Source organism: Pseudarthrobacter sp. MDT1-40-2 (genome assembly GCF_059383595.1).
Genome location: NZ_JBWZCL010000007.1, coordinates 1 through 55,528, shown reverse-complemented (window position 1 = coordinate 55,528; position 55,528 = coordinate 1). Strand labels below are relative to the sequence as shown.

Sequence of the window (55,528 nt, the reverse complement as noted above, 5' to 3'; positions counted from 1 at the left end):
CTCAATCTCAACTTGAAGGTAGGATATTTCGACCAAATAACTCATGCATGATATTTTTTAACCATGACGCAACAAACTGCTGAACATGTTGGAGTGCTCCTGCGCAACGCGCGCAGTGAGAAGGGCTGGACTCAGGGCCAGCTGGCTGCGGAGCTCGGAACCAGCCAAAGCGCCATCGCCAGGATGGAACAAGGCAAGCAGAACCTCAGCCTGAAAATGATCCAGCGGCTGGAGAGCATCTTTGGCCGGAGCATCGTCAAGGTGGGCCGGCCGCAGATGACGCACCTGCGGGTGGAAGGCGGTCACACCCTCTCCGGCGCCGTGGATGTCAACAGCAGCAAGAACGCGGGTGTGGCGCTCCTTTGTGCCAGCTTGATCAACCGGGGCACCACCATCCTGCGCCGCCTCGCCCGCATCGAGGAAGTCAACCGCATCGTCGAGGTGCTCAGCAGCATCGGCGTCGAGTGCACCTGGTTGAATGACACCGACCTTCAGCTCCGCCGTCCGGCCGTTCTTGACCTGGCCTCGATGGATGTGGAAGCCGCCCGCCGCACCCGCAGCGTCATCATGCTGCTGGGCCCGCTGCTCGATGAATCCGACCGGTACCAGCTCCCGTACGCCGGCGGCTGCGATCTGGGCACCCGCACCGTTGAACCGCACATGCAGGCTCTTCGCCAGTTCGGGCTGGCAGTCGAAGCAACTTCAGGCTTCTATTCGGTGCAGGCTCCCAAGGACGACTCCCTGGATCGCTCCTTTGTGTTGACCGAACGCGGCGATACCGTCACGGAAAACGCCATCATGGCAGCGGCGCACCGCAGTGGCACCACAGTCATCCGCAACGCCAGCCCCAACTACATGGTCCAGGACCTCTGCTTCTACCTGCAGATGCTCGGCGTCCAGATCGATGGCGTGGGCACCACCACCCTGAAGATCACCGGCAAGCCCAGGATCGACGTCGACATCGAGTACTTCCCGTCGGAAGACCCCATCGAGGCCATGAGCCTGATCACCGCGGGAATCGTCACGCACTCGGAAGTAACCATCCGCCGCGTGCCCATTGAATTCATGGAAATTGAACTGTCCATCCTGGAACAGATGGGCCAAAAGCTCATGGTGTCCGGCGAATACATGGCCCGGAACGGCCGTACGCGCCTGGTGGACGTCACAACCGTCCCCTCCAAGCTGCGCGCACCGGAGGACAAGATCCACCCCATGCCGTTCCCCGGCCTTAATATAGACAACCTGCCGTTCTTCGCCGTGATCGCGGGCAACGCGCAAGGCCAGACCATGATTCACGACTGGGTCTACGAGAACCGCGCCATCTACCTCACCGAACTGAACAAGCTCGGCGCCCAGGTGCAACTGCTGGATCCGCACCGCATCTACATCAACGGCCCCACCAAATGGCGCGCCGCAGAGGTTGGCTGCCCGCCCGCCCTTCGCCCGGCTGCCTGCCTGTTGCTGGCCATGCTTGCCGCCCGTGGTGTGTCCGAGCTGCGGAACATCTATGTCATAGAACGCGGCTACGAGGACCTGGCTGAGCGGCTCAACACCATCGGGGCGAAGATCGAGTACTTCCAGGACTAAGCCCGCATTGACGCCGGTAGCACAATGGAAGCATGCGTACTTTCGGCGTTGAGGAAGAGCTCCTGATCGTAGACCCGCAGACGGGGGAGCCGCTGGCCCTTGCGGATGCGATGCTGTCCGGGCGCGCTATAGCGCCCTCCTCCGGTACAGCCCCTGAACCGGAGGTAGCCGATGCCCACGAGGTAGCGGAGGACAGCCATCAGCTTGGCCTGAGTGCCGAACTCAAGCTGGAGCAGATCGAGACGCAGACCCGGCCCTGCCTGACCTACGACGAACTGCTGCTCCAGATCAGGGCAGGCCGGGCCATGGCAGACGAGGCCGCACAACGGCACGGGGCAAGAGTGGCGGCACTCGCTACCTCACCGCTCGCCTCCACCAGCCACACGACTCCGGATCCCCGGTATGCGCGCATGCTGGAACGCTTCGGATTGACCGCCCAGGAACAGCTGACGTGCGGCTTCCACGTGCACACCTTCATCGAATCCCCCGAGGAGGGGGTAGCGGTGCTGGACCGGATCCGCGACAAGCTCGCTGTGTTGACAGCAATAAGCGCCAATTCGCCTTTCTGGAATGGCGCCGAGACCGGCTTCGAAAGCTACCGGACCCAGGCCTGGTACCGGTGGCCGTCCTCCGGACCGTCAGCCATCCATGGGAGCCTGATCGCCTACCGCCGGCTTGTAACCCGCCTGATGGAAACGGGGGTGGTCATGGACGAGGGCATGATCTACTTCGAGGCGCGGCTTTCCCGGAACCACCCCACCGTGGAGGTGCGGGCGCCCGACGTCTGCCTGCGCTCCGCGGATGCCGCACTGATCGCCGTTCTGGTCCGTGCACTCGTGGAGACCGCAGTGCGGGAATGGCGGAACGGCGTAGACCCGCTCCCTGTGCCTACCGTGCTGCTGAGGATGGCTGCCTGGCAGGCAAGCAATGTGGGAATCAAGGGCGATCTCCTGGATTTCGGAACCTTCCGTCCCGCCCCGGCAAGCGACGTCGTCAATGCCCTGGTGGAGTATGTAGAGCCGGTCCTGGCGGAGCAAGGTGAGCTTGGCCTGGTAAGGCGCAGTATCCAAGACATCCTGAAGCGCGGGACTGGTTCCACCGAGCAGCGCGCTGCACGGGACCGGGCACTGGAACGCGACGATCCGGATGACGCCGGGCTCGGGGCCGTGGTGCGGCAAGCCGTGAGGCTTACCATGCTGGAGGCGGAGACCCTTGACGTTGACGAGGAAACTGCGCCGGAGCTGCTGCGCGTCCGGCGCGCCCCCGAGCCGCCGAATCCGGGCAGTTACTCCAAAATGCCCATCTAGATCTGCTTGAGTGCCTGCTCCAGGTCAGCCAGCAGGTCCTCGGGATCTTCCAGCCCCACGGAGAGCCGCACCACGCCGTCGCTCAGCCCGATTGCCGCCCGGCCTTCCGGGCCCATGGCCCGGTGGGTAGTGGTGGCCGGATGGGTGATCAGCGACTTCGCGTCGCCCAGGTTGTTGGAGATGTCGATGATCTTCAAGGCATCCAACAGCGCAAAGGCGGCGTCCTTGCCGGAGCGGCCGCCCGCCGTCGAAAGCTCCAGGGTGAGGACCGTTCCGCCGGCCTTCATCTGTCGCGCCGCGAGCTGGTGCTGCGGGTGGGACTTGAGGAGCGGGTACTTGACCCAGCTGACAGCCGGCTGCTGCTCCAGCCATTCGGCCAGGCGCAGCGCCGTCGCGGAGGAATGGTTGACCCGCAGCGCCATGGTTTCCAGGCCCTTGGTGAGGACCCACGCGTTGAACGAGGACAACGACGGGCCTGTGTGCCGCATCAGCTGCTTCACCGGGCCGTCAATGAATTCCTTGGTCCCGAGGATGGCGCCGCCCATGACGCGCCCCTGGCCGTCAATGTGCTTGGTGCCGGAGTAGACCACTACGTCCGCGCCCAATTCGCCGCAACGCTGCAGCAGGGGCGTGGCAAAAACATTGTCGACGACGACTGTGGCCCCCGCCGCATGCGCCAGTTCGCTGACCGCCGCGATGTCCACAATCTCCTGCATGGGATTGGAGGGAGACTCGAAGAAAACGGCGGTGGTGGGTACGGACAGGGCCTGGCGCCACTGCTCCAGGTCCGGTCCGTCAACGAATACCGTCTCTACACCCCAGCGCGGCAGGATTTCGTTCAGGATCACGAAGCAGGAGCCAAAAAGGGAGCGGGCCGCAACAACCCGGTCCCCGGCAGCCAGCAGGGCACCCAGGGCGGTGAACACCGCGGACATTCCCGACGCCGTCGCAAAGCATGCCTCGGTGCCTTCGAGCAGCCGGAGGCGCTCCTGGAAGGTGGCCACGGAGGGGTTGCCGTAGCGCGAGTAGACGAACCGTTCGTCCTCGCCGGTGAACGCCCGTTCGGCCGCCGCCGCCGATTCGTAGACAAAACCTGAGTTGAGGAATACCGGCTCGGTGGTTTCCTGGAAACCCGTGCGGTCAAGTCCGCCCCGCACGGCCTGGGTATCGGGGCTCCAGCCGGCCGCGTCCTGATTGAAAGCCATTTACGCCGTTCCGAGGTTGGTGGGCAGCCCGCGGTTCTTCCAGCCGTTGACCGTGCGCTCGCCGTAGCGGTCAGGCTCGCCTTCGAACCCTTCCAGGACGTTATAGGACGTGAACCCGACCTGCGCGGCGGCGCTGGCTGCTGCTGCCGACCGGACGCCGGAGCGGCACAGGAAAACAAGTTCGACGCCGGCGTCCTCCGGGGCGAGCTGCTGCAGTTCGCTGATGAAGTCCGGATTGGGGATACCGCCGGCGAAGGTCCACTGGATGAAAATGGGGTCGTTCTCCGTGGACTTGGTGTCCGGAATGCCGATGTGTGCCCACTCGCCTTCCGTTCGGACATCCACCAGGACGGCGCCGGCTTCGAGTTTGGCCCACGCCTCCTGCGGTGTGAGATCGCCTGCGTGGTTCATGCGTGGCCACCGCCGGCAATGTCCGCTTCGCTGAAGTCCTCAGCGCTCAACTGATCCACGGCAGTGGCGACGGCGGCATCCGCGCTGGCGATCGCTACCGGCAGCAGCAGAGCCTGGGCCACGATCACGCTGGCGCCGTTCCACGTGGCCGCTGGGCTGCCATGCAATACGTAACCTTCGGCCAGCGCGGCGGAAATGCGTTCACAGAAGGCGCGGTCGTCCGGGCCGGTGATCAACCGGTAGGCGAGCTTTTCCTCAGCCTTTTGATCGGAATTCTGGTCGGGGGCGGGTACGTCAGACATGACGGATCTCCTTCTCTCGCGCTTGCAGCTCGAATGGTCGATATGCCGAGTATTCACCTGAGGCACCCCGCCGCGAAAGGGAGGGTTGCCGACCGGACAGTCAGGGCTTGGCACCGGTACTCATTACTCACCAAAAAACGTAGCACTCCGCCGTGCGCCGGACCGCCCGGACGTCGTCATGTTGCGTAACCGTGGGGGGAGTTGACCGGCTGGGCTCCCCATGGAAGGCAAAAACCACGAGGGCCTGACCCCGGTGCAATACCAGGCTCAGGCCCTCGCGGCTAGGGCGGCTTATGTGGGCATTCCAACCTTCGGAGCCCGGCAGCCGGGAGTATTACCGGGCAGTGTTTCCGGCGCGGGTGGTGTTGCGCGAAAGCAGGATGGCCAGGGCGATCATTGCGACACCAAGGAAGAAGTGCAGCCAGTTGTCAGCGCCGTTGAAGGGCACAAAGTTGGCGGGTGTGTCGAGGTTGATGAGAAGTCCGTAGATCCAGAGGACAAGGTAGATGACTCCGCCGTACAGCAGGTAGCTGCGGGACTGAGCGTTGTTGCGGGACAGCAGGATCCCGGCGACGCCAAACAGGAGGTGGACGATGTTGTGCAGTACGGACACCTGGAAGATGCCCAGAAGAAGCGCCTGGGAATCGTGCCCGGCAAAGGACATCTGGTCGTAGTTGCTGGTGATGCCCGGGATGAAGCCGAGAACTCCTACCAGCAGGAAAACCGCTCCTACTGCCTGGGCTGCTTTTTGGAGGTTGGTCTTGGGCCCGGTTGTCCGGTTCGTTGTAGCCATTGGTGTGCTCCGTTTTCATTGAGGTGTGCGTTGATGTTGCGCGGTTGCGCGTTGCTCTGGGACGGGTTGCGCCCATGAATGCCGGCCCTGGGGAGAGGCTGGTGCTCAGTGTTCCTGAGTTTTGTGATGTGTCGCTCGAGTTGCCTGCGGAACTCCATCTCCGATCGGCCTTCGGTTTCAGAGAGTTCCCGGACCAGGTTCTCAGCGGTGGAGAGGACAGCCCGTCCTGCTGAGGTAAGACGAATGTTGGCGCTTCGCCCGTCTGCTGCAGGTTCCCTGGTAAGAAACCCGAGCCCTTCAAGGCGCTGGAGGACTTTGCCCAGGCTTTGCCGGCTCACGCAGAGCAGTTCTGCCATATCGGTTGCAGTGGCCGGTTCAAGTTCTGCCACTGCCTCCAGGACATCCAGCGCCCCTTTGGTGAGCTTAAGGCGGGCAAGCTGGCGGTTAAGCCTGCGTTCGGTGAGCCGTGCTGCGATGCCCACCAGCCGGTGGGTGGCCCACTGCTCCGGCCAAGGGCGGGGCGCATTCATGTGCCTCGGACCAACGGCGGGAACAGGCGATTCCGGATCCGGGGACAGCCCCGCGGGGTTGCGGGGCTGTTCCGGAATCCTGTCCTGCCCGCTCACGGGTTCTGGACGTTGTCCTTGGCGTCGACGGCGCGGTGTTTGACGTCAGCGGCAGCGTCCTGGCTTTCGGCCTTGACGTTCTCCACGCCCTCGGCAGCACTGGTCTTCAGCCTGTCCATAGCTTCCTGGGCCGGCTCTTTCAGATCCTGAACCATGTCCCTGGCCACGTCAGTGACCTTTTCAGTCAGGGGCTGTGCAGCGGTTTTGAGCTGGTCCGCTGCTTCGCGCTCTTTCTGGCTGGCAGGGATCAGGGCAGAGATCAGCATCCCGGCGCCGAAGGCGACCAGGCCGGCGGCCAGCGGGTTGCCCTGGGCCTGCGCCCTGGCCTGTGCCGGTGCGTCGGAGAGTGCCGTGCCGGCATCGGAAATCCTGGCGGAAACGCTCTCCTTGGCTCCGTGGAGGGTATCGCCAGTGCTGCTCAAGGCGTCGCTTGCATGGGTCGTGCCGGAGTCGGCTGCACCCATGATCTTTTCCCTCACCCCGGACACCGTGCCCATCACAGAGCTTTTGACCTTGTCGGTCTGGCGGTGGACGATGTTGGACGGCGTGACTTTGTCAGCTACCGCGTCAACGTTGGTGCCCAAACGAGCACGGGTGGCTTCGATTTCCGAACGGATTGCATCAGGGTTGTCGCTCATCGGTTTACCTCACCTGGTTTTAGAGTCGGGGGTATCTCTGACAATGTTTCGCTGGTCTGGGGCAGACCCTTGATCTGTTTCAGTTCCTTGCGTCCAAGCGTTGCCAACACTGCGGCAATAATGCCCCAAATAACGGCGACAATCACGGCTGCCCAGCCCAGATGCATGATGGCGCCCAGGGCGAACATCAACGCCAGGGACAGGAACACCAGGACGAAATGCCCGGCCACACCGGCCCCGGCGAGCATGCCGCCGCCTTTGCCGGCCTTGGTGCCGGACTCCTTCAGCTCTGCCTTGGCCAGCTCGACTTCCTGGCGTATCAAGGTGGACATGTCGCGGGTGACATCTCCGAGCAAATCACCAAGGGACGTGTTGTCCGCCTTCGCGTGGGCAGCCGTTGGGGCCGGTTCCGGTATCTGGCTGCTCACAGTTGACGTCCTTCGCTCGACCGGTACGGGTCATCCTCGAGCCGCAAAGGGGTATCTGCTGCGGTACCGGAGGGCAGTGACGTGGTGGATGCCGGGGCTCCGGTTCCTGCCAGGGGCTCGTCGTAATAGTCCGCGCCCGTTCCGGCCGCGAACACCGTCTCCTGCTGCACCGGCGCCGCGTACGGAGCGGTTGCCGGAGCCTGCGCTGGGGAAGGCTGCGCCGGGCTCTGGGAAGCACTGGAGCCGCCACCACTAAGACCGCGGGTCAGCCGACCGGCCAAAACACCGGCGCCTGCGGCCAACAGCAGGAAGGTTCCGGGACGGTTCCTTGCAAAGGTCTGGACTTCCCGGAGCACATCACCCGGTTCCCTGTTTTCAAGCCAGGAAGCGATGGATGAGGTGCGCTCCGCGGCCTGGCGGATGAGATCGCTGGCAACCCCCTGCTGTTCGGGAGCATCAGCCATGGTCTGGAGCTCACCGGAGATCGTCCGGATTCCCTCGGCAACCTTCTGCTGCTGCGTGCCGGCCTGGCTGGACAGCTCCGAGCCCGCCTGGGACAGCAGGTCCTGAGCGCTGGTCTTCGCCTCGGAAGCGACGTTGGCGACTTCCTCTTTAGTGGTCTGGGCAACGCCCTGCGCTGCCGAAGCGGCCTGGCCGGCAACCTTGGATGCTTCCTCCATTGCCACGTCCTTGGTGGACGAGGAACCACTGGGTGCATCTGCCGGCATCGCGGGAACCGGAGTGCCGGACGGGCCGGTGGTGCCTGGCGTCGAAACCTCGGGCCATGAATTATCAGTCATCGTTACTCTCTTTCGGAAGGTAGCTGGTATCTGAACTTCTGGGCCAAACTGCGTTAGTAAGCATGTTTACTAGTTAGATAGTAAGCACACTTGCTATCTGCTGCGCAAGAAAGGAACTGAACTGTGTGTCGCCAGACATGCCAGCGGGAGGCGGCCTGCTGTCCAACTTTCCGGCGTTGGGGCGGTATCAGTACAGCCTGTTATTGCGGCGCTCCCCGCCGTATTCTGGGGACATTCACCACCTCCAGGAGGCATCATGCGTACGGCAGAAACCCTGACTGAAAACGAGCAGGCTCATCGACTTCTTGAAAACTTCGTGACCCATCTGTCCCATGGCAAGGAATGGGCCACTCCTGGGGTGCAGGCTGCTCTCCAGAGAGTGGTGACGGGGCTGGATACAGGCGTCGAAAGTGCATCCCCGCGCCTGCAGATGCTTCTACGCCGACTGGCCGAGGATCTTGCCGGAGGCGTGGAAACACTCACCCCGCGGGTCCAGGAGAGTCTGAGGCGCGCAGTACCGAAAGCCGCCCCTACCCAAAGGGACCTTGCTGCTGTTGAGGAAGGGCAGTCCGGGTCCCGCATGTGGTTGTGGGTGGTTGGGCTGCTTCTCGTCGCCGGGGCAGGGGCGCTCGCGTGGCGCTCCTCGCGGACAACCAGCGGTGAAGAGGAAGCATCGTCGGCAACAGGGCAAGGGGCCGCGGAGCCCGCAGTGAATGTGGATCCGGATCTGGCGTCCGGCCAGATTTGAGAGAAGGACAAGGATGGGCCTGCGCTCCTGCTCAAGCAGGAGGAGCGGGAAACCCACGAAGCACCGTCCGCTTCCCGAAGGAGGCGGACGGTGCTTGTGTCAGGGGCGGAAATGGCCGGCGCCGGACCTCGCTTTTGCGAATGGCCGCGGGCAGTTCCGGCGCCGGCAAGTCCCGGTTAGCGCGGACCGAAGTTTCCGGCCAGGGGCGGGAGGCCGTCGTCGGGCCGGTTATCGTCTTCGCGTCGCTCTGCTGCGCTGAGGTTCTCTCCTTCGAGCGTCTCATCAGACTCTCCGGTCGTGTCCACCAAACCGTTCGTCTGGTCAAAGGCGTGACCGATCCTGTCGTCGCCCAGATCGGCGAGTGAACCGGTGGAGCCGGCTGCCGTCGTCGCGCCCGTTGCGGTCGTATCGGTGCTGACCGGCTCTGCCGGAATGGGCGTAACCGTGACGGGCTCAACGGGGGTAGTTGCTTCTATCGTCTCCCCGGCGTCCTTTTTTGATCCGGCCATTGCTGCTGCCGCACCTGCTGCCGCAGCAACGCCCAGACCGGCGGCTACCTTGGAGATGCCTGCCTTGCCAGAGTCGCCGCGGGTTTCCGCCGCATCCTCGACGCCGGGGGTGCCCGAGGGTGCTCCGGAGCTGACGCTGCCCCGCCACGCACCGCTGGCGTAACCTTCATCCTCGATGAATTCCTTGAACCGCTTGAGGTCTGCTTCTGCCTGGCGGTCAACGACGTTGAGCTTGTCGCCCACTTTTTCAATGATGCCTTCGGGCTCGTACTCAATGGTCAGCTGCACCGAGGTCTGGCCGCCGCCGACGTCCTCAAATTCAATGGCGCCGGCATTGGTGGCGCCTTCAGTGGCGGCCCAGGCCACCTTGCGATCGGGGATCTGCTCCAGGATTTTGGCTTCCCACTGCCTGCGGACGCCGCCGATCTCGGCCACCCACTGCAGCCGGTCGTCACTGAGCTGCGTAACGCTCTTGACGCCGCCCATGAAGTGCGGGAAGTCCTCGAACTGGGTCCACTGGTTGTAAGCGGTGCTTACCGGTACGTTCACCAGAATGCGTTTTTCCACCTTCGTGCTCATAACGTCTCCTTTGTTTTGTTACCGGAAGCTGATGCGTCGTTCCAATTCATCAGCATGCTTACCAACTTACCTTTTGGACCGGCTGGTTTCTAGAGCAGGAACAACGACGACGGCACCTGGCGCCGGGGATGCCGTCCACAGGAGGGCAGGAAGTGCGGGCCATTTCTATAAAATTTGGCAAAACGCCTTCACGATTTGGATCTATACGCCACCCTTAGTAGGGAGTGTTGAAACTTGTTTTTGGGGGCAGGCCGGCAGTGAGGCGTGAAATGAGTCAAAGTGGTGCAGGCAGGCCCTTCCGACATAGCAATTTGAGTGACCCGCAGCTGATCCGGCGGGTCAGGGAGGGTGAGCCGGAAGCCTTCGAGCAGCTCTATGCCCGGCACCATTTGGTGGCCCTGAACGTCGCCCTTGGGCACGCGGATGTTCCCAGTGATGCCGAAGATGCTGTGTCCGAGGCCTTTGCTGCCGTGCTGCGGTCACTACAGGCGGGCAAAGGGCCTGACGAGTTTTTCCGGGCCTACCTGCTCACCACCGTGACCCGGATGACGCACCGGACCAACCGGGCGGCGTCCCGGGTGCGGGCCACTGGCAGTGACTCCGATATCGACAGGGCAGTACTGGACCCGGACCCTGCGGTAGCGGCATTTGAAACGAAGGCGATTACTCAGGCCTTCGCTGCGCTGCCGGAGCGTTGGCAGGCAGTTCTCTGGTACCTGGACGTAGAACTCCAAAAACCTGCAGCCGTGGCACCGTTGTTGGGCATCTCTGCCAATGCAGTGTCTGCCGTGGCCTTGCGGGCACGCAACGCTTTGCGGCGAAACTACCTGCAGAGCCACATTGATTTCCAGGACGAAAGCTGCCGCCCCTACTCGGAACGGCTGGGCGGTTACGCCGTTAACAGTCTTTCGGCCCGGGACAGGGCGCAGGTCCAGGAACACCTGGACGACTGCCTTAAATGCCATGCCCTCCTGCTGGAGCTCTACGAACTCCGTTCGTCCATGCGCGCGGTGCTGATTCCGTTGGTGACCGGCCTGCCGGCGTCGTTCTTTATCAACACCGCCACGTGGGCACTGCCCGCAGGATGGGGCGGGATGTCCTGGTTCCCGGGAAGGCCGGGAACCTCCAGCCCGCGGCGGACCGTGGCCCTTTCCGTTGCCGCGGCCTCTGCTGCAGTTGTGGTTGCAGGAGGGATCGCCGCCGCAACCATGTGGTCCGGAAACGCCGAACCCCCGGCCGTCGCCGCACCAGCCAAGGAGGTGCCCGCTGAACCTTCCGCCGATCCCCGGCGGACGCGACCCGAACCCACATCTGTCCTGCTGCCTGTCCCTGATGACGTTTCCGCTGCCTTCCTGTCGGAACCTGAAATACCCGCTTCGCCGGTGGCAGCACCCGGATTCCCGGTCATATCGTCGCCATCGCCATCGCCATCGCCATCGCCATCTACGGCTTCGGCTTTGGCGGTGGTGCCTTCACTTTCCGTGGCACCGACGCCAACGCTGGCTCTTCCAGTGGCGCCGACGCCGATTCCTACAGTGGCGCCGACGCCAGCCCCCACTCCTGCGGTGACGCCAACTTCAACACCAACACCAACACCAACGCCTACTCCCTCGCCCACGGTGGCGCCGTCGCCGGTGGTGGCTGAGCCGTACGTGAATGTTGTGGGTGACCAACGGGTGGTCACCCTGGGTTTCACGGTCGCGGACGGGCTCGACTTGCGTGCGGCTTCCATCGTTTTCACCGGCCGGGAACTCAACGGTGTCAACCCTGACGGAGTGCGCCCGCCCAGCGGCTGGAGCTGTTCGCGGGCCAGAGCTGGCGCCGAAGCGATGGTATGTGATGCCGAAAAGCCGGTGTCCGGCAACTTTTCTTTCAGCGTCACACCCCGGGTGGTTAACGGCGCAGCAAGCCCCAGTCTGACTGCAATCTTTACTGCAGAAGGAATCGATCCGTACGTTGTTTTCGTGGAGCTCTAAAAGTTTCTCCAAAAAGTGCCAGATAGTGGCGTCACGTTGCTTCGGGAACCTGCACTCCTGAACGTAAGCATCGTGACGAACCAGGGGTTGTTTCATGGAGAAGATTGAAGGCGTCCTGCTCCAGGACGGTTCCATTACCGCGCCGGGCGCTGACCATTTTCCTGCAGGCGTGCGCGTCAGCGGCATCAGGGCAGGGAATGTTCACCTGCTGGAAATGCATGCCCCCGAGGCAGCTGAGCCCCGGATGGCAGTTCCCCACGGGGAACTTATTGTGGGCTGGGCCGGCAAAGGGCAAACCCGGCTGCGGTTCGACGGCGGCCATTCAGCCATAGTGCCTGCCGGCCGGCCGTTCTATGCCAGTACCGGGAAGGACAAAGCCAGCAGCGTCGTCCATTGGGATGGCGGCGTCTCCGGAATGCTTCTCCGTATTCCGTTCGATGACGTCTTTGTGGGGATGCCCACCCCCGTGCTGCCCTGTGGCGAGGTGGACCGGGCGGCATCACTGATTGAGCCTGCGCAGGAGTTCCTGAAAGCATCTGTGGCCTCGCAGGCAGAACCAAGTCCCCTTGCGTCCTACGCGCTGGAGCGGTTCACCGCAGAAATGCTGGCAACGGTTTTCCTTGACGCGGGAGGCGGGGCGGGACTGCCGGACGGCGGGGAGCCCACCACGCTGGAGAAGGCCCTGGCCGTTATCCATTCCCAAGCGCGGGATCCGGAACTGAATCCTACGCGCCTGGCAGGCATCGTGGGCATTTCGCTGCGCACCCTGCACCGCGAGTTCCGGTCGAACGATCTCTCCGCGGCGGCGGCCATCCGCGTGCAGCGGGTGGCCATTGCGCGGGCAATGTTGGAACGTCCCGCGCAAGCGGCCCTTCCCCTGGAACGCATTGCTGCCAGCGCCGGCTTTTCCACGGTGGTCACAATGACCAGGGCATTCCTGTCCAGCGGATTGGAGACCCCAGCCAAGTTTCGCCGCACGGCGTTGAAGGCACAGCGGATCCGGCAGTAAAGGCATAGCGGCTTTCCTGCTCCTGATGGAGGAGTTCAGTCCCCGAGTATCAGCTGATGCAGCATATGGTCCTGCCACTTGCCGGCAATATTGAGGTACTCCGGTGCTCTGCCGATTTCGGTGAAGCCGAGGTGAGCCAAAACCTTCCTCGACGCGGCGTTGTGCAGCATGGTGGAGGCCTGGAGCCGGTGCAGGCCCATCGTGCGGGCCGATTCGGCGGCGAACGCCACCGCTGCCGTGCATAGACCCTGCCCGGTATAGCCCTTATCGACCCAGTACCCCAAGTCTCCGCTGAGAAAGGGCCCCCGGATAATCCCGGTGAGGGTTACGGCACCCACGACGTCGGCGCCGTCGAACAGTCCCCACGGCACCTCGGTGCCGTCCAAGAGCCGCTGCAGCTTGCCGGCGATCAGCGCACCTTGGCGCTTGGCGGTAAAGAACTCCTCAGGCCGCACCGGCTCCCAGGGGGCGAGGTGTTCGCGATTGCGGCGATAGGCCGCGGCCAGCGCTTCGGCGTCGTCAATGCTGAAAGGCCTCATAATGACGTTTTCCAGCAATTCCGATGACAGGTGGACGGTCTCAGACATGGTGTCCCTTCTGTAGATGGACTGCGGCTATCGTATGCCGCCGTCCTGAAGGGTCTCCATCTGCCCCTCGAAGAGGGCATCCGCCTCAGTTGTTGATGAGCTGGAGGGTTCCAAGGGCGCTGAGCTTTCTGGCAAACCCAATGGCCGCGTCGGTGAGCTCGGCCTGGGCAATCTTGCGTGTGCCGTCAACGTCGCCGTTGAGGACAGTAGGGGCGAAGCGGACATGGGTGGCGTCCTCGATGCCCACAAAGCTCAGCCAGTCAGCGAAGAAAGTACTGCTGAAATCAGAACCGAAGGCTGCCGGGGCCCCGGGGGCGTAGACGCCACTGGTATGGATGGCGACGGCCTGCTTTCCCTCCATCAGCCCGCGGTAGCCAGTGCCCGGAGTGAAACCGAAGCTCCAACCGGGCTGGGTGATGATGTCGATCCACTGCTTCAGGACGTAGGGGACACCAGCGTTCCACATGGGGATGTTGAAAACATAGGCATCGGCGGCGGCGAACTGGTCGAAGACGGCGCGGGCCGATTCCCACGCGCTGGCCTGCTCCGGTGTTTGATTCTGGCCGGAGAAGACAGCCATCTTGGCTGCTGCTGCCGTGCGGCCGAAAGCCGGTAGCGCACCGTGGTCGAACAGATTAAGTGTCTCCAGCTCAAAACTCCGCTGGCCGGCACCCTGGACGGAATCGATGAAATGCCGGGCCAGGCGCAGGGAGTCGCTGTGGGCGTAGCGGGGAGAGGCATTGACGTGAAGGATGGCAGGCATGGGTTTCCTTTCGAAGGACTGTTACGGAGCACTTCGGCTCCGCTACCGATCCTGACCCACGTCTTTGCAGTGCGTAAGAACGCACTATTTTGTGCCTGGGGCACTTCACGGTGCCTTCCTGGAAGGGACTGCCGCCGCTGAAAGTATGCTGGTTCAACAGGTGAATCGGAGGGGAAGAGTGTTGGGGAAATGACTCTCACGGCGGAACAGAAGCGTCAGACGGCACAGAAGCAGTACAACGCTTCCCTGGAACTCTGCCCGGCACGCCAGCTTCTTGAGGCGATCAGCAGCAAATGGGTGACGCTGGTTATGCTCGCCCTGGTGGACGGTCAGCAGCGCCACAGCGACCTCCGCAGGAGGATCCCCGGGGCAAGCCAGAAGATGCTCACTTCAACGCTGCGCTCGCTGGAGCGTAATGGTCTGGTCTCCCGGCACGTCACCGCCTCAGTGCCCGTCCGCACTGATTACGAACTCACGGCGCGTGGCCGTTCCCTCCTGCGGATTGTCTTTGACATGAAGGAATGGGCAGAACAGAACATGGACGGCGTTGCGGCCTCCCGTAGGGAACATGCCACGCGGCAGTTTCTTCACTCCTGACCTGATGGTCCAACGACCCGTTTGATAGTGCACTATGAGTGCATTATGCTGCACTGATGGATGAAAGTACTACAGCCCTGGCAGCAGCCATTGGAGGGCGCGTCAAGCAGGAGCGGCAATCCCGGGGCTGGACCCTGGATCGGCTGGCTGAAGCCACCGGCGTCAGCCGGCGGATGGTGGTCAATGTAGAGCAGGGCACCACCAACCCCAGCGTTGGCACCCTGCTCCGGATCAGCGACGCACTCGGCGTGGGGCTACCCGCACTGGTTGAGATCCCACGGCCCAAGCCGGTCACAGTGACCCGCAGCGGTGAGGGCGCAGCCCTGTGGACTTCCGCGGCCGGCGGCCGCGGAATGCTGGTTGCTGGCACCCAATCACCGGATGTGCTTGAGCTCTGGGACTGGACGCTTGCAGCGGGGGACGAGCACACCAGTGAGGCCCATGCTGCAGGCACCAGGGAACTGCTCCAGGTCCACGCCGGAGCGCTCACCCTTTCCGTGGCTGACGAGACGTACATCCTTCATGGCGGCGACGCTGTTTCATTCCCTGGCGACGCCGCCCACTCCTACGCCAACCACGGCGCGGACCCCGCCCGGTTTTCGCTTGCTGTCTTCGAACCCGGCGTGGGCAACGGGCACCGCCCGGAGGCCGACGATGCGTGAGGTGGATACGCTGCAGGAGTTCCTGGGCCGGGCCTCCGTGGACGCCGAAGTCTTCGCCCTGCGGCCCGACTACCGTGCCGTCCTGCTGGCTGTTGACGGACTGGTCCCCGGCCCGAGCGACGACTCAAGCGAGCGGCTCCTGCAGGCTGCAGAGACCTCGGCCCGCGAAGCCCTGACCGGCCGGCCTGTGGAAAACCTGCCCCATGTTGCTGCCTGGCGGGATGCCTACAAGGCGTTCGGAGCCAAGCCACAACGCACGCGGAACAGCCTGGAAGCGCTGCTGCGCCGCGCCGACGCCGGCCTGCCCCGGGTCAACCGGCTCACGGACATCTACAACGCCATTTCAGTCCTGCACCAGGTTCCGCTGGGAGGCGAAGACCTGGCCGGGTATTCCGGGGCACCGCGGCTTATGCGGGCCACCGGCAGCGAAGCGTTTGATACTGCCGCCGCCGGTGAAGACGTAGTGGAGCACCCTGATGCCGGTGAAGTGGTCTGGTGCGACGACATCGGCGTCACCTGCCGTCGCTGGAACTGGCGCCAGGGGCGCCGCACCCGCCTGCACGATGACTCCACCGCCGCGCTGTTCATCCTGGATGCGCTGGAACCCATGCCTGGTAAAGCACTGCAGGCCGCCGTCGAAAATCTCTCCACCGAACTGGCCCGGCTGGGTCCTGATGTCCGCATCGCCAGCCGGTATATCAATGCTGCAACCAGCGAAGGAAGCTGACATGTTCAAAGTCCCCGTACCGCCGTGGGGCCTCGCCGTGACGGCAATCCTGTCGGTCCAGCTGGGATCGGCCTTGTCAGTTGACCTGATTTCAGCGGTGGGCCCGGCCGGGACGGCATGGCTGCGCCTGACCATGGGTGCAATCATCCTGCTGATTTTCGTTCGTCCGCCGTTGCGATCCATTCGCCGCCGTGACGTCCCGGCGCTTCTGGGCTTGGGCATCACCACCGGGCTGATCACGGTTGGGTTTCTCGCCGCGATCGAGCACATCCCGCTGGGCACCGCCGTCGCCATTGAATTCCTGGGTCCGCTGACGGTGGCTGCCCTGCGAAGCCACAGCCGGCAGATGCTGGTCTGGCCCGCCGTTGCTCTCGTCGGCGTCGTCCTCCTCACCCAACCTTGGCAAGGCACCATCAACCTCACGGGTGTCCTGTTCGCAGCGCTCTCCGGTACCGGGTGGGCTTTCTACATCCTGTTGACGCAGCGGATCGGGGACCGGTTCAGCGGCATAGGCTCCTTGTCGCTGACCATCCCGATAGCCGCTGTGACAGCCGGAATCATCGGCGTCCCGCAGGCCGCCGGACATCTAAACCCCGGAATCCTTGCCGCGGCCGCCGGCCTGGCCATCCTGCTGCCGGTGCTGCCGTTCGCGTTGGAGATGCTGGCCTTGCGCCGGATGACGCCCACGGCCTTCGGGACGCTGATGGCGCTGGAACCGGCCGTCGGCGTCCTCCTTGGCCTCCTCATCCTGCACCAGCAGCCCTCCGCAATCCAGGTAGCCGGCATCCTGCTGGTGGTCCTGGCCGGAGCCGCTGCACAACGTGGAGGCCAACGACGGCGGCCCGCGCCACAGGTGCCCGCCAGCCCCGAGGATCTGAAGCTCATCAGCTAGTTACCGCCCCGTTTAGCACACCAGGAGTTCCGATGTTCACTGGCCTCAGCGCCTTCCCCCTCACGCCCCTGAACGATGACGCGGTGGATGAGACCGCCTTCATTGGCCTGATCAAGCGCCTGGCGGCAGCCAAGGTGGACTCCATTACCGCGCTCGGCTCCACGGGTTCCTACGCGTATCTGAGCGGCGGCGAACGGAGCAGGGTTGCGCGGCTGGCCGTTGAGCACGCCAACGGGATTCCGGTGTTCATCGGTATTGGAGCCCTGCGGACTTCCCAGGTACTGAGCAACGCGAAGAACGCCGCAAAAGCCGGAGCCTCCGGCCTCCTGCTCGCGCCGATGACGTACCAGCCGCTCACCGATGACGACGTGTTTGAACTTTTCCGCACGGTCACGGAACAGTCGTCGCTGCCGGTGATCGTCTATGACAATCCGGCCACGACGCACTTCACCTTCAGCATTGAACTGTATGGGCGGATCGCTGCCCTGCCCCGTATTGCTTCCATCAAGATCCCGCCTGTTTCAGCCGATCCGCAGCAGGCCCAGGATAGAGTCCAAGCGATCCGCGCCGCCGTCCCGCCGCACGTCACCATCGGAGTGTCCGGGGATGCCAAGGCGGCCGCAGGCCTGGCAGCCGGATGCGATGCCTGGTATTCGGTGATCGGTGGAACGCTGCCCGAGCTCGCCCTGCGGATCACGCGGGCGGCGCAGGAAGGGCGTTTTCCGGAGGCGCTGGCCGAGTCAGACCGGCTGGATCCGCTGTGGCAGCTGTTCGTGGAGTTCGGCGGGAGCCTGCGGGTGGTAGGCGCTATCGCGGAACACTTGGAGTTCGCGCCACATGCCTGCTTGCCGCTGCCTATCCAGGGGTTGACCCCGGACCAGCGAAACCGTGTTGCGGATGTTGTGGATGCGCTCGGCCTCCGCGGGTAAGCAAGCCAGTTCGCCGGGACCGAAGCGTCCGGCCTGGGGCCTGGCCCGGTACGTTTTTGCGGCAACGCTGGTCAGGAGTGCCGACGGCGGCGCAGTTGTTGCCATCGTGCTGCTGGCTCACGCTTCGGGAAAGTTTGGTTGGGAATCCGGCTTGCTGGCGGCCTCGATTACGGCCCCCCATCTGCTGGGCCCGTTTGTGGCCCGGTACTTGGATGCCGCCCTGGACGGACGCAAGCTGATTGCCATGTCCGCGGCCTTGCACGGGTTGCTGCTTGGCGCTGCGGCCGTGCTGATGTCGACTGCAGGCGCGCTGTGGCCCGCCCTTCTGCTGCTGGTTTCGGGGGTTTTCGGACCGATGCTGACTGGTGGAATCAGTAGCCGTCTCCCTGCCATTGCCGGTGACAGCCAGCTCAGCCAGCGGAGGGCCCAAGGTTGGGATGTCGCCAGTTACGGGCTCGGCGGCACCCTGGGGCCCGCCATGGTGGCATGGATCGCTGCTGTCTCCGATGCGCTCATGGCGACTTTGGTCCTCTCCGGGGCGGCCGTCTTGGGTGCCGGTGCCGTCCTTATACTTCCCCGTGAGCCTCCGCCCGCGAGCGCTCACGAGGTCTCTTCCCCTGGTCAAGTCCTGAAGATGATGTGGACGAGAGGGCCGCTGCGCCGCACCTTGGGCTTGACGATTGCCGTGGCCTTCGCGGTGGCCGCACTGCCCATTTACGCCGGCGTCGCTGGCCCTTTCCTGGGCGATGCCACAGTTGCCGGCACCCTCGTGGCGGGCTACGGTGTGGGCACTCTCCTGGGATCTGTGATGCTGATGGTCCGGCCGCTGCGGCGGGATGCCGATGCCATGCTGGGCCCCTTGGCGGCGTTGGTCGCCGCAGCACTGGTGCTGGTGATACTAACGCCCACCTTTGCCAGCTCGCTGTTGGCGTTCTGCCTGGCTGGAATCGCCAACGCTACGTTCTTCGGGGCCACCCTGGCGGCGCGCAGCGAGTATGCGCCTGCCCAGACTCGTGGTCAGATTTTCGTGTGGGTGGGTGCGCTGAAGATCGCAGCCGGATCCGCCGGAACCGCCGTCGCAGGAACTGCCGCGGCCGCGGGAGCTGCTGCACCGCTGGTCTTTGCCGTGGCGCTCATCCTGGTGTCCACGGCGATAGGCCTGCTGGACAGGGCCCGGGGCTTCCGAACCGCCAGCTAAGCGCTCAACAAACCCCGAAGCAGGCAATCCAGACGGATTGGTCCGCAAAAAACTTTCCAGCCCTCACCCATCCACCTCCTTGCCTCAGCCGAATAGTAGCTGACGCACCAAATACGGGCCATGTGTCGCAGGACATGCGAAAGCAAGTTCGTAGGCGCAATACCCAACTATTTCAAGGAGAACTCACATGCACACGATCAAGCGCACAACTTTTACGATCGCAGGCGTTGCCGCCGCCGGGCTGCTCAGCCTTACTGCTTGCGGCGGATCGGCCACGACCTCCAACTCTTCTGCCCCCGCCGCCGCGCCGACCACTTCAGCGACCAAGTCAGCCGCCCCGTCAGCTGGCACCATGGACCCGGCGGCCAACCTCGTTGGATCAGGCTGCGCCGCTTACGCCGAGCAGGTCCCCACCGGAGCCGGTTCAGTTGAAGGCATGGCACTGGACCCCGTGGCCGTCGCAGCCTCCAACAACCCCATCCTGACCACGCTGACTGCGGCCGTGTCCGGCAAGCTCAACCCCAAGGTTGACCTGGTCGACACCCTCAACGGCAGTGAATTCACCGTCTTCGCACCCGTTGATGAGGCCTTCGCGAAAATCGATGCAGCCACCATCGAAACCCTCAAGACCGACGACGCGCTCCTCAGCAAGATCCTGACCTACCACGTGGTACCCGGTCAGATCACCCCGGACGAGATCGCCGGAACCCATGCCACCGTGGAAGGCGGCTCGGTCGAGGTCTCCGGCAGCGGCGATAACCTTAAGGTCAACGATGCCAACGTTATCTGCGGCGGGGTAAAGACCAAGAACGCAACCGTGTACCTGGTTGACTCAGTTCTCATGCCTAAGTAACTGAACTGGTTACCTCGTCACACCTGCAAGACATATGCTGGTCCCCCTAAAGGCTTGACCAGTCCAGGACGGACGACGCTCCGGGGCCTGAGCACGGTATCGCACCGTGCTCAGGCCCCTGTTGCTTTTAACAACTGTTTTAACCAATCCCTGCGTCGGGCCGTTGCGAACTACTAGCATGACAAAGCTCAGGACCCGCATCACAGGCACCGAAGGTATGGCCGCTCTGGCAGGCGTGGTGTCGGCCGCCGTCGTGCTCGCCGTTGCGGAGCTGATCGGCGCATTCTTCACTCCTAGAGCAACCCCGGTATTTGCCCTGGGGTCCACGTTCATCGACTTCACGCCGTCTTGGCTGAAGGACTTTGCGATCGCTACGTTCGGTACCAACGACAAGGCTGCACTGTTTGTCGGCATGGGCCTGACGATCGCCGTGCTGGCCTGCGTGCTGGGCGTAGTGGCCTACCGGAAGTGGGCTCTGGGAGTTCTGGGCGTGCTGTTCATGGGGGCCGTGATTGTGGCCTGCGTTGTGACCCGCGCCGGGGTGGAACCCGCCGACGCCATCCCTACCGTGCTGGGAACCGTCTCCGGCCTGGTAGTCCTCCGTCAACTCACAGTGCTCTTGCGGGGGTTGAAGGCGTGGCCGGAAGCGCCCGCCGACACAGCAGCCGACGCCGACGACCGGGTTGGAGGCGCCGGCACCAGCCGCCGTCGGTTCTTTGCTGCTGCCGGAATCATCGCGGTCGCTGCCGGTATCTCGGCCACTGGTGGGCGGCTGCTGGGTGCCGCCCGGAACAACATAGCCCAGGCGCGGGAAGCCCTCCGTCTGCCGGCACCGGCTAAGGCTGCAGCCCCGGTACCGTCGGGCGTCCAGTCCCCGGTGCCGGGAGTCACCCCCTGGCTGACACCAAACAGTGAGTTCTACCGCATCGATACTGCCCTGATTGTCCCGGAAATCAACGTTGATGACTGGGAACTGCGAGTCCACGGAATGGTTGAACGGGAAGTCATCCTCACCTTCCAGGACCTGCTCGACGCGCAACTGATCGAATCGCACGTTACCCTCACCTGCGTATCAAACCCGGTAGGCGGAAATCTTGCCGGAAACGCCCTGTGGTTGGGCCTGCCCATCCGCGACGTCCTCGCCAAAGCCAAACCTCAAGAAGGCGCGGACATGGTGCTCTCGAGGTCCATCGACGGTTTCAGCGCCTCCACTCCACTGGAGGTCCTGCAAGATGATCGCGATGCGATGCTGGCCATCGGCATGAACGGAGAACCGCTGCCTGTGGAACACGGCTACCCGGTGCGGATGGTGGTACCGGGGCTGTACGGGTTTGTCTCCGCTACTAAGTGGGTGGTGGATCTGGAGGTCACCCGCTTCGCGGACAGCAAGGCTTACTGGACCGAGCGCGGCTGGTCAGAACGTGGCCCCATCAAGACCATGGCACGTGTGGACGTCCCCAAGTCCTTTGCGAAATTGCCGGCCGGGAAAGTCGCTGTGGGCGGCACCGCATGGGCGCAGACGCGGGGCATAACCAAAGTGGAAGTCCAGATCGACGACGGCGAATGGGCGGAAGCAACCCTTTCCACCGAAGCCTCAACCACTACCTGGCGCCAGTGGTCCTACGAATGGGACGCCACGCCCGGCCCGCACTACGTAAAGGCCCGGGCTACCGACGGCACCGGTGAAGTCCAGACGGACCAGCGCGCCGATCCGGTGCCTGACGGAGCTTCGGGCTGGCCGTCGGTGATGGTCACTGTGCAGTAACCGTGCAGTTGAACCCTGTAGCCTTCCCCCGGGTCAGGGCGTCAGAAACCCGCGGAGGCAGGCAATCCAGTCGGCAAACGCATCGAGGTGCGCGTCGTGTGAAGCCCCCGCGATATCCACCCGGCTCACGTTCCGGCCGCGGCGCACGAACTCTGCCTGCTGCTCAGGACTGAACATGCCGTTCTGGCTGTAAACCACCAGGACCGGGCAGCTGATGCTCTCCCACTCGGCCCACCTGGATGCACTGTCCACGTGCATCATCACAGCGCCCATCACGTCCGCGTCGAATCGGGGCCACAGCCCGCCATCGCGTTCTTCTAAATCAGCCACCCAGGCACGCTGCAGCGCGCCGTCGCCGAGATACTCGGCGGCGGAGCTTCTGTCCGAAAAAGGCACCGGCCACGCGTCGAAAAAGGCTCTCAGGTCCGCGCCGTCCTGTCCCGGACCAGATCCGCCGGCGTCGCACTCGAGCAGAACCAGCCGCGTCACCAGGTCGGGCCGGGCAGCGGCCACGAGCATGGCAGTGTGAGCACCCATTGACTGACCTGCCAGCGCCACGGGTCCGGCGTTGAGGGACTCGATGAGCTTCACGATGTCAGCCACAAAAGCCTCCCGGCTGACATCGGCGGGCCTTCGGGTGCTACCGCCATGCCCGCGCAGGTCCGGAATCAGCACGTGATACCCCGGCAGCGCTGCCGCAGTCGGTAGGAACTCCCGCCCGCTACCCGCCAAGCCGTGCAGAATGACGGCCACGGGGGCGTCACCACCGGGAGCCGCAACACCGGGCGCGGGACCGCCGGCACGAACCGGTGCGCCGCCGTCGTAATAATGCAGCACAGCGTCGCCGACATCCAGAGTGCGGATCTGCCACTTCCGGATGTCGGCGCTCACCTTTGCGCCGCCCGCCATTCCCGGGCGTGTGCCAGCACCGTTGCCACCACCTGGTCCTTGGCCTCCGCGTAGTAGTTCATGTCCGGCCATTCGCGCTGCGCCAGCTCCTTCTTCACGGAGGCGTAGAGTTCACGGTCTCCGGCGCTGACCCGCAGCCAGTCGCGCAGGTCCAGGTAGTCCGTGATTTCAGGCGCTCCGGCCGAGTAGACGTGCAGGTGGACATCCTTTTCCGGGCTCCGGAACATCCGGTGATCGGGTTCGAGGACGCGCAGCACCAGGCCGGCAGCCTGCAGCGCTGGCGCGTAATCCGCTTCGGTGGCGACGTCCGGAACCACCAGGAGCATGTCGATGACGGGTTTGGCGGCCAATCCCGGAACTGAGGTGGAGCCGATATGTTCCACCATCAATGCACTCTTTCCGACGGCGCCACGCACCCTGGCAGCCAGCTCCCGGTACCTCCGTAGCCACTCGTCCCGGTACTCGACCACCACCACGGGGCGTTGCTCACGGCCACCGATCAGGACGGCGTCCAGCGACGCGTCGTCGAGCTTCCCCACGGACTAGCGGATTCCGGCGAACAGCTCGCTGAGCTCGGCGGTGAGCTGCTGCCGGACCTGCAGCGTCCCGATTTCCTTGCCGTCAATGTGGTTCACCGGGGCCAGCAGCCGGATACTGGAAATGAGCCATACGGCGTCCGCCGCGTAGAGGTCCTCCGGCTCCAGGGGACCGTAGCCCAGCTCCCAGCCCGCTTCCTTGGCGGCCGCGAACAGCGCGCCCTGCGAAGTTCCGGGCAGGATGCCGCTGTCCAGCTGCGGCGTGATCAGGCGGCGCGTTACCCGGGTGCCGCCGAAGCCGTCGTCGGACGTTTCATAGTGCGCCAGCAGCACCGTGGACGTGGGGCCTTCCAGGACACGGCCGTCGGCGGAGGTGAAGATGACGTCATCGGCGCCCACCTTATGCGCGTGCCGCAGCGCCGCCATGTTCACGGCGTAGGAGAGGGTTTTGGCCCCCAGCAGCAGCCACGGCGCCCGCTCCGCCACAGTGCTGTCATACCCGCGGTCAAGGAGTACGACGTCGATGCCCGTCTCGCGCTGCCGGCGGCCGGCCGCCGGGGGAGGGGAAGCCTGTACCCAGGCGGTGGGGGTCGCAGTCCCTTCCGGGCCGCGGGTGGCGATCAGCTTGACCACGATCTCGTCGTCCTCCGGTGCGGCCGCCGGGTATTGCTCGCGGTACGCCGCTACAGCCGTGCCAACAGCGGCGCGCCAAACGGACTGGTCGGGAATTTCCAGGTCCAGTGCCCGTGCGGAGCCCTGCAGCCGGTTGAGGTGCGCCTGGATTTTCCGGACCTCGCCGCCCACGGCCAGCATGGATTCAAACACGCCATCGCCGCGGGTGGCGCCCTGGTCAGTGGCCATCAGCTGCGGCTGCGACGCGTCAGCCACACGGCCGGCAGGGTGGACGGGATCCAGGAAAACAAGCACCAATGGGGCGTGGGAAGTCATTGGTCCAGCTTATCGGCCAGACCCACCGATATGCTGTGGACATTGCCGTCCGGAACAGTTCCGGACGGTCTGCTATCTCCGGGGGTTTACCTGTGTTCTGGCCTTTTTCGCTGGAGGGGGCGCTGCCAGGCTGGCTGGTCCTGCTCCTGACACTGCTGGACCTCGCGATCCGTGTGGTTGCCGTCGGTGTCATTCCCGGCAACCGCCGTCCTACCACGGCGATGGCATGGCTGCTGGGAATCTTCTTCGTCCCGTTCCTGGGCATCATCCTGTTCCTGCTCTTCGGCAACTTCAAGCTCTCCAGCCGGCGCCGCCGCCAACAAGAGCAAGTCAATGAGCGGGTGCGGGCCGGCACCTCAGGGCTTGCCGACGTCGTAAGTTCCTTTGAGGGCCCCGAATGGGTGCAGTCGGCGGCGGAACTGAACCAACGGCTGGGCTCGCTGCCCATGGTGGACGGCAACTCGGTGGAACTGCTTCCCGGCTATCCAGACTCCATCGGGGTCATGACCGAGGCTGTGCGGAAGGCCAAGCGGTACGTCAACGCCGAGTTCTACATCATGAGCTCTGACCACGTTACTGACGAACTCTTGACCGCACTGGAGGAAGCGGCCGAACGTGGCGTCGAGGTTCGGGTGTTGTTTGACCATATCGGCACGCTGCGGGTCCGCGGATACCGTACTTTCTTGAAGCGGCTCCGCCGGGGCAAGATCAAATGGAAGCGAATGCTGCCGCTGCTGCCCACCCACGGCCAGTGGCGTCGGCCGGACCTGCGCAACCATCGCAAGATTATGGTGGTGGACGGACTGGTGGCTTTCACCGGTTCGCAGAACCTCATAGAACCGTCCTACAACAACCCCAAGCACCGCAAAGTTGGCCGTGAGTGGGTGGAACTGATGGCTCGATTGGAGGGCCCGATAGTCACCACACTCAACGTGGTTTTCGCCACCGACTGGCTGAGTGAAACTGATGAATCTCTAGAGGACCAACTGCAGCCCGAAGGCGAGTTGGCTCCCGGGAACATTTCCGCGCAAGTTGTTCCCAGCGGACCCGGATTCAGCACCGAAAACAACCTGCGCCTCTTCAACACCCTGATCTATTCAGCGCAGCATCGCATCTCCATCTGCAGCCCCTACTTCGTGCCCGATGATTCGCTGCTCTACGCGATCACCACCGCCGCGCAGCGCGGCGTTGACGTGGAACTCTTCGTCTCGGAAAAAGGCGACCAATTCCTGGTACACCACGCCCAGCGGTCCTACTACGAGGCACTTCTGCAGGCCGGCGTGCGGATCTACCTTTACAAGGCCCCGGCGGTACTGCACGCCAAACACTTCACCATCGACGACGAAGTGGCCGTCCTCGGCTCCAGCAACATGGACATGAGGTCCTTTTCCCTGAACATGGAAGTCTCGGTGATGCTCCTCGGCGCGGACATTGTGGCCAAGATGCGGGCCGTGGAGGACACCTACCGGGAGATCTCGAGCGAGCTTCTCCTTGAGGACTGGGTCAAACGGCCGCTCGGCGCGCGGTACGTGGATAACGTGGCGCGGCTGACGGCAACGGTGCAGTGACGGGTTCCGTTGCTGCACCGGGCACCCTCGGTGCTTTGACCTGTCTCGACGTCTCCTCGGCCGAGTTGGTGTGACTTCCCGGGTCCTCCTGCTCGTACAAGCCTTCCGGCTACTCAAACCCGCGGCACTAGCCGACTAGCGCCTCTCTGAAGGGCGCCGGGTCCTCGGTGCTTCAACGCACGCCGTGGATCGCACCGGGATCGCGTTATCGGATCTGAGGTGGCTATGGGTGGGTGGAGGCCAGTGAGAGTTGGGTTAAAAGGCCCGTGAGTAAGATGCTTAGTCCCTGTTCGAGTTCGGCTGCGCCGTCGTAGTCTGCCAAGACAGGCCCGAGTGCGCGAAGATGCGGGAAATCCTTGGCTGGCAGGCGGTGCAAACCAAGTCGGAGGATGGCTTCGTTCTCCTCGGGGTCCACAATGTACTCCTGTAGTTCGTTCAGGATGTGGCCGTAGAGGAATCCGTAGTAGGCGCGGTAGACGTGAAGTGCATCAGCGGGTGCGAAACCGGCTTCTATCAGCAGTGCCAGGATCTGCTCCAGTGGGCGCAGTGTTCCCAGCGGGCGGAGCCCCAGGGGAGTCGATAGCGGACGGGTCACAAGCAGCGGCACGACGTTGGGGTGCCGCAGGGCCAACAGGCGGAGGTCGTGGGCAATTCGTCGCAGCTGGGACTGCCAGTCCGGGTCATCAGCGAAGATGGCCAGTTCGTCAAGGACGAGTTCGGATACTCCGTCCAGCAGTGCCGCACGATTGGCCGCGTACCGGTAGAGGCTCATCGGATCCCGCCCAAGTTCCTGCCCCAGCCGGCGCATGGTGAGGGCCTCGAGGCTCTCGGCGTCAACAATTTTCAGGGCGGTAGTGAGTACGAGCTCCCTGCTGAGGCGGGCCTTCAGGGTTGGCGCTCTGCTGGGTTCGTTCTCTGGGTCCATGGTGGGTCCGTCCTGTCGATTGCGTCATGCTTACCGTCGGGAACTACCGAAGGTTGCTTTATTGTTTAGTCTACGCTTAGCGTCTACAGTGTAGAGACGTTGTTCGACGATGCTCCAAAGGCGAGTGACAACGTTCAAGCGGGAAACTGTTTGATCGCTTGGTGTCCTGTGCAAGGCACTGAGTTTGAGGTCGCTGTAGCAAAACGGCGGGCACCTGCACCGTAGTGAAAAGAGCCACCATGGCGCCTTCACAGTTTGACCAGTTTCTTCGCGAAGCTACCTACCTTGACCCCGACTCAGATCAGGCCCTTAACCGGGATGCCCTCTATGGCCTGTACACCAGCTGGTGCTACGTGACCCAAAACCCGCAGGAACCGGAGCACATCTTCTGGGCGGCTATGACAAAGCGTGTCAGCCCCGGGCAGTGCCTTCGAATGAAGGGTCCCGCAGCCTTGGACTACATCGTGACCAGCTACCCGGCCATGGTCTGAATCTCATGACCACGACCCCCAGCAGCTACATTCCCAGGGAAGCTGATCAGCCGCGAGGAAAACGCCCCTGGTGCGCGGACTGCGACACTGATCTGTACCTCACAGCCCAATCCCCTGCCGTTACCGACCCGCGGACAGGCACCCTCGTCGTCGCCGTCCTATGCTCCCGGTGCAGCCAGTCCCGCGTACTGGACACCACAACAGAACACGCAGCGGCACTTGCCGACGGCCTGGTAAAGGGTGAGGATGTGGCCCATCGGACCGAGGGCTATCTGCATTGCGGGGAACTGATGCATGCACCCGTTCCCCAGGTCCCTACGGTGCAAACGTTTCCTATCCAGCCTGGTTCGGAGAACACACTAGGGGCGTACTTGACCACACAAGTCCTGCGTTGCCGGTGCGGATTCCAGATGGAACTGCCCCGTTGACCATTCCCGAAGGACCCACCCTTTACGGAATGTTGAAAGGACCGCGGTGCAAACCGACCTGAACCAAACCGATGACACCGGGCACCCTGGGGCTGCTGCGGCGAGCCGCAAGAGGCTGCCGGACAGCTACCGGCGAATCATCCCGCGGGTTGTTACGACCGGATCCCTGACATCACACGTTCACTCCCTGGCAGGTCCGCCGGGGTCTCCCGGACCTGTATTCGTGTTGTTGCATGGTATCGGCATGTCTCACCGGTACTACCGGAAACTGCAGATACGGCTGGCCGAATACGGTGATACCCACGCCATCGACCTGCCCGGTTTCGGTGGAACACCAAAACCGGGCAGGCAACTAAGCATCGGCCAATACGCAGTCCACATTGTGACGGTTCTGGAAAAGATGGGGGCCAACCGGGTTGTTGTAGTTGGGCATTCCATGGGTACCCAATTCGCAACGGAACTCGCGGTCCTCAAGCCCGCTTTGGTTTCACACGTCGTTCTCCTGGGCCCTGTCGTGGATCCGGAACGGCGCACTCTCCGTCAGCAGTCACTTGCCCTGGGTCTTGATTCCCTGCGGGAAAGCCCGCTCGGAAATGCCATAGTCGTCTCTGACTACGTCCGATCCGGAATGCGCTGGTACCTTACGGAACTTCCAGTGATGATGGAGTACGACCTGCAGGCCAGGCTTGCCCTGGTGAACCAGCCAGTCCTGGTAGTCCGGGGCTCGCGCGATCCCGTAGCCCCGCAGAACTGGTGCCAAAAGCTTGCTGTCACTGCCCCGCGGGGACGGCTGCTGGAGATAGCAGGATTACCGCACATCGTCCAGCACGGCGCCGCCGCATGCACCGCAACCGCCATCATCTCCTTACTAGACGACGACTGAGGAATTGTGTGTATCGGGAAGCGCCATTCACCAGCTCACATCATTGGCCCGGGGTCAGGCGTTCTACGGGAGGGTGGGGTCGCCGCCGCCGCGGCCACTTCTCCTGTTGGCCTTATCAATGGCTTGAGCCGCTTTGGCCTGGGCTCCGGTGATGTGGCGTGAGTACTTTCCGTGCGTCTTCTTGTTGGCGATGTTGCCGACCTTCGCGATGCCATTTTTCACTTTGTCAGGGTTGTTGCTGACGAACTTGAATGCACTGGCCGCGAGGGACGCGGCCTTGCTTCGTCCACTGAATATGCCCACGGATAGTTCCTATCGGTCAGGGAACCCGAAGCTGGGTTCCTGGGATATCCAGCGTAGATGATCATGAACTCGTTGAGGGAGATATGGGAGTCGGGCTGAGTAGCGCAGATGACCGCCCCCGAACACGAGATGGCAAATCTTGTAGTCAGTCCACAGTGTTCTGATTGTTGCGGGCCGGATGATGCCGGGTGGTTGCGAACACAGCCACCCGGCATCACTTGCCTGCAAGGGCTACCCGGTGACCTCGAAGGTGATCATTTCGGTAAATTCCCGGCCATGGACGTCAGTAGCGGTGACAGTTGCGGTGTGCTCGCCGATGGCCAGATCGGCCGGGAGCTTCAGGCGCCACAGGTGGGAGGTGCGGTCGTGCAGGCCGCCGCCGTGCACCAATTGCTCGAGGTTGGCGACAGGATCGGTGTACTCGGCGCCGATCTGCGGCACGTCGCCGGCTGTCATCGATTGCGTGCGGGTGGCCTCGGTGGCCTTTCCGCCGTCGATCGATACCTTCACGGTGGAGCCGGTGGAGCCCATCCAGAAGTTGGTAGTCAGCCAGGTCTCCCCGAGTTCGCCCTGGGTCACGGCATTCGGGTTCTGCAGGGCCGGAGCCGTGCCGTGCTGGTCCGCGTACTCGGCAACCCAGGCGCGGTAGGTGGGGGAGTTGATGCCCAGGGCCATCTGGTCGGTACCGTCATCACCGGTGGCGGTAAAACGTTCCCGGATTTCGGTGTTCTTGATGTCCAGGGTCACTACGCCGGGAGGAGTCCCGTCACGTTGCACGGAGGTGGGGTAGCCCTCTTCGAGGACGCGCCCGCCGAACCAGTGGCCGGAGACGGCGGGAACGGTCAGGTGGGTGAACGGCAGACCGTCCTCGCCGAGAGTGTCAGCCCAGCCCGCCAAAAGGTCGCCCTTCCTCAGGTTCTCGGACATGTGGGTGTGCCCGGCCAGCGAAATCACCTCACGGCCTTCAAGGATCTCGTAGATCTCCTTTAGTGGCTCAGTGGAGTGGGAGTCGCTGTAGAAGAACTCGAGAAGGGGGCTGTGCGCAGCCAGGACGATGACCTGGTCCTTGGACACAGACGCGATGTCGGCGCGAAGCCACTCCAACTGGCGGTCGCTGACGCCGGAGGTGTAATTGCTGCGCGCCGGGCCGGTGTACACGATGTTGCTGAGCGCCACAACGTGGGCCTTCCCGGCGTCGTAACTGTAGTACTCCGGGCCAAACTGGGCGCGGTAGGTGTCGAACTCATGCTCGCCGTCGAGGGAGTCAAAGTCGATGTCGTGGTTGCCGGGCAGGAAACGGGCCGGGCCGTTGAGCATGGAGGTCAGGTTGCGGGTTTGCGAGAAGAGGGACAGGTCATTGCCCACAATGTCGCCGAGGAACAGGGCGCCGCAGCCGGCATAGTCGGTGCGGGCGGCGAGATCAGCAAAGACACCGTTGCGCGCGAATCTGACTTCTTGCTGGTTGTAGGTCTGGACGTCGGCACCGAGTACACAGTGCTGCTCCGGAGACTGGGTGAGGTCACTCTTGGCCAGGGGGAAATTCACCTTGTCGGGCAGCGCTCCGGTAGGGGCAATACCGCCGTACTTCAACTTGGGGGAGCCTTCGGGCAGGTGGTTGTAAAAGAACTGGGCGACGTTGTCCTCGTCCACTGGAACCTGGTAGCCGCGCGGCTGGGTAACGAAGACGGTCATGTTGTCGAAGGCCGGCAGCTCATAGCGGCCCTGCCCGTCAGTAATAACGACCTCCCGGCCGTTGGAGACAGTCACCCCGGGTCTGCCAGGCTCACCGGCATCCTGGGTGGAGTTACGGTTCCTGTCCTCGAAGACGGTGCCATCGAGGGTCTGCTGGTTAGCTTCCGCAGCTCTGACGACGTCGACGCCTCCACGGTAGGCGGAGGCAGCCCAGCTATTCTCTGCGGGTGCTGTGTCAGCACCTTCGACATCAACGCGCCGGACTTCGGTGCTGACCGTATTGGTTCCGTCGGAGACGGTGAAGAAGTACTCGTACCAGAGCTTGTCCACGGGTTCGAACACGTCGAGGACGTGTTCGTAGCGGTCGTCCTGTGCCGCCACCAGGTTCCGGGTCTGGAATTCCGCGTCAAGGTTGCTGCGCAGGTTCAGGGTGACCGTCCGAACCTGCTGGTCGTCGGTGGCTGTCACTGCAAATGAGAAGTCTGCCGCGGGATCAATGCTCTGAGCGGTCCCGTCCGTCACCGAAGGATTTGCCGAGTCGGGCGAAAGCACCATGAGGCCTGCCGGGACCTGATCAGGGGTGACCCTGCCCGGCGTCGCTGCCGCAGTTTCTATCAGGGTCTGCCGGGATAGGTCCTCAGGGTTGACCGCGTATTGGATGCCCTGGTCAACGAAGGTGTTGTCCGCGCCAGCGAGATTGTAGTACGCGCGGTTCTGGCCGGAACCGGTATTCGTGGCGATCTCCAGCCCGCGTGCCGAGCCGTTGGCCATGCCTCCTGTGAAAATCTCGACCAGGTTCTCACCCATAACCAGGGAGGAACCGAACTTGGCGTTGAAGTCAGCGTCGGTCAGTGCATCGTTCTGACCGTTTTTGATCCAGAAAACGAGTGTGCCACCCGGCGCGATCAAGACGTCACGCTGTGCGGCGGGCCAGTCCACCACGTTGGAGTTGGTCAGGTCGGCACGGGGGTAGAGGTAGCGGAGCGTGTAATCGCTGAAATCGACAGCTTCGGACGTGGCGTTGTAGACCTCGATGAATTCGAAGCCATCGGCACCGCCCACGTTAGATGTATCGGGTGTGATTTCGGTGATCTGCAACGGTGCCGTGGTCAGCGTCGGGTCTGGCTGCACGGGCGAGTCGGGAGCCGCGGTAGCGGGGCTAACCACAGCGCAGGTGGTCAGCAGAGCCAGCGCGCCTGCGGTCAAGCCCAGGGGACGGAACAACCGGGTTTTTTGGACAGAAATGGGTGGGTACACGTAAGGAACCTCTTGTTGAGTGATAGCCGCCGTCGGGGCGAGAGCACTCTGACTCTTCACTATCCGAATGAACGGGAGCCGAAGGAGAGGTGAAGGGCGCCCAATCTTGTATTTGCACTGCGGCGCAATTACGCTTATAGACAAATGGATGAGCTAACCACAATCTTCCTCGCTCTGGCTGATCCCACGCGCCGTGCACTGTTGGAGCAGCTGAAGGGTGGAGAGTCTACGGTTACTGAACTGGCGGCTCCGCACTCAATCAGCGTGCCGTCTGTTTCACGCCACCTGACGGTACTTGAGCAGGCGGGGCTTATCACGAAAACGAGGACTGCCCAGTGGCGAACCTGCCGCCTGGACCCGGCGCCACTTGCACAGATTGAGGATTGGATGCGTCCGTACCGCAATTTCCTGGGCTCTCGTCTGGACCGTCTCGATGCCCAACTTAGCGGAACGCCCAGCCCACCTGACCAGGGTACTGAACCAAAGGAATAGATGATGACCGACCACACACAGGATCGAAGCTTCACTCTCACCCGGGTTCTGCCGGCATCCCGGCACGCTGTCTTTACCGCCTGGACTGACCCTGCGCACCTGTCCTGGTTCTATAACCCCGACATGCCCACGCCTTCCACTCCCATTGAGGTTGACCTGCGGGTCGGGGGAATCTGGAAACAGCAGATGGTCGTCAATGACGACCTCAGCTATCCCACAGGAGGGATTTACCTGGAAATCGTGCCGGACGAACGACTCGTGTTCCGCTGGGGAGCAGTTGGCGGCTGGCCGGAACTGGCCGGCGAGAATGAGCTGCTTGCCCCTGTTGTCACAGTGGAGCTCAAAGACCTTGACGCGGGCAGCGGTCCCGGCACGGAACTGGTCCTCACTGTGCAGTTCTCAGAGCGCCTGGACATCAACGAGGTACAGCAACTCATTTCAGGCGGCACCCGGGAGGGCTGGGCTGCAACGATCGACCGCATCAACGGCAGCACTGCTGTTATGGCTCATCAATTATGAGCCCGACGCATGTCTGATTCACATCTGCTGGCCCAGCTGGCCAACGAACGCACCCACGTGCTTCGAGCTGTGGACGGGCTCGCTGAGGCCGCAATGGTTCGAGCGATGGTCCCCTCGAGCTGGACCATAACGCGTCTGCTGAACCATCTGGCTTACGACAATGAGATGTTTTGGATATCAGCTGTTCTTGGCGGTGACCCGACGGCCATTGCTTCCCTAGGCAACGGTTGGGCGTCCGAGCCTATGTCAGGCTCAGAAGCAGTCAGAATATACAAAGAAAAGATCGCGCTGAGTGACGAAGTATTGGCGCAGGCTGACCTGGATGCACCGCCTCTCTGGTGGCCGCCCCCGACTGTTTTTGGGGGACCCCCCATGTCTGATGGCCGTGAAGTTGTGTTCCGCGTGCTTGTCGAAACGTCTACCCATGCGGGCCACCTCGACATCGTGCGCGAACTTATCGACGGACATCAGAACCTGGTTGTGGACTGACGGACGATGGCCTGAAACGCGCAGTCAGCAGCTCAAACCCTAGGCAAGAGCCCTGAGGTAGCGCCCCCGGACCACGTGCTGCGCGACGAGAAGGAACGGGAAGAGCAGCCGCCATGGCTGGCTCGACGCCGCCCGGGTGAGCGAGCGGATAGTGAGGTGGATTTCGTCGTCACGGCGGTGGACGTAGAAAGCTTCCTCGCCATCGACCGGGTGCCCGGGCAGCGTGCGGTATGAAAACCCGCACCGTTCCGGTTCGTTGACCACGGCCACAACCTCCACGGGCTCCACAACGGTGACGCCGAACATTTGTGCTGTGACGGGGGAGGCAGGGCCGGTGGAATCCACGGAAAATCCACTGGCCGTTTTGACCTTCCACAGCAATACGGCGTGGGCGGCACGCTGCCAGGCAGCGTCGCCACTGCCGATAAGCGCCGTCACTTCGGAACGGCGGTACCTGGCATCGGTTGGGGGCCATCGGTCAAGATGTGGGCTTGTCATGCGTCATCTTCTGAGGCGGCCCTCACCATGCGGATTTCCCGCACGCCTTCGTCGACCTGACTGGTGCCGTCCGGCACGAATCCGTGCTTCCGGTAGAAGGCCTCGGCGCGTGGATTCGGATCGGCTACCCAAAGCGCCGCTGATTCGTTGGGTCTGACGACGGCGTCCAGCAGGGCCGATCCTGCACCTGACCCGTGAGCGGCGGCAAGGACATACAGCACGTAGAGTTGCACGCTCAGTTGGAAACCCCCATCCGTCGCGGGTCCCGACATCGCGACGCCGACCACCTCGCCTTCGCGTTCTGCCACCGCAACGCGGTTCTCGCGGTATCGCTCGTCGGACAGGGCCGCTGTCCAGAACCGCTCGCGGTAGCCGACAAGCCCTGGATCGTCGAGCGCACTGTCAGCCATCATGCCGCGGTAAGTCTCCTGCCATGAGCGGACGTGCATCCGTGCCATGGCCGGCGCATCTTCAACCTGGGCGAGGCGGACTGTGACGAAAGGATCCATAGGGCTGCCAGCCTACTGCAAGGACTCGGCCGGGTCCTGGTCCGGGTACTCCGCACCCAGCGCCGAGAGCACGCCAAAGGCCTTGTCGCGGATTTCCTGGTATTCGTCGTCGGGATCCGAATCGGCAGTGATGGCACCGCCGACGCCGAGCGACAGTTCCGTCCCGCCCGCCCTGTTCGCGCGGGACACCAGGGTCCTGATCGCAACGGAGAGGTCGGTAGCGCCGTTGAGCGAGAAGTAGCCAATCGCTCCGGAGTAGACACCCCGGGGAGCTGCTTCCAGCCGGTCAAGAATGGCCATGGTGCTGATTTTCGGGGCGCCGGTCATGGACCCGGCGGGGAAGCAGGCAGCCACAGCCTCGGCCCGCGATGCTCCGGGGAGGAGCTGCGCGTCAATGGTGCTGACCATCTGGTGAACGGTGGCGTAGCTTTCGACTGCACACAGCCGGCTGACCTGGACCGAACCGGGGACGGAGAAATGGCTAAGGTCGTTGCGCAGCAAGTCAACGATCATGATGTTCTCGGCCCGGTCCTTCAGCGACTCCTTGAGGTCTAGCCGGAGGGCTTCGTCGGCCACGGGATCAGCACCACGGCGGCGGGTTCCCTTGATGGGCTCGGCGCGCATGCCGCCGTCGGACGTGATCTTGAGGAAGCGCTCCGGCGAGGTGCTGGCCACCGCCAGCGCGCCGAACTGAAGGTAGGCCGCGAACGGTGCAGGGTTTCGGCGGCGCAGCTGCCGGTAGGTCTGCCAGGGGTCAAAAGCGCCGGCCGGGACGTGGGCCGTCAGGGAAGTAGTGAGGCAGACCTCGTACGAGTTGCCGTCGGCGATCTCGCGCTGCGCCTTCAATATCTTGGCCTTGTACTCCTGCCCGCTGTCCCGTGCGGTGAACACGGGCGCAACGGGACCCGGCACTGTTGGTACAGGGGAAGGCCCGACGGCGGCAACCACCTCCGCTGCCTCACCAAGCCACGTGCCGGCCTCAGGAGAGTCCAGGGCCAGCAGCCACACGGTTCCGGCCACGTGATCGAGCACCACAGCCCGGCCCGCGAAGAGCAGCGACACGTCCGGCAGCGGCGACGGCACGTCCGTGCCACCGGTCTCTCGCTTGAGTTCGTAGCCCAGGTACCCGAGCCAGCCCAGCGTAAAATCGCCCGGATAATCCTGGGGAGTCCGGACAGCTTTGCGGCCCCACGTGCCGTCCAGCCAACGGAAGAACGGGCCGGAAATCCGGGCGGTGGCGCGGCCGGTTGTGATGGTTGTGGTTCCGGAGGTGTGGCTGACCGTCTGGCCGAAGGTGCCGCCGGCGTCAGCCAGGATGCTGAACCGGTTACGGGGGTGGGAGCTGGCCACCTCAGGTTTTTCGGCGTTGGAGGAATCGAGCCAGACGGCGTTTGCCGAGCCGCCGTAAAGGCGCTCGAACAGGGCGGCTGCATCCGGACGGGAGTCGATTTCCCGGGTGAGCAGCTTCAGCCCGCCGCGGCGCTCGGCGAGTTCCGGCTGCAACACCGTTGCCAGCGCCGGCAGGTGGGACAGTGCGGCGAGGACATCATCCGGAGCGGTGCCGTCGGCCAGGTTCCGGATCACAACGTCGGCGTGTTCGGGCACGTTGTCTGCGTGCAGCAGGGCGTCTTCCTGGGCAGCCCACCGCTCCCAGAAGGGGTCGTAGCTGCCGCCGTCGCGGGCCAGCGCGCGAAGCCGCCGCTCGGCCGTCGGTGACTCAGCCCAGACAACCGCGTTCAACAAAGGGCGGGCTGCGGCGGCGGCCGCCCCGACCCCCTCGATGAGCACTATCTCTGCCGGTTCCGTGACCCGCGCGGCGCCGTCGTCGTCCCTTTCCCAGTCCCAACTGGTCCAGGTGGCGCGCTCGCCGCGCCGCAACGGTCCCAGCACGGTGCTCACGTAGCGGGTGATCCCGTCAGCCAGGCCGTCCCAGCCCGGGTAGATGTCCTCGAGGTGGAAGAGCGAGACCTTGTGGTGGGCGCGGAGGCGGGCCGCGAGCTCAACGGCCAGGGTGGTTTTGCCCGCACCGGAACGGCCGTCGACGGCAATAATCACGGGCGCGGGGATCATGACCACGAGCGTACCCGCTGGGGTCAATGGATGAGCGCGAGCATGATGCCCACCGCAACAAAGAGGACGCCGAAGATCCGGTTCAGGATTTTCTGGCCGCGGACATCGTGCGTGAACCGCTGGAACCAGTGGGCGGCCAAGGCGAAGAAAAACCACATCACCAGGATGTCAATCAGCACCACGGTGCCGGCGAGGACGAGGTATTGGGGGAGCAATGGCTCGTCCGGGCGAATGAACTGCGGCATAAACGCCAGGAAGAAGACGATGGCCTTCGGGTTCAGCAGGTTGACCCACATACCACGGCGGAACATTGACCAGGCCGGTTCATTGCGGAGCGCGGCTACGGTTTCCTGGTCCAGGTCCGGTTTGTGCAGGAACTGCCGGATGCCCAGGTACACCAGATAGGCTGCGCCGGCGTAGCGGATCACGTTGAAAGCCACCGGTGAACTCGCCACCAGCACGCCCACGCCCAACGCGACAATGATGATGTGCACCACCAAGGCAGCCTGCTGCCCTAAAATCCCGAAGATGGACCGCTTGAACCCGGACTTCAGGGAGTTGCTCATGGTGTTAATGGCACCGGCGCCGGGGGTGAAACTGATCAGGACGCCAGCTCCCGCGAGGGCCAGCCAAAGGGAAAATTGCACGTTGACCAGTTTAGTCCGCAGGACCCGGTGGAGGCAGATCGCATTGACAGTGCAAATGAGTGGAGGTCATTCCGCACGGTGGTTCTGTCACTCATGCTTCCGGGTATGGTGACCGGGCGGCCGATCAGGCCACGTCTAACCTCCTTCTGTCATTGTGGCTAATAGCATGGGATGGACAGACAGGATTTCAATGACGCCTCAGCAAGCCCCCCGCAGGAACGGCCGCGCCACCATTTCTGATGTAGCTGCACTCGCCGGTGTCTCCCCTGCTGCCGTTTCGAAGGTCTTCAATAACACTGGGCGGATTTCCGAGGCCACGAGCGCGCGGATCCGCGACGCCGCGAGAAAATTGAACTGGACCCCCAACGCTGCTGCCATCGCCCTCAGGACCTCGCGGGCGCAAGCAATCGGGCTTGTCCTCAACAGTTCGTCGCAGTTTCCGGATGTGGGCGCAGCGAACGTGGGATTGATATCCGGCATCGAGTCGATTCTCGCTCCGCGCGAGTATGGGTTGCTGCTCAACATCTTCATTACCGATACACACGATGAAGCTACTTTCTACCGGAACCTCGCTGAGCGGCAGCGCATGGACGGGATCATTCTCACCGATTCACTAGTGGGGGACACGCGCTTTGATCTGGTCCGGCAGTTGGGACTTCCCGCGGTGCTGATCGGTACGCCCTGGAAACCCGATGTCGTCGAGTACGTTGACGCGGACCCACCGAGTGCAGGGATACCCGAATCGGTGCAGCATCTTTTTGACCTTGGTCACCGGCGCATCGCCTATATCGGGGGACCCGCCGAGTCGGTGCTCCCCAGCATCCGGCGTGCGGCTTTCGAAGACACTTTGGAATCCCTTGGGCTCAAGCCGTACGCCGTGATCAGCACCAAGTACTCACCGGTCAAGGCCGCCAGCGAGACGGCGCGCCTGCTCGACGAAGCGCACCCTCCCACGGCCATCATGTACGGCACGGATACGATGGCGATTGCCGGCATGCGCACAGCCCAGAGCCGAGGGCTTCGGGTGCCAGATGACCTGTCTGTGGTGGGTTTCGAGGGACTTCAGATCGGTGAGTGGATTGATCCGCAACTAACGACGGTGCAGCGCTTTGCGGTACAGCGTGGCCGCGCCGCGGCGGCCAAACTCATCGGGCTTCTCGGCGAGACCGTCGCTGAGGAGGTCCCACTCGAGAAGCCCGTGCTGGTGGTTCGGGGGTCAACCGGCCCGGCCCCGGAACGCTAGGTTCACCAGTCCAGGCGGATAATTCCCAGCTCACGGACGGGCGGGAGCTGCACCCGAATCACGCCGGATGCGTCAAGTTCCCATTCTGCTGCGCGGACTTCGCCCGCGTCGCCGAGGGTTCTGATGGCCAGATCAGCGGCGCTTAGCTCACGTCCGGCGGCCATAGCCAAACGCCCGACGTCGATGCTTGCGGTGAGTCCCTCAAGCGGCCACACCGTGCGCTGCTGCCCCCGCAGCGCGGCGCTTCCAGTTAGATTGGCGAAGACAAAGCTGTAGCCGTTGTCCTGTACCCAGCTGGCGCAGTCCACCAGGCCCGCGCCTTCCAGCCGTACCGCCGAACCACCTCCGAGGCCCTCGCTTACGACGTTTCCCAGCAGGGTCAAGTGGTCCTGGAGCAGGACTTCCCCGTACAGCTCGGCGGCGTTGAAGGCGACAACCCTGACGTGGCCCTTACCCACCGCGCCACCAAAGACTGCTGGCACAACGGCTTCGGACCGCGGGTACACCTCCTCCATGGGAAGGTCCGGATGATCGGGCACAAACCGCCAATCCACGGCTACGGCCGGTGGAGTCTTGAGCACGGCGAGCCTGGTGCCGCCTATTATTCGCGTCGCACCGTCGAAGCCGGCACGAAGAGTGCTGCCTTCCACAGGCGTGATGTAGTTGTTCTTGACGATGGCGTCGCGACGCTCGAGCATCTGCGCACCGAGCAACTCGGTGACGAGGAGCTTGCCGTCAGGCCTTGTGGGACCTGCCCCGATCACGATGAGCGAACCGCCGTTCCGGACGAACTCCTCCAGTGCGTAGGCGGACTCTGTTCCGATGTCCGCAACTTCGGGCAGGATTACCAGGCGGGTTTCGGGTGCGGTGAGACGGTGTTGGCTGCGCTCGCTCACGTACTCGAACGGTACGCGGAGTTCAACGAGAGCCTGGTAGATGCCATTCCCTGCTTCCCTCACGCTGGCGCTGACGTGCGGACCATCGACATCCCAGACAGAGACCTCCGCTGCCGGCCGTGCGTCCTGCAACAGGGGTGCTGCGGTCCGGTGCAGCTGGAACGCCCGTTCCACGGCGGGGACCCAGCGGGAATCGTGAATACGTGCCGCGAACTTCGTGAACCAGGGAAAGGCGCCGTGCACAAAACCATCAACGATCCAGGTCACCGTCTCGGCTGAGGCGTTGACTGAATCCTTCCAGCGATACCCGTGGGACTCGGGTCCAACAGAAGTGATGAGTCCTACCGGCTTAGTGGGGTAGATCGACCGTGTTCGTTTGGCATCCCGTCCGGCCGCCCACTGCGCCTCGCCTTCGTTCCGTGCCTGATGATCGACGAGGAAAAATGGCACATGGTTGCTTGCCACAGATTCATCGAGCTCGCGGGCCGCGAACGAACCAAGGTTGGGGATGAACCGTACGGATGGTTTGACCGACCGGACCGCCTGGTCCCAATGCGCGACGAGATCACTCAACCGGTGACGTCGCCACCGGTGGTAAGTCAACCAGTGCTCTCCTTCGAGAGGATCTGCGGAAGTGGGCAACTCAAGCCCGCTGGCGTCGCGGAACAGCCGCCGGGCGGTGTCGGTGTAGGACGGGCCGTGCCCCTGCCACCGGTTGGCGAAGATTGCATCAACGTCATAGTCCCGGGCGATCTCGCGGGCTACCTCTGTGGTGAACTCCCAGTTGTAGCCGCCGTAGGCGTCCGTCACGTAAATGCCGGGATAGGCCCAGTGCTCGAAGAGCTCGCCATCCTCCGTTCGAGCAATCCATTCAGGATGTGCATCGACCACGTCCTGGTGAACCGCATGCGGATCCACCCGGGCCATGACGGCCATTCCACGGGAGCGCGCCAAATCTACGACTTCCCCTAAAAGGTCGCGGTTCCCCAGGTACGAGCTCCGGTAGTGAAGCGGAATTTTCGTCGGGTAGAAGGCGATGTAACCGCCCGCACTGATGCAGATCGCTGTCGATGAGGTGCGCTCCATCACTTCCGCCCACTGTGCGAGGTCGAAGGTGAGCGGGTCGTCCTCGACGAACGTCAGTTGCGTCCAGCGTTGCTCGCCGTGGTACCACGCCGGGGTCAGAAGGGGGGTCCGCTGCGTGTAGCTTTCGGTGGTCATTTAATTCCTGTCGTGGCGATGCCTTTGATGATGTACTTCTGGGCGAAGAGGAAGAACAGCAGAATCGGGATCAGGGACACCAGCGACATTGCGAACATTATTCCGATCCCGCTCTGCGTCTCGGTGTCAACCAGCGATTTGAGTGCAACCGGAACCGTGTAGAGCTTGGTTTTGGTCAGGTAAAGAAGCGGCCCAAAGTAGTCGTTCCACGTCCAGATAAAGGTGAAGATCGTCGTCGTAATCAGGGCCGGCTGCATGAGCGGCAGGATCACGGACCAGAAGATGCGGAAAGGACCGGCTCCGTCGATCATGGCTGCGTGGTCGAGTTCCTTCGGAATGGTGCGGATGAACTGCACCATCAGGAAGATGAAGACGGCGTCGGACGCCAGCAGCTTCGGTATGAGCAGTGGGGCGTAGGTGTTGGTCCAGCCCAGCTCTGCAAACAGGATGTACTGCGGAATGATCAGCACGTGGAACGGCAGCATCATGGTCAGCAACGTCAGGGAGAAGTACAGCTTGTTGCCCCGGAAATTTAGGCGGGCGAGCGCGTAGGCGGTGAGTGAACATGAAAACAGGTTGCCCAGGATTGACCCAACGGCGATGATGCCAGAGTTGACGAGGAACATTGTGAACGGCGTGCCGAGAGCATCCCAGCCCTCTGAGTAGTTGTCGAAGGTGACTTCGGAAGGGATAAGGCCTGTTTGCGAAAGGATCAGGTTGCCCGGCTTGAACGAGCTGATGAGCATCCACAAAAGCGGGTAGAGCATCAGCCCGGCGAAGAACAAGAGGAAGATGTGCCGGCGCAGGTTTTTGCCGCGTTCGCTTCTGCGCCGTCGGGACTGGGTTTCCATGTCCAGGCCGACGTCGAGCTTCGTCACAGGGTTGAGTGTGGCCATTATTCGTCTCCGTAGTGGACCCAGCGCCGTGAGGCGATGAAGTTGATACCTGTTGCGATCGCTATCACTATCAACAGGACCCATGCCATGGCTGCGGCATAACCCATGTCGAAGTTAACGAAGCCCTCCTGGTAGATGTAGAGGGTGTAGAACAGTGTCGAATCGAGCGGGCCTCCGCTGCCGCCGCTGACCACGTGTGCTGGGGTGAACGCCTGGAATGAGCCGATCATCTGAAGGATCAGGTTGAGGAAGATGATCGGGGTGAGCAGTGGGATGGTGATGGAAAAGAAGCGCCGGACGCGCCCGGCGCCATCCACCTCTGCGGCCTCCAGCAGTTCATCGGGTATCTGCCGGAGGCCGGCAAGGAAAATCACCATGGGTGAGCCGAAGGTCCAGACGTTAAGGACGATGAGCGTCCACAGTGCGGTGTCCGGGTTCTGGAGCCAACTTCCGGCCTCGATTCCGAAGACGGCAAGGACCGTGTTGATCAGACCGGCGTCTCCGAACAGTTGCCTCCAAAGAATTGCGATGGCAACGCTGCCACCAAGGAGTGAGGGGAGGTAGAAGGCACTCCGGTAAACCGGCAGGCCTTTGATGCCCTTGTCAAGGATGATGGCGAGGAACAGCGCAAAGGCCAGTTGCAGCGGCACCGAGACAATGACGTAGAGTGCCGTAACCCTGGTGGAAGCCCAGAATCGTTCGTCACCCATCATCCGGGTGAAGTTGTCGAACCCGATGAACTTGGGCGCGGTGAGCAGGTCATAGTCGGTGAAAGCGAGTACCGCGGAGGCGATGAGCGGCCCGGCGGTTACTGCCACCATCCCGAGCATCCAAGGCAGGAGGAAGATATGGGCTACCCAGCCCTGGCGCTGGTGCGATGGCTTCCCCGGCTTAGCCGGCACCCCTGCCGGCGTCGGGGGACTCCCGGAACCCCTGGCGGATTTCGGCTTGAGGATGGTCGACATCAGGACTTCTTAATTTCAGCCGTCACACCGTCCACGAAGTTGGTGGCCGCCTCGGATACGCTCCGCTGTCCAAGGGTGACAGCTTCCAGTTCGCGAGTCAGCATAGTGCGCCAGGATCCGGATCCGGCCGGAGCTTCGTGCCGCGGGCGCTGGTCCGTGGCTGCGATTTCCTTGGTGATGGCAATGACCTTCTGTTCGTCCGGGGTGGCAAACGGTTCGTATTCGGCGAGGAGTTTGGAACTTGGCGGCGCTCCCGCTGAGAGTCCGACAAGCTTGAGCAGGTCGATGGAGTTGAGGTTGAAGCTCATCAGCTCTCCCGCTGCCTGGATCCTCTCCTCTTCTATTCCTGAGTACATTGCAAAACGGCTGAAGTAGGTGAAGTGGTAACCGGCAGCGGCATCCGTCAGGGCGGGTATGTCCCGCTGGTCAAACTCGTAATCCGGGAATGCCTGGGCGTCGTCGACGATGTGGTTGGAGTTCGCGAAGGTAACCAGGACTTTTCCGCCGACGTCCGACCATCCCGGCTCGATCCCGTCCTGTTCGCTGACGGTGGTAGTTACCCCGGCCTTGCGAAGCTTCTCCCACCAGTCGATCCACGCTGACACTCCGTCGACGCTGGCGCCAAGGGTGCCTTCCTGGGTCCACAGGTCCTCGCCGCGCTGGCGAACGAATGACTCGAACGGCATGTCATGGTACGGCCCGTAGGTTGTGCCCTTGCGCCCGTGCGGGTTGTTCTGCGCATAATCCGTCAGGAACTCTGCCAGGTTGTCCCACGTCAAGGTTTCGGGCATCTTTGCACCTTCCTCTTCGAGGAAAGTCTTGTTGAAACGCAGGACCGGACTGAACATCGATTTGGGAAGCGTGTTCAATTCGCCGTCCAACCGGTATAGCTCGATCTCCTTGTCGCTGAAGGCGGTCAGGTCAAGGGTGTCGATCCCCTCAAGGTTGCGGTAAATTCCAGCTTCCCGATACGTCAGGACAGCGGGCGAGGGAATCCAGAAGACCTCGGGCACATCCTTGGCCGCCATTTGGGTTGTCATGCGCTCCTGGTAGGCGCTGTAGTCCCCGAATTCCGGTTCGACGGTGATTGTCGGGTTCTGCTTGCTGAAGCTTTCGAGCGAACTAAGGTAGGCCTTCTGCCGCTCGGCGCCTCCCCACCAGGCAAAGCGGATGGTGCTGTTGCCACTGCCAGCTCCTTCTGAGGATGCACAGCCCGTCATGCCGAGCACTCCGACAGAGAGGGCACCCAGCCCCGTAATGGCCAGAAAATTCCGACGATTGATGTCCTGCATGTTGTCCTTCTTTCAATACGGCGTTGTATGGATTGCTTGAGAAGCTTCAGGATGGAATTGTGCTTGTCTGACTGGTTCGGGGCCGCGCAGCACTTCACTTCCGGGTGGTCACCCCAGAGACGTGACGTCGACGCGGTTCCGGTAGGGAAGGTGGGAAAGCCTTTGTCGCAGGTTGGCAAGGAAGATTTCTGTAGCGCGCGCTGCAGTTGCGACGGTCGTCGCTCCGTTATGCGGCGTGATGATGACCCCAGGGATCGTCCAGTAGGGCGAGTCGGATGGAAGCGGTTCCTGTGCGTGGGCGTCGAGCCCGGCGGCGACGATCTTGCCGGAGCGTAAGGCGTCCAGCAAGGCAGCGTCACAAATGATGTTTCCGCGTGAAACCACCACGACATGAGCCCCGGGTTTCAGTGAGTCGAGCGCGACCGCATCAATTTTCCCTTCTGTCTCTCGAGTCTTTGCCGCCGCCACCACCAGTACGTCGCACTCGGCAGCGAAGGCGCTGAGATCATCCGGCCCAAACATGCGCTCGACCAGGTCCGCATCCCTGTCGGGTCGGCGTCGGAGTGCGATAACCCGCATGCCAAACGCTCGGGCTCGAACAGCAAGTTCGCGTCCGACGTTGCCGAACCCGTAGATGCCCATCGTCTTGCCCTGCAGCTCCGAATGGGTAAAGCGTTCCCAGCGGTGTTCGCGCTGGGCGTCCAGCCAGCGATGTGCCTCGCGGTCGAGCATCAGGGTAAGCATCATTGCATGTTCCGCAAGTGGAATGGCGCCGTTGCCTGCGGAGGAAGTTATCGCTATCCCGCTGCTGCGCAGCCGTGGTCCGACTTCGGATTCGACCCCAGCCGTCCAGCAATGCACCCAGTCCAGCGCAGGCATGGCGGCAAGTTCGCTGTCCCGCACACTGCCGGCGGCGATCGTCACCGACGCGAGATCGACGTCGTTGCTCCAGTCCGTGAGCACCCGCACGTCCGGATGCTCCAGGCGCAGCCGCTCCGCAAGCAGTTTCTCCTGCCCGCCGCGGATGAGGACGACATCGCCCGGGCCGGTCATGATCTGCCGCTGTCAAGCACGATGACCTGGAAGTCGGAGACTGCGTCGACCTTGATGAGGAGGTCATCTCCCAGTGCCACGGCCGACATTTCAGATGGTTCCACGAGACAGCGTGCCTTGTGCCTTCCTGCTCCCGCAATCCGGATAGTCACTCCAGAGAGCGGGACGACCGGGCCAAAACCGTTGCGCCGCTGACCGGAGTGGTTAAGCAGATGGATGACCAGGCCGGCACTCGAACGTCCCAGGATGATCTCCAGCTGCTCCGGGGCCTCTACCGTGATCTGGGAGTCGCTGCCCAGGAGTTCAGTGACCAGATCCACTGCGATATCCCGGATCCGGGTGAGGGACAGATTATGGTACGCCGCGCCAGGTGTCCAGGGAACTTGAATAACGCGTCCGGCACCGTACTCCCGTTCACCAAGAGCGTGCTCAGCACCGTGGACATGCCCGTACGCCTTTTCCGGTGGCCCATAAGGGGCGGCCGGGATGACGCGGTGCCGCAGCCGGGAATCACTTCGCCAGGCAATGGAATGGTGACGGCCGTAACGGGGTACCAGGATAGAGCCCTCGATGTGTTCGGCTTCGCTGAGCTGGACATAGGACGATTTGAGGGCATGGGCGTCATCGACAACGCCGGTCTGGCGGTCGCCGGGCATCCAGGTGCTTACGGCTCCGTCCGTGCGGATGCCGCTGGCTCCGGTGGCTAATACCCGTCCGCCGCCGCTGACGAAGGACCCGAGGGCAGTCTCCTGCGCCTCGTCCAATACGGGGAGGTCGGGGAGGACCAGCACCTTGAACTGTTCGAGCGGGATGGTTTCGAGGGAAGTTGCCGGAACAATATCAAAGGGAATGTGCTTCTCGACCAGCGCAGAAAACAGTCCCCGGTACTCAGCAAGGGCCTGATTGTGGCGGCCAGGAACAGAGGCGAGCGGATCCGGCTTGACCAGTCCGACGGCGGAGGCCGGCAGTAACTCGTGGTAGATGCTTGCGTGGTCACGGTGGAAACGCGTCACGGTAGCGGCGGCCGGTAGGCAGTCGTAATTGATACGCCCGGGCGCTCCCATGACGTATGTTGAGGGGTTTGCCCCGCGTGCTATCGCCTGGATGAAGTACTGGGCGAACATGTGTGGCTGTTCGCCAGCCAACCGGTAGGGCATGTCGAAGAACGCCACGGCGTTGACGAGGACGGGTTTCTGCGGCTGGGATACGCGGAATGCTCCCACCGCTTCGGACGTAGCATGGGGCCACAGTGTCCGGCCGAGGGCACTGTTCGCTTCGTGGAACAGGATGTCTGCTGATCGGCCCAGGATAAGTCCCGCCTCGGGGTTGCGGGCTTCGATGTGGGCCCGGATCTTCCCGGTGAGGGTGTCGACGGTATGCGCCGTGAACCGCTTCCACTCGAGGTAGTCACGTGCCAGATTGTCAGCAGGCAGTTCGGCTATTCCGGTGAGCTCGGTGAAGCCCTCCTTACAGGCCTGGCAATGGCAGACGCCGTGGACCTTTGAGCCGTAATCCACCTCATTGAACCCGAACCAGTTGAAGAAGAAGCCATCGACGGGATAGCGGTCAAGGATCTCGTCGAGGATGTCCAGAGTCCGTTCCTGGTAGTACTGGCCGCTGGGGCAGACACTCACGAGTCCTTCGAAAACTTGCAACTCCCCGCTCCTGGAGACAAAACACCACTCCGGGTGTGCCTGCGCAATGCGGGCGTGCACTTTGGAAAAGTCCATTCGGGCGAGGAGCTTCACGCCACGTTTATGGGCTTCGACGATGGCGTCTCCAACCAAGTCCCCACTTTCCCTCGAGTCCAGGACGGGGTTCCGGGTTTGATATGGCAGATCGGTCGGAAAGTGCGAAAGAATCCCGCCGACATTCAGCAGCCAGACTCCTGCGCCATGTTCCTGGATTGCATCCAGGGCATCCTCGACGTCCAGATCTGCATCTATTTCTCTCAAGTTTGTCTGGAACATCTGGAAGGGCTTATTCCACCATCCCATCCGGATCATTTCGGCAGCAGGTGAGAGCGGCATCTTGGTAGTCATGCTGCGGCCCCTTTATTGATTTCACGCGCGAATGTCACAAGGGACGAGTGATCAAGCGGACCATCGCCGCGTGTGACGAGGCATTGCACGAGTTGCGCGACAAGCGCCGTCACCGGCAGGGAGACCCCGGATTTTCGGGCTGCGTTCTGGACGATTCCCAGGTCCTTATGATGTAGCTCCGTCCGGAAGCCCGGCGTGAAGTTGCCTTCCAGTACGCCAGCTGCCTTGCGGTCGATGACGGTGCTTCCACCAAGTCCTTTCGCGATGACTGACAGAGCGAGGGCGACGTCGGCCTTCTGGGCTTCGAGGAACACGATTGCCTCTGCAAGCATCTGCAAGTGGCCTGCAACCATGAGCTGGTTGGCAGCTTTCACCACCTGGCCGGCTCCCGACGCTCCGACGTGCACCACGGTACTGCCCATGGCAGCCAGGACGTCCTGCCAACTCTCAACAGCGGAGGCCTCACCGCCGACCATGATGGAGAGCGCCGCCTCACGAGCGCCCGCTTCCCCGCCGGAAACCGGAGCGTCAAGAGCGCTATGGCCTCGATCGCTGAACCTGGACGCTAAGGCGCGTGCAGTCTCCGGCGTGATCGTACTCATGTCGATGTAGCCTGCACCTGCCGGTATCAAGGCGAGGATGCCGTCCTCGCCCAGTGCCACCGCTTCAACGTCAGGGGAATCTGGAAGCATGGTGATGACGAGGTCAGCAGATTCCACTGCCGCCTTTAGCGAGTCAACAACTGGAATCCCGAGGGCCGACGCCGCGTCCCGGCTGGACTGGCTGCGGCTGAATCCCTGGACTGAGTGGCCTGCTGCGATGAGGTTCGCCGCCATGGGCCGTCCCATGACACCGAGGCCGACAAATCCGATAGCGGACATCCTGGCAATCTCCTTTGATTGGGTTGTAAATCGATATATCAAACGAGAACTCAGCCTTGTGAATCCGCGGATGTCCACTAGTATTTCGATATACCAAAGGTTTAGTCAACCCTTTCCCCGAACCAAATTCGAAGGGAGTTTGCATGTTTTCGGCAAACATCTCCATCCTGTTCTCCGAGGTCCCGTTCCGGGAGCGACCGGAGGCCGCCCGGGCAGCAGGGTTTTCAGCAGTGGAGTGTTGGTGGCCCTTCAAATCTCCCGACCCATCAGGACAGGAAATCGCGGACTTCACCACTATGCTCGACCAGGCAGGGGTATCACTGAGCGGGCTGAACTTTTTCGCGGGCGATATGCCTGCCGGAGATCGTGGCATCCTTTCCCACCCGGATCAGGCGGAAGTCTTTGCTGCCAATCTCTCCGCCGTGGTTGAAATTGCGGAGCGAAGCGGGTGTCGCGTCTTCAATGCCCTGTACGGCCAACGTCTTGCGGGGGCCGATCCGCATTCCCAGGACGATGCGGCAATTTCCAACTTGAACCTTGCCGCCACAGCGCTGGAATGGACGGGTGGAGTCGTAGTGCTCGAACCGCTCACCCGCGGTGAGAACGGCGATTACCCACTCGTCACGATCGGCGATGCGCTAGCAGTCATTGACCAGGCAGAAGAAGCATCGATAAAACTTTTGTTCGATGCTTATCATCTCCATAACAACGGTCTCGACGTCGTTGCCGACGTCGGCCGATACTCACAGCGCATCGGACACATCCAGATTGCCGACAGCCCCGGAAGGGGGCAGCCGGGCACCGGCGATATCGACTTTGCGGCCTTCTTCTCGGCAATCGCAACGTCCGGCTATGACGGTTTGATCGGTTGCGAGTACCGCCCGCAAGGACCGACGGCGGAGAGCTTTGATTGGATCAGCCGCGTCCAGCAACACGGCTAACCACCGAACCGCCTACGCCCGTGCGACAACCTCGCCGTTGGGGATCAGGAACCAGCCGTCGTCAGTGGATCCCCAGCGGTGCCAGCCCGCGGCCAGCCGGCTCAGGTCGGCTTCCTGAGCGAAGCCGTACTCCAGTGCCTGTTCGGCGAACGCGGAGTGCAGCACGCGCTCGCTCCAGACCCGCGCCTGCCACCGGCGCTGCTGGCTTGTGGCGTAGAGCCAGTTGCTGCTGGTGGGAGCAACATCCGAGAAGCCTGCTGACTGCGCCCAGGAGACCAGCCGGCGTCCAGCGTCCGGCTCCGCCCCATTGCGCCTGGCGATCCGCTGGTAGAGGTCCATCCATTCATCCAGTTCGGTAGTCTCCGGGTACCAGCTCATGCCGTGGAAATCGGCCTCGCGGACCGCAACGATTCCGCCGGGCTTGGCCACCCGCCGCATCTCCCGCAGCGCCTCGATGGGGTCGGTGAGGTGCTGGAGCACCTGGTGGGCGTGGACGAGGTCGAAGGTGTCATCGGGAAAGTCCAGATCGTACACATTGCCTGCCACGAACTCCACGTTGCCCACGCCGCGCTCAGCAGCCAGCGCGGCGGCCTGCGCAATGATGTCCGGTGAACGGTCCAGCCCGGTGGCCGTACCCGGGGCGACCAGCAGCGCAAAGTCGCAGGTGATGCTCCCGGGCCCGCAGCCGACGTCGAGCACGTCAGTGCCCGGGGTGAGGTGCGGAATGACGAATGCCGCCGAATTCTCTGCCGTCCGGGACGCATGTGCGCGAACCACCGATTCATGGTGTCCGTGCGTATAGACGTCTTCCTGCGGCTGCTGCTCGCTCATGGATAAACGCTACACCCCCCGCTTTGCGGCCGCTGATCCGTCCGCCGGTGCCTTTCGGGCATTGATCTCAGGATGGTTCGGAGGCTGTGGCTTCTTCTCCGGCATCCACCGTGGCGGCGATCATCGCCTCCATAAAGCGGGCGGCAACCTCAAGTTCCTCGGCGGAAAATCCGGCCATTGCTGCACCCATATGGCGGGCCAGCGGGAGAAACAGGGCCCTTCCATCCTGGTGCGCCTTGGCCGTCATCCGCAACTGCACCTGACGACGGTCTGTACCCAGCCGTTCACGGATCACGTGGCCTGAATTGTCCAGCCTGTCGATCAGGGCAGTGGTGGCCGGGGAGCTGAGGTGGAGTTCCTTGCGCAGCACACCCGGGGTCACCACCTGCCCCTTGGCCGTGTACCTGATGATGACGGCGAGCGCGGTAAGGTCCGTGCGGTGCATGTCATGGCGTCCGCCGGCGGCGTCCACGTAGCGGTTCGCCTCGAGCGAGAAGTCCTGGAGGAGCCGGACCAGTGTTTGGGGCGCGGGGTTCTCCGGGTGCCGGAGCTCTTCGCCTGCCATGCTCCGCCTCCTTGTTCCCTGGTTCCTGCATTCTTCGCCCAACTATGTAGCACTGCCTGCCCTTTGGGGGCGCTCATGGCGGCAACTAATGCTACCCAGTTAGAAGGGGGATCGCGGGCGGTGGCCGTTATCTCGATGATCGAGATAGTTTATGATGGAATCAATTGTACCCGCCACGCGTCTAGCCTGAAGGAACCATGACTTCCACTCCACGCCACAGCGCCCCCGTTCCCTTCTGGCTGCGCTGGCTCATCCCGGTCCTGTTGGTGCTGACGTGGCTGGCAGTTGCCGGCGTCGGCGGGCCCACCTTCGGCAGGCTGGACGAGGTTTCCTCCAATGACCAGGCGTCCTTCCTTCCGGCCGGCGCCGAGGCCACGGTTGCCCAGGAATGGCAGGCAAAGTTCCGCGATTCCGAGGAAATCCCGGCGGTGGTGATCATTGAGAACACCTCGGCTTTCACTCCGGCGCAGCTGGGCGAAGTTGCCGCGCTGAAGCAGGGTATTGAAGGGCTGCAGCTGGGCGGCCCGGTGATTGGCCCCCTTCCTTCGGAGGATGGGGCGGCGGTGCAGTTCATAGCCCCAATTGCCGAATCCGGTGAATTGAAGGAATCGGTTGAGGAGTTGAGGGACCTGGTTTCCGGAGTTGCCCCGGACGGCATGGCGACTTTTGTGACCGGTCCGGCTGGCCTGACTGCAGACCTCGTCAGTGCCTTCGCCGGAATCGACGGCATATTGCTGCTCGTGGCGCTCGGCGCGGTTTTTGTGATCCTCCTGATTGTGTACCGATCGATCCTGCTGCCTCTGGCGGTGCTGCTGACCTCGATCTTCGCGCTCTGCGCCGCTATCCTCCTTGTTTTCGGCATGGCCAAACTGGAGTGGATCCAACTCAGCGGCCAAAGCCAGGGCATCCTGTCCATTCTGGTGATTGGTGCAGCCACCGATTACGCACTGCTTTACGTTGCGCGCTTCCGCGAAGCCCTGACGCACACCACCAACCGGACCTGGGCCGTGCTGTCCGCTTGGAAAGCGTCCTTCGAACCCATCCTGGCCTCGGGCGCCACCGTGATCATCGCCCTCCTGTGCCTGCTGTTTTCCGACCTGAACTCGAACAAGGCGCTGGGGCCGGTGGCGGCGGCAGGCATTGTCTGCTCGCTCTTCGCCGCCCTCACCCTGCTGCCCGCTTTCATGGCCATCCTGGGCCGGGCAGCCTTCTGGCCGTTCATCCCCAAACTGGTTCCGGCACGCGAGCGCGAACCGGAACTGGTTACCGGGCTGGAAGGGCAAAAAGGCATCTGGCGGGCCACCGGCTCCCTGGTCTCCCGCCGCCCGCGTGCCGTGTGGGTTGCCTCGGTTCTCCTGCTCGTGGTGGCTTCGGCGGGAGTACTGCAGCTGAAGGCCAACGGGGTGCCGCAGACCGACGTTATCCTCACCGCCTCCAACGCCGTGGACGGCCAGGACGCGCTGGCGCGGCATTTCGACGCCGGCAGCGGCAGCCCCGCCGTCGTGGTTGTGGATGAAGCGAAAGCCGAACAGGGGTTGGAGGCGGTGAAGGCCGCCGACGGCGTGGGGGACGCCTACCTGCTGGCGCCTGGTTCAGTACCCATCACCGGCGCACCCGGTGGTCCCGCAAATGCCGATGTCCGGGAGGGGAAGGTGCTGATTAACGCCACCCTGGACTACGCGGCGGACTCGGCCGAGGCTGAGGAGGCGGTGAAGACGTTGCGCGGCGAGGTGAAGGTGGTGGACCCGAGCGCCCTGGTGGGCGGAGTGACTGCCACCGCGCTGGACACAAACATCACGGCGCAGCGGGACCTGGTGATCATCATTCCTGTTGTCCTCGTGGTGATTCTTTTCATCCTCATGTTGCTCCTGCGGTCAGTGCTGGCCCCCGTCCTGCTGGTGCTTTCCGTGGTGTTGTCCTATGGCGCTGCGATGGGCGTCTCCGCCTTGGTGTTCAACAACATCTTTGGCTTTCCTGGCGCGGACGCCACGGTCCCGCTCTTTGGCTTTGTGTTCCTGGTGGCGTTGGGCGTGGACTACAACATTTTCCTGATGAGCCGGGTCCGGGAGGAATCCCAAAAGCACGGCACCCGGCCGGGCATCCTCTACGGGCTTGGCGTGACCGGCGGGGTGATCACATCCGCCGGTGTGGTGCTGGCCGCCACTTTTGCCGCCCTAGGCGTCATCCCCATCATGTTTCTGGTGCAGCTGGCTTTCATCGTGGCTTTCGGGGTGCTGCTGGACACGGTGCTGGTTCGTTCACTGCTGGTACCCGCCCTGGCATACGACATCGGACCGAAGATGTGGTGGCCGGGAAAGCTCGCCAGATCCTCGTGACCGTCAGACGGTTGCCGTCCTCCGCCACCACGCCACCGTGGCCGTTGCGGCTTCGGGAAGGGGCGTGGGTTGTTCGGACGCGGGCCCCAAAAAAGTCACCGGCCACAGCACTCACAGTGTCCGTGCGGGTTGGTGCCCGGGCCGCCAGTAGCTTGGTCCGCACGCCGCGCTAGCCCCCGGTGGCCTCGCGCTGTAAAACCTCCTTCATGACGCGGTCCGGCTCACTGTAGGAGTAGAGGCTCTCCGGGAAAATTACGACGGCGCCCGACTCCTTGGCGGCGGCCAGCACCTTCTGTTCCGCCCGGGGGAGGTCGGCCTCCCAGCCTCGGGTGTTGTAGCGGCGAGAATGCAGTGGAAGACGGCCTTGGCGCCCTGCATCAAGGTGCGGAGGGCGCTGGCGTCCCGAACATCGGCCCGGACGCGCTCCACGAGCGGGTGGTCCGGGCCCGTACCGGGGCGGGTGGCGATGCGGACGTTCATGCCCTGTTCGGCGAGGTGTTGGGTGATGGTCCAGCTGACGGGGCCGGCTCCGGCTACTGAATACGTGGCGGTCATGGCATGCCTTCTGGTTGTTTTGTGTTGTGGGTTCGGTGCTGGGCCTCTCCGAGAGAGCAGTGCTCACGAGTGCAGTGATGTTGGCTGGCAGGCTGGCAGCTATTAAGTCAAGAGCATCGCTCCCTAATGTTTGCAGCGCTCTGTTCTCTTCAAACTATGCCCTTGGTCCGAGGCGGTTTCCGTTGCCGTGGCCAGAAGTTGTGAGGGTTCATTGCCGCTTTGACAATGGGTGTTTACAACTTTCAGGAAGCATGCTTTGCTTAGTTTGAATTGGTCTTAGTGTGTGTCCTCGGGGGGTGGTGACAGATGGGCAGGGGTCTTCTTCGCTCTGCTGCTGCCGCTCTTCGGGTGTCACTGATCAGTGGGTGTGGTGCGTTGGGATTGTTGGTGTTGTCTGCAGGTGCAGCGGCAGCCGATGACAGCGCGCCGCACTCTTTGTTGGGGTCCCTTACGCCGGCGATCGAGTCGGTCACGGCCCCTGTGCAGTCTGTCGTCCAGGGTGTTGTTGCTCCCGTGGAGCCCGTGGTGAGCGCCGTTATCCCGGTATCGCCGTCCTCGTCTTCTGGATCTTCCGGTCTGGTCAGCAGTGTGCCGGGGCTTACGAACGGAGTGAGTGTTTCCGGCGTTGTCGCGCCTTTGACTGGTGTGCTTGATTCCACACTGTCCCAGGTACCGATTGTTGGTGGGATTGTTCCGTCGGGAACGACTGCCGGCATTACCCAACCGTTACTGCAGGCCGTGGATTCGGCGGTAGCTCCGGTACTGGCCCCTGTGGGGCAGGTGGTTACCCCGGTTGTGGGAGTTCTTGACCCCGTTGCGGGAGTTCTGACCCCGGTTGCGGGAGTTCTTGACCCCGTTGTAGGCGTTCTTGACCCGGTTGTGGGGGTTCTTGACCCGGTTGTTGGAGTTGTGAAGCCTGTCGAACCGGGAGGTCTTCTGCCTGATTCGTCGGATCTGGTGGAGCCACTTCTGCCCGGGAACGCAGCGGCAGTTACGGCCGGTATTGAGACGTCCGGCTCTTCCGGGGTCAATGGTGACCCCGTCGCAGGAGTGGAGAACTCCGTCCTTTCTTTGCCTCCGGGTGACCCGCGGGGGGCGAACGCCAGGGGCGTCGATGCCCTGAGCGGTGGCGGTTTTAGTCTTGTGGTGGATGGTGCCCGGTCCCTGATGCAGGGCGCTGCCCAACTGGTCGACCCAGGTTCCGTGCCGGTGACTGATCCAGTGGTTTCGCCTGGTGTTTCTGCCGGTGCCGGTGCCGGTGCCGGGACGGCAGGCTCGTCGGGTTCTACCGGCGCCGCTGCTGATGCACCGTCTCTTTTTGCTTTCGTTCTTCCTTCGGCGGTTTCGCCGGAGTCCAGCCCGCGCGTGGATTTGCCGCAGGGCCCTTCTTACGATCCCGGTTCAACTCCTGATTAGCGCGCCGTTCGCCGCCTGATACGTGGGCGGCAGACGGCCCATCGCAGCAGCCATCGTGCGCTGCATCAATCTTGATCTCAGGAGAAACAACCATGCAAACCTGCATACAACGAGGAATCCAAGTATTCCTCCTGGCCGGGGGCATTCTCGTTCTCGGCGCCGGGGCGGCATCCGCCGACGAACCCGGCACCACAGATCTCATCGGAGGGGTAACGGGTGTCGTGAACGCGGCGCTTCCCGTGAACGCCAGTGGTAACGCGATCACCGTCATTGGTGACTCCACCACCACCGGAACCGAAGCCACGGCCACGGGAACCGCCTCCAGCACCACCGCGGGATCAGGTCCCACTACTAACGGAACCATCCTTGGCGGCGAGGGTCTGCTGGGCGATGTCCTCACCACTGTCGATGTTGCTGCGCCGGTGAACGTCAGTGGTAACGCGATCACCGTCATTGGTGACTCCACTTCCAAGGACTCGAAGTCCTCGACGACGGGTTCTGCTGCGGGCACGACCGGCGGCTCCGCTGGCGGTTCGAACGAGGGTCTGCTGGGCGATGTCCTCGCTACCGTCGATGTTGCTGCGCCGGTGAACGTCAGTGGTAACGCCATCAGCGTCATCGGTGACTCCACGTCCAAGGACTCCAAGTCCTCGACGACGGGTTCTGCTGCCGGCACGACCGGCGGCTCCGCTGGCGGTTCGAACGACGGCCTGGTCGGTGACGTTCTTGGCACTGTGAACGTCGCTGCGCCGGTGAACGTCAGCGGTAACGCGATCAGCGTCATCGGTGACTCCACCACCAAGGACTCGAAGTCCTCGACGACGGGTTCCGCTGCCGGCACCTCCGGCGGCTCCGCTGGCGGTTCGAACGACGGCCTGGTCGGTGACGTTCTTGGCACTGTGAACGTCGCTGCGCCGGTGAACGTCAGCGGTAACGCGATCACCGTCATCGGTGACTCCACCACCAAGGACTCCAAGTCCTCGACCACGGGTACCGCTGCCGGCACGACCGGCGGCTCCGCTGGCGGTTCAAATGATGGTCTGCTGGGCGATGTCCTCGCTACCGTCGATGTTGCTGCACCGGTGAACGTCAGCGGTAACGCGATCAGCGTCATCGGTGACTCCACCACCAAGGACTCCAAGTCCTCGACGACGGGTTCCGCTGCCGGAACGACCGGCACGGGCACCGGTGGTACCGCAGGCGGTAACGGTAGCCTGCTTGGTGGGGATCTGCTTGGTGGGGACCTGCTTGGTGGGGACCTGCTTGGTGGGGACCTGCTTGGTGGGGACCTGCTTGGTGGGGACCTGCTTGGTGGGGACCTGCTTGGTGGGGACCTGCTT

General features: G+C 63.0%; 55 protein-coding genes and 1 riboswitch. Of the genes, 25 read left to right on the top strand and 30 right to left on the bottom strand.

The window, feature by feature from the left end; genetic code table 11:
* Nucleotides 1–63 precede the first annotated feature (63 nt).
* Both AC50X5_RS15785 and AC50X5_RS15780 read left to right on the top strand, forming a co-directional pair.
* Nucleotides 64–1,587, top strand: coding sequence for a UDP-N-acetylglucosamine 1-carboxyvinyltransferase (locus tag AC50X5_RS15785; protein ID WP_494977026.1), 1,524 nt, complete (start codon nucleotides 64–66; stop codon nucleotides 1,585–1,587).
* Between the two features lie 32 nt (nucleotides 1,588–1,619).
* The gene (locus tag AC50X5_RS15780) at nucleotides 1,620–2,894 is read left to right on the top strand and encodes a glutamate--cysteine ligase 2 (RefSeq protein WP_494977025.1); all 1,275 of its coding nucleotides are present in this window, start codon (nucleotides 1,620–1,622) and stop codon (nucleotides 2,892–2,894) included.
* Here AC50X5_RS15780 and AC50X5_RS15775 read toward each other — a convergent pair.
* The 8 genes from AC50X5_RS15775 to AC50X5_RS15740 all read right to left on the bottom strand — a co-directional run bounded on the left by AC50X5_RS15775 (nucleotide 2,891) and on the right by AC50X5_RS15740 (nucleotide 8,097).
* Entirely contained in the window at nucleotides 2,891–4,099 is a 1,209-nt protein-coding gene (locus tag AC50X5_RS15775) for an O-succinylhomoserine sulfhydrylase (RefSeq protein ID WP_494977024.1), read from the bottom strand. The two genes, AC50X5_RS15780 and AC50X5_RS15775, sit on opposite strands and share 4 nt — an antisense overlap.
* Entirely contained in the window at nucleotides 4,100–4,510 is a 411-nt protein-coding gene (locus AC50X5_RS15770; protein WP_494977023.1) for a rhodanese-like domain-containing protein, read from the bottom strand.
* Nucleotides 4,507–4,812 carry a DUF1737 domain-containing protein gene (locus AC50X5_RS15765; RefSeq protein WP_494977022.1) on the bottom strand — a complete coding sequence of 102 codons (306 nt, stop codon included), beginning with the start codon at nucleotides 4,810–4,812 and terminating at the stop codon, nucleotides 4,507–4,509. The genes AC50X5_RS15770 and AC50X5_RS15765 overlap by 4 nt, the downstream gene beginning before the upstream one ends.
* Before the next feature lie 13 nt (nucleotides 4,813–4,825).
* A riboswitch (SAM riboswitch) is annotated at nucleotides 4,826–4,940 on the bottom strand.
* Between the two features lie 206 nt (nucleotides 4,941–5,146).
* A complete protein-coding gene (locus tag AC50X5_RS15760; RefSeq protein WP_494977021.1) occupies nucleotides 5,147–5,605 on the bottom strand; it encodes a DUF4383 domain-containing protein in 459 nt (152 codons plus the stop codon).
* Entirely contained in the window at nucleotides 5,542–6,231 is a 690-nt protein-coding gene (locus AC50X5_RS15755; RefSeq protein WP_494977020.1) for a MarR family winged helix-turn-helix transcriptional regulator, read from the bottom strand. Before AC50X5_RS15755 ends, AC50X5_RS15760 begins: the two co-directional genes overlap by 64 nt.
* Nucleotides 6,228–6,869 (bottom strand): DUF3618 domain-containing protein, encoded by a 642-nt coding sequence (locus AC50X5_RS15750; RefSeq protein WP_494977019.1) that lies wholly within the window; start codon nucleotides 6,867–6,869, stop codon nucleotides 6,228–6,230. Before AC50X5_RS15750 ends, AC50X5_RS15755 begins: the two co-directional genes overlap by 4 nt.
* Entirely contained in the window at nucleotides 6,866–7,297 is a 432-nt protein-coding gene (locus AC50X5_RS15745; RefSeq protein ID WP_494977018.1) for a phage holin family protein, read from the bottom strand. The genes AC50X5_RS15750 and AC50X5_RS15745 overlap by 4 nt, the downstream gene beginning before the upstream one ends.
* A complete protein-coding gene (locus tag AC50X5_RS15740) occupies nucleotides 7,294–8,097 on the bottom strand; it encodes a hypothetical protein (protein WP_494977017.1) in 804 nt (267 codons plus the stop codon). The genes AC50X5_RS15745 and AC50X5_RS15740 overlap by 4 nt, the downstream gene beginning before the upstream one ends.
* Before the next feature lie 256 nt (nucleotides 8,098–8,353).
* On the opposite strand from AC50X5_RS15740, the gene AC50X5_RS15735 reads away from it, so the two are divergent.
* A complete protein-coding gene (locus tag AC50X5_RS15735) occupies nucleotides 8,354–8,845 on the top strand; it encodes a hypothetical protein (protein ID WP_494977016.1) in 492 nt (163 codons plus the stop codon).
* Nucleotides 8,846–9,021: 176 nt separating this feature from the next.
* On the opposite strand, the gene AC50X5_RS15730 is transcribed toward AC50X5_RS15735, so the two are convergent.
* Nucleotides 9,022–9,933 (bottom strand): SRPBCC family protein, encoded by a 912-nt coding sequence (locus AC50X5_RS15730; RefSeq protein WP_494977015.1) that lies wholly within the window; start codon nucleotides 9,931–9,933, stop codon nucleotides 9,022–9,024.
* A 311-nt stretch (nucleotides 9,934–10,244) separates the two neighbouring features.
* On the opposite strand from AC50X5_RS15730, the gene AC50X5_RS15725 reads away from it, so the two are divergent.
* Both AC50X5_RS15725 and AC50X5_RS15720 read left to right on the top strand, forming a co-directional pair.
* Nucleotides 10,245–11,909, top strand: coding sequence for a sigma-70 family RNA polymerase sigma factor (locus AC50X5_RS15725; RefSeq protein ID WP_494977014.1), 1,665 nt, complete (start codon nucleotides 10,245–10,247; stop codon nucleotides 11,907–11,909).
* 94 nt (nucleotides 11,910–12,003) lie between these two features.
* On the top strand, nucleotides 12,004–12,918 hold the full coding sequence (locus tag AC50X5_RS15720) for an AraC family transcriptional regulator (protein ID WP_494977013.1): 915 nt from the start codon (nucleotides 12,004–12,006) through the stop codon (nucleotides 12,916–12,918).
* A gap of 35 nt (nucleotides 12,919–12,953) precedes the next feature.
* On the opposite strand, the gene AC50X5_RS15715 is transcribed toward AC50X5_RS15720, so the two are convergent.
* Together AC50X5_RS15715 and AC50X5_RS15710 are read right to left on the bottom strand one after the other, a co-directional pair.
* Nucleotides 12,954–13,505, bottom strand: a complete 552-nt coding sequence (locus AC50X5_RS15715; RefSeq protein ID WP_494977012.1) for a GNAT family N-acetyltransferase — start codon at nucleotides 13,503–13,505, stop codon at nucleotides 12,954–12,956.
* Between the two features lie 85 nt (nucleotides 13,506–13,590).
* Nucleotides 13,591–14,268, bottom strand: a complete 678-nt coding sequence (locus AC50X5_RS15710; RefSeq protein ID WP_494977011.1) for an FMN-dependent NADH-azoreductase — start codon at nucleotides 14,266–14,268, stop codon at nucleotides 13,591–13,593.
* A gap of 189 nt (nucleotides 14,269–14,457) precedes the next feature.
* Between AC50X5_RS15710 and AC50X5_RS15705 the strand changes: the two genes are divergently transcribed.
* From AC50X5_RS15705 to AC50X5_RS15670, 8 genes are all read left to right on the top strand, one after another.
* Nucleotides 14,458–14,865 carry a winged helix-turn-helix transcriptional regulator gene (locus tag AC50X5_RS15705; protein ID WP_494977010.1) on the top strand — a complete coding sequence of 136 codons (408 nt, stop codon included), beginning with the start codon at nucleotides 14,458–14,460 and terminating at the stop codon, nucleotides 14,863–14,865.
* Between the two features lie 56 nt (nucleotides 14,866–14,921).
* Nucleotides 14,922–15,527: a helix-turn-helix domain-containing protein gene (locus tag AC50X5_RS15700; RefSeq protein ID WP_494977009.1), complete on the top strand. Its 606-nt coding sequence runs from the start codon at nucleotides 14,922–14,924 to the stop codon at nucleotides 15,525–15,527.
* A complete protein-coding gene (locus AC50X5_RS15695; RefSeq protein WP_494977008.1) occupies nucleotides 15,520–16,254 on the top strand; it encodes a B3/B4 domain-containing protein in 735 nt (244 codons plus the stop codon). The genes AC50X5_RS15700 and AC50X5_RS15695 overlap by 8 nt, the downstream gene beginning before the upstream one ends.
* A 1-nt stretch (nucleotide 16,255) precedes the next feature.
* Nucleotides 16,256–17,146, top strand: coding sequence for an EamA family transporter (locus AC50X5_RS15690; RefSeq protein WP_494977007.1), 891 nt, complete (start codon nucleotides 16,256–16,258; stop codon nucleotides 17,144–17,146).
* Nucleotides 17,147–17,178: 32 nt separating this feature from the next.
* On the top strand, nucleotides 17,179–18,075 hold the full coding sequence (locus tag AC50X5_RS15685) for a dihydrodipicolinate synthase family protein (RefSeq protein ID WP_494977006.1): 897 nt from the start codon (nucleotides 17,179–17,181) through the stop codon (nucleotides 18,073–18,075).
* The gene (locus AC50X5_RS15680; RefSeq protein ID WP_494977005.1) at nucleotides 18,044–19,273 is read left to right on the top strand and encodes an MFS transporter; all 1,230 of its coding nucleotides are present in this window, start codon (nucleotides 18,044–18,046) and stop codon (nucleotides 19,271–19,273) included. The genes AC50X5_RS15685 and AC50X5_RS15680 overlap by 32 nt, the downstream gene beginning before the upstream one ends.
* Before the next feature lie 187 nt (nucleotides 19,274–19,460).
* Nucleotides 19,461–20,126: a fasciclin domain-containing protein gene (locus AC50X5_RS15675; protein ID WP_494977004.1), complete on the top strand. Its 666-nt coding sequence runs from the start codon at nucleotides 19,461–19,463 to the stop codon at nucleotides 20,124–20,126.
* Between the two features lie 178 nt (nucleotides 20,127–20,304).
* Nucleotides 20,305–21,891: a molybdopterin-dependent oxidoreductase gene (locus AC50X5_RS15670; RefSeq protein WP_494977003.1), complete on the top strand. Its 1,587-nt coding sequence runs from the start codon at nucleotides 20,305–20,307 to the stop codon at nucleotides 21,889–21,891.
* Nucleotides 21,892–21,924: 33 nt separating this feature from the next.
* Here the strand turns inward: AC50X5_RS15670 and AC50X5_RS15665 are convergent, their stop codons facing one another.
* From AC50X5_RS15665 to AC50X5_RS15655, 3 genes are read right to left on the bottom strand one after another with little or no spacing between them, the layout of a single operon-like run.
* On the bottom strand, nucleotides 21,925–22,782 hold the full coding sequence (locus AC50X5_RS15665) for an alpha/beta fold hydrolase (RefSeq protein WP_494977002.1): 858 nt from the start codon (nucleotides 22,780–22,782) through the stop codon (nucleotides 21,925–21,927).
* Nucleotides 22,779–23,339 (bottom strand): GrpB family protein, encoded by a 561-nt coding sequence (locus AC50X5_RS15660; RefSeq protein ID WP_494977001.1) that lies wholly within the window; start codon nucleotides 23,337–23,339, stop codon nucleotides 22,779–22,781. Before AC50X5_RS15660 ends, AC50X5_RS15665 begins: the two co-directional genes overlap by 4 nt.
* Before the next feature lie 3 nt (nucleotides 23,340–23,342).
* Nucleotides 23,343–24,284 (bottom strand): aminodeoxychorismate lyase, encoded by a 942-nt coding sequence (locus AC50X5_RS15655; RefSeq protein WP_494977000.1) that lies wholly within the window; start codon nucleotides 24,282–24,284, stop codon nucleotides 23,343–23,345.
* Nucleotides 24,285–24,376: 92 nt separating this feature from the next.
* On the opposite strand from AC50X5_RS15655, the gene cls reads away from it, so the two are divergent.
* The gene (gene cls / locus AC50X5_RS15650) at nucleotides 24,377–25,852 is read left to right on the top strand and encodes a cardiolipin synthase (protein ID WP_494976999.1); all 1,476 of its coding nucleotides are present in this window, start codon (nucleotides 24,377–24,379) and stop codon (nucleotides 25,850–25,852) included.
* Nucleotides 25,853–26,075: 223 nt separating this feature from the next.
* Here the strand turns inward: cls and AC50X5_RS15645 are convergent, their stop codons facing one another.
* Nucleotides 26,076–26,777: a TetR/AcrR family transcriptional regulator C-terminal domain-containing protein gene (locus AC50X5_RS15645; RefSeq protein WP_494976998.1), complete on the bottom strand. Its 702-nt coding sequence runs from the start codon at nucleotides 26,775–26,777 to the stop codon at nucleotides 26,076–26,078.
* Nucleotides 26,778–27,016: 239 nt separating this feature from the next.
* Between AC50X5_RS15645 and AC50X5_RS15640 the strand changes: the two genes are divergently transcribed.
* Together AC50X5_RS15640 and AC50X5_RS15635 are read left to right on the top strand one after the other, a co-directional pair.
* Nucleotides 27,017–27,268, top strand: coding sequence for a hypothetical protein (locus tag AC50X5_RS15640; RefSeq protein ID WP_494976997.1), 252 nt, complete (start codon nucleotides 27,017–27,019; stop codon nucleotides 27,266–27,268).
* 474 nt (nucleotides 27,269–27,742) lie between these two features.
* Nucleotides 27,743–28,579, top strand: a complete 837-nt coding sequence (locus AC50X5_RS15635) for an alpha/beta fold hydrolase (protein WP_494976996.1) — start codon at nucleotides 27,743–27,745, stop codon at nucleotides 28,577–28,579.
* A 63-nt stretch (nucleotides 28,580–28,642) separates the two neighbouring features.
* On the opposite strand, the gene AC50X5_RS15630 is transcribed toward AC50X5_RS15635, so the two are convergent.
* Together AC50X5_RS15630 and AC50X5_RS15625 are read right to left on the bottom strand one after the other, a co-directional pair.
* Nucleotides 28,643–28,882, bottom strand: a complete 240-nt coding sequence (locus AC50X5_RS15630) for an antitoxin (RefSeq protein ID WP_494976995.1) — start codon at nucleotides 28,880–28,882, stop codon at nucleotides 28,643–28,645.
* A gap of 231 nt (nucleotides 28,883–29,113) precedes the next feature.
* The gene (locus AC50X5_RS15625; RefSeq protein WP_494976994.1) at nucleotides 29,114–31,831 is read right to left on the bottom strand and encodes a calcineurin-like phosphoesterase C-terminal domain-containing protein; all 2,718 of its coding nucleotides are present in this window, start codon (nucleotides 31,829–31,831) and stop codon (nucleotides 29,114–29,116) included.
* 144 nt (nucleotides 31,832–31,975) lie between these two features.
* Between AC50X5_RS15625 and AC50X5_RS15620 the strand changes: the two genes are divergently transcribed.
* From AC50X5_RS15620 to AC50X5_RS15610, 3 genes are read left to right on the top strand one after another with little or no spacing between them, the layout of a single operon-like run.
* On the top strand, nucleotides 31,976–32,323 hold the full coding sequence (locus tag AC50X5_RS15620; protein WP_494976993.1) for an ArsR/SmtB family transcription factor: 348 nt from the start codon (nucleotides 31,976–31,978) through the stop codon (nucleotides 32,321–32,323).
* Nucleotides 32,324–32,326: 3 nt separating this feature from the next.
* Nucleotides 32,327–32,842, top strand: coding sequence for an SRPBCC family protein (locus AC50X5_RS15615; protein WP_494976992.1), 516 nt, complete (start codon nucleotides 32,327–32,329; stop codon nucleotides 32,840–32,842).
* Between the two features lie 9 nt (nucleotides 32,843–32,851).
* Nucleotides 32,852–33,331 carry a mycothiol transferase gene (locus AC50X5_RS15610; RefSeq protein WP_494976991.1) on the top strand — a complete coding sequence of 160 codons (480 nt, stop codon included), beginning with the start codon at nucleotides 32,852–32,854 and terminating at the stop codon, nucleotides 33,329–33,331.
* Between the two features lie 39 nt (nucleotides 33,332–33,370).
* Here AC50X5_RS15610 and AC50X5_RS15605 read toward each other — a convergent pair whose 3' ends face one another.
* From AC50X5_RS15605 to AC50X5_RS15590, 4 genes are read right to left on the bottom strand one after another with little or no spacing between them, the layout of a single operon-like run.
* Nucleotides 33,371–33,829, bottom strand: coding sequence for a DUF1990 family protein (locus tag AC50X5_RS15605; protein ID WP_494976990.1), 459 nt, complete (start codon nucleotides 33,827–33,829; stop codon nucleotides 33,371–33,373).
* Nucleotides 33,826–34,338 (bottom strand): GNAT family N-acetyltransferase, encoded by a 513-nt coding sequence (locus tag AC50X5_RS15600; protein WP_494976989.1) that lies wholly within the window; start codon nucleotides 34,336–34,338, stop codon nucleotides 33,826–33,828. The genes AC50X5_RS15605 and AC50X5_RS15600 overlap by 4 nt, the downstream gene beginning before the upstream one ends.
* Before the next feature lie 12 nt (nucleotides 34,339–34,350).
* Nucleotides 34,351–36,408 (bottom strand): aminodeoxychorismate synthase component I, encoded by a 2,058-nt coding sequence (gene pabB, locus AC50X5_RS15595; RefSeq protein WP_494976988.1) that lies wholly within the window; start codon nucleotides 36,406–36,408, stop codon nucleotides 34,351–34,353.
* Between the two features lie 23 nt (nucleotides 36,409–36,431).
* Nucleotides 36,432–37,055, bottom strand: coding sequence for a LysE family transporter (locus tag AC50X5_RS15590; protein WP_494976987.1), 624 nt, complete (start codon nucleotides 37,053–37,055; stop codon nucleotides 36,432–36,434).
* 190 nt (nucleotides 37,056–37,245) lie between these two features.
* Between AC50X5_RS15590 and AC50X5_RS15585 the strand changes: the two genes are divergently transcribed.
* Nucleotides 37,246–38,298, top strand: a complete 1,053-nt coding sequence (locus tag AC50X5_RS15585; RefSeq protein ID WP_494976986.1) for a LacI family DNA-binding transcriptional regulator — start codon at nucleotides 37,246–37,248, stop codon at nucleotides 38,296–38,298.
* Between the two features lie 2 nt (nucleotides 38,299–38,300).
* Here AC50X5_RS15585 and AC50X5_RS15580 read toward each other — a convergent pair whose 3' ends face one another.
* From AC50X5_RS15580 to AC50X5_RS15550, 7 genes are all read right to left on the bottom strand, one after another.
* A complete protein-coding gene (locus AC50X5_RS15580) occupies nucleotides 38,301–40,415 on the bottom strand; it encodes an alpha-amylase family protein (protein WP_494976985.1) in 2,115 nt (704 codons plus the stop codon).
* The gene (locus AC50X5_RS15575; RefSeq protein WP_494977048.1) at nucleotides 40,412–41,266 is read right to left on the bottom strand and encodes a carbohydrate ABC transporter permease; all 855 of its coding nucleotides are present in this window, start codon (nucleotides 41,264–41,266) and stop codon (nucleotides 40,412–40,414) included. Before AC50X5_RS15575 ends, AC50X5_RS15580 begins: the two co-directional genes overlap by 4 nt.
* 44 nt (nucleotides 41,267–41,310) lie before the next feature.
* Nucleotides 41,311–42,276: a carbohydrate ABC transporter permease gene (locus AC50X5_RS15570; RefSeq protein WP_494976984.1), complete on the bottom strand. Its 966-nt coding sequence runs from the start codon at nucleotides 42,274–42,276 to the stop codon at nucleotides 41,311–41,313.
* Entirely contained in the window at nucleotides 42,276–43,568 is a 1,293-nt protein-coding gene (locus AC50X5_RS15565; protein ID WP_494976983.1) for an ABC transporter substrate-binding protein, read from the bottom strand. The genes AC50X5_RS15570 and AC50X5_RS15565 overlap by 1 nt, the downstream gene beginning before the upstream one ends.
* Nucleotides 43,569–43,676: 108 nt before the next feature.
* Nucleotides 43,677–44,621, bottom strand: a complete 945-nt coding sequence (locus tag AC50X5_RS15560) for a D-2-hydroxyacid dehydrogenase (protein WP_494976982.1) — start codon at nucleotides 44,619–44,621, stop codon at nucleotides 43,677–43,679.
* Nucleotides 44,618–46,663 carry a beta-galactosidase trimerization domain-containing protein gene (locus AC50X5_RS15555; RefSeq protein ID WP_494976981.1) on the bottom strand — a complete coding sequence of 682 codons (2,046 nt, stop codon included), beginning with the start codon at nucleotides 46,661–46,663 and terminating at the stop codon, nucleotides 44,618–44,620. The genes AC50X5_RS15560 and AC50X5_RS15555 overlap by 4 nt, the downstream gene beginning before the upstream one ends.
* Nucleotides 46,660–47,544: an NAD(P)-dependent oxidoreductase gene (locus tag AC50X5_RS15550; protein WP_494976980.1), complete on the bottom strand. Its 885-nt coding sequence runs from the start codon at nucleotides 47,542–47,544 to the stop codon at nucleotides 46,660–46,662. Before AC50X5_RS15550 ends, AC50X5_RS15555 begins: the two co-directional genes overlap by 4 nt.
* A gap of 143 nt (nucleotides 47,545–47,687) precedes the next feature.
* On the opposite strand from AC50X5_RS15550, the gene AC50X5_RS15545 reads away from it, so the two are divergent.
* Complete coding sequence (locus AC50X5_RS15545) at nucleotides 47,688–48,485, top strand: hydroxypyruvate isomerase family protein (RefSeq protein ID WP_494976979.1); 798 nt, start codon at nucleotides 47,688–47,690, stop codon at nucleotides 48,483–48,485.
* A 12-nt stretch (nucleotides 48,486–48,497) separates the two neighbouring features.
* Here the strand turns inward: AC50X5_RS15545 and AC50X5_RS15540 are convergent, their stop codons facing one another.
* Both AC50X5_RS15540 and AC50X5_RS15535 read right to left on the bottom strand, forming a co-directional pair.
* Nucleotides 48,498–49,316, bottom strand: coding sequence for a methyltransferase domain-containing protein (locus AC50X5_RS15540; RefSeq protein ID WP_494976978.1), 819 nt, complete (start codon nucleotides 49,314–49,316; stop codon nucleotides 48,498–48,500).
* A gap of 67 nt (nucleotides 49,317–49,383) precedes the next feature.
* Nucleotides 49,384–49,881: a MarR family winged helix-turn-helix transcriptional regulator gene (locus AC50X5_RS15535; RefSeq protein ID WP_494976977.1), complete on the bottom strand. Its 498-nt coding sequence runs from the start codon at nucleotides 49,879–49,881 to the stop codon at nucleotides 49,384–49,386.
* Nucleotides 49,882–50,078: 197 nt separating this feature from the next.
* Here AC50X5_RS15535 and AC50X5_RS15530 point away from each other — a divergent pair, with 197 nt between their 5' ends.
* The 4 genes from AC50X5_RS15530 to AC50X5_RS15515 all read left to right on the top strand — a co-directional run.
* Nucleotides 50,079–52,217: an MMPL family transporter gene (locus AC50X5_RS15530; RefSeq protein ID WP_494976976.1), complete on the top strand. Its 2,139-nt coding sequence runs from the start codon at nucleotides 50,079–50,081 to the stop codon at nucleotides 52,215–52,217.
* A gap of 351 nt (nucleotides 52,218–52,568) precedes the next feature.
* Nucleotides 52,569–52,757 carry a hypothetical protein gene (locus tag AC50X5_RS15525; protein WP_494976975.1) on the top strand — a complete coding sequence of 63 codons (189 nt, stop codon included), beginning with the start codon at nucleotides 52,569–52,571 and terminating at the stop codon, nucleotides 52,755–52,757.
* A gap of 402 nt (nucleotides 52,758–53,159) precedes the next feature.
* Nucleotides 53,160–54,188, top strand: a complete 1,029-nt coding sequence (locus AC50X5_RS15520; protein WP_494976974.1) for a hypothetical protein — start codon at nucleotides 53,160–53,162, stop codon at nucleotides 54,186–54,188.
* 92 nt (nucleotides 54,189–54,280) lie between these two features.
* On the top strand, nucleotides 54,281–55,528 hold a 1,248-nt coding region (locus tag AC50X5_RS15515; protein ID WP_494976973.1), incomplete at its 3' end, for a hypothetical protein.

Bases quoted from the DNA above. Each gene is read 5' to 3' on its own strand.
- AC50X5_RS15785 (WP_494977026.1), top strand. From the start codon at position 64: ATGACGCAACAAACTGCTGAACATGTTGGAGTGCTCCTGCGCAACGCG.
- AC50X5_RS15565 (WP_494976983.1), bottom strand. From the start codon at position 43,568: ATGCAGGACATCAATCGTCGGAATTTTCTGGCCATTACGGGGCTGGGT.
- AC50X5_RS15695 (WP_494977008.1), top strand. From the start codon at position 15,520: ATGCGTGAGGTGGATACGCTGCAGGAGTTCCTGGGCCGGGCCTCCGTG.
- AC50X5_RS15705 (WP_494977010.1), top strand. From the start codon at position 14,458: ATGACTCTCACGGCGGAACAGAAGCGTCAGACGGCACAGAAGCAGTAC.
- AC50X5_RS15605 (WP_494976990.1), bottom strand. From the start codon at position 33,829: ATGACAAGCCCACATCTTGACCGATGGCCCCCAACCGATGCCAGGTAC.
- AC50X5_RS15550 (WP_494976980.1), bottom strand. From the start codon at position 47,544: ATGTCCGCTATCGGATTTGTCGGCCTCGGTGTCATGGGACGGCCCATG.
- AC50X5_RS15740 (WP_494977017.1), bottom strand. From the start codon at position 8,097: ATGACTGATAATTCATGGCCCGAGGTTTCGACGCCAGGCACCACCGGC.
- AC50X5_RS15730 (WP_494977015.1), bottom strand. From the start codon at position 9,933: ATGAGCACGAAGGTGGAAAAACGCATTCTGGTGAACGTACCGGTAAGC.
- AC50X5_RS15555 (WP_494976981.1), bottom strand. From the start codon at position 46,663: ATGACTACCAAGATGCCGCTCTCACCTGCTGCCGAAATGATCCGGATG.
- AC50X5_RS15775 (WP_494977024.1), bottom strand. From the start codon at position 4,099: ATGGCTTTCAATCAGGACGCGGCCGGCTGGAGCCCCGATACCCAGGCC.
- AC50X5_RS15560 (WP_494976982.1), bottom strand. From the start codon at position 44,621: ATGACCGGCCCGGGCGATGTCGTCCTCATCCGCGGCGGGCAGGAGAAA.
- AC50X5_RS15535 (WP_494976977.1), bottom strand. From the start codon at position 49,881: ATGGCAGGCGAAGAGCTCCGGCACCCGGAGAACCCCGCGCCCCAAACA.
- AC50X5_RS15690 (WP_494977007.1), top strand. From the start codon at position 16,256: ATGTTCAAAGTCCCCGTACCGCCGTGGGGCCTCGCCGTGACGGCAATC.
- AC50X5_RS15645 (WP_494976998.1), bottom strand. From the start codon at position 26,777: ATGGACCCAGAGAACGAACCCAGCAGAGCGCCAACCCTGAAGGCCCGC.
- AC50X5_RS15600 (WP_494976989.1), bottom strand. From the start codon at position 34,338: ATGGATCCTTTCGTCACAGTCCGCCTCGCCCAGGTTGAAGATGCGCCG.
- AC50X5_RS15545 (WP_494976979.1), top strand. From the start codon at position 47,688: ATGTTTTCGGCAAACATCTCCATCCTGTTCTCCGAGGTCCCGTTCCGG.
- AC50X5_RS15710 (WP_494977011.1), bottom strand. From the start codon at position 14,268: ATGCCTGCCATCCTTCACGTCAATGCCTCTCCCCGCTACGCCCACAGC.
- AC50X5_RS15530 (WP_494976976.1), top strand. From the start codon at position 50,079: ATGACTTCCACTCCACGCCACAGCGCCCCCGTTCCCTTCTGGCTGCGC.
- AC50X5_RS15585 (WP_494976986.1), top strand. From the start codon at position 37,246: ATGACGCCTCAGCAAGCCCCCCGCAGGAACGGCCGCGCCACCATTTCT.
- AC50X5_RS15640 (WP_494976997.1), top strand. From the start codon at position 27,017: ATGGCGCCTTCACAGTTTGACCAGTTTCTTCGCGAAGCTACCTACCTT.
- AC50X5_RS15580 (WP_494976985.1), bottom strand. From the start codon at position 40,415: ATGACCACCGAAAGCTACACGCAGCGGACCCCCCTTCTGACCCCGGCG.
- AC50X5_RS15765 (WP_494977022.1), bottom strand. From the start codon at position 4,812: ATGTCTGACGTACCCGCCCCCGACCAGAATTCCGATCAAAAGGCTGAG.
- AC50X5_RS15540 (WP_494976978.1), bottom strand. From the start codon at position 49,316: ATGAGCGAGCAGCAGCCGCAGGAAGACGTCTATACGCACGGACACCAT.
- AC50X5_RS15570 (WP_494976984.1), bottom strand. From the start codon at position 42,276: ATGTCGACCATCCTCAAGCCGAAATCCGCCAGGGGTTCCGGGAGTCCC.
- AC50X5_RS15735 (WP_494977016.1), top strand. From the start codon at position 8,354: ATGCGTACGGCAGAAACCCTGACTGAAAACGAGCAGGCTCATCGACTT.
- pabB (WP_494976988.1), bottom strand. From the start codon at position 36,408: ATGATCCCCGCGCCCGTGATTATTGCCGTCGACGGCCGTTCCGGTGCG.
- AC50X5_RS15750 (WP_494977019.1), bottom strand. From the start codon at position 6,869: ATGAGCGACAACCCTGATGCAATCCGTTCGGAAATCGAAGCCACCCGT.
- AC50X5_RS15670 (WP_494977003.1), top strand. From the start codon at position 20,305: ATGACAAAGCTCAGGACCCGCATCACAGGCACCGAAGGTATGGCCGCT.
- AC50X5_RS15685 (WP_494977006.1), top strand. From the start codon at position 17,179: ATGTTCACTGGCCTCAGCGCCTTCCCCCTCACGCCCCTGAACGATGAC.
- AC50X5_RS15610 (WP_494976991.1), top strand. From the start codon at position 32,852: ATGTCTGATTCACATCTGCTGGCCCAGCTGGCCAACGAACGCACCCAC.
- AC50X5_RS15700 (WP_494977009.1), top strand. From the start codon at position 14,922: ATGGATGAAAGTACTACAGCCCTGGCAGCAGCCATTGGAGGGCGCGTC.
- AC50X5_RS15675 (WP_494977004.1), top strand. From the start codon at position 19,461: ATGCACACGATCAAGCGCACAACTTTTACGATCGCAGGCGTTGCCGCC.
- AC50X5_RS15620 (WP_494976993.1), top strand. From the start codon at position 31,976: ATGGATGAGCTAACCACAATCTTCCTCGCTCTGGCTGATCCCACGCGC.
- AC50X5_RS15720 (WP_494977013.1), top strand. From the start codon at position 12,004: ATGGAGAAGATTGAAGGCGTCCTGCTCCAGGACGGTTCCATTACCGCG.
- AC50X5_RS15655 (WP_494977000.1), bottom strand. From the start codon at position 24,284: ATGACTTCCCACGCCCCATTGGTGCTTGTTTTCCTGGATCCCGTCCAC.
- AC50X5_RS15760 (WP_494977021.1), bottom strand. From the start codon at position 5,605: ATGGCTACAACGAACCGGACAACCGGGCCCAAGACCAACCTCCAAAAA.
- AC50X5_RS15780 (WP_494977025.1), top strand. From the start codon at position 1,620: ATGCGTACTTTCGGCGTTGAGGAAGAGCTCCTGATCGTAGACCCGCAG.
- AC50X5_RS15715 (WP_494977012.1), bottom strand. From the start codon at position 13,505: ATGTCTGAGACCGTCCACCTGTCATCGGAATTGCTGGAAAACGTCATT.
- AC50X5_RS15770 (WP_494977023.1), bottom strand. From the start codon at position 4,510: ATGAACCACGCAGGCGATCTCACACCGCAGGAGGCGTGGGCCAAACTC.
- AC50X5_RS15680 (WP_494977005.1), top strand. From the start codon at position 18,044: ATGTTGTGGATGCGCTCGGCCTCCGCGGGTAAGCAAGCCAGTTCGCCG.
- AC50X5_RS15615 (WP_494976992.1), top strand. From the start codon at position 32,327: ATGACCGACCACACACAGGATCGAAGCTTCACTCTCACCCGGGTTCTG.
- AC50X5_RS15575 (WP_494977048.1), bottom strand. From the start codon at position 41,266: ATGGAAACCCAGTCCCGACGGCGCAGAAGCGAACGCGGCAAAAACCTG.